Source organism: Aeromonas sp. EU05-FHT14A05, from assembly GCF_058791175.1.
Window position 1 is genome coordinate 210475 of sequence record NZ_JBYTDH010000005.1, and the last position, 57671, is coordinate 268145.

General features: G+C 63.1%; 45 protein-coding genes, 4 tRNA genes and 1 riboswitch (2 of these 50 only partly in view). Of the genes, 24 read left to right on the forward strand and 25 right to left on the reverse strand.

The window, feature by feature from the left end; translation table 11 throughout:
* The 6 genes from cmk to pyrF form a co-directional block, all read left to right on the forward strand.
* Positions 1-35 carry the 3' end of a (d)CMP kinase gene (gene cmk, locus AC3WR3_RS09750; protein WP_042649706.1) on the forward strand. It extends 658 nt beyond the left edge of the window, so 35 of the gene's 693 nt are visible here — the last part of the coding sequence; its start codon lies off the left edge, out of view; the stop codon is at positions 33-35.
* Between the two features lie 93 nt (positions 36-128).
* Entirely contained in the window at positions 129-1799 is a 1671-nt protein-coding gene (gene rpsA / locus AC3WR3_RS09755) for a 30S ribosomal protein S1 (protein WP_005327816.1), read from the forward strand.
* A 92-nt stretch (positions 1800-1891) separates the two neighbouring features.
* Entirely contained in the window at positions 1892-2176 is a 285-nt protein-coding gene (gene ihfB, locus AC3WR3_RS09760) for an integration host factor subunit beta (protein WP_005299934.1), read from the forward strand.
* 156 nt (positions 2177-2332) lie between these two features.
* Entirely contained in the window at positions 2333-2617 is a 285-nt protein-coding gene (locus tag AC3WR3_RS09765; RefSeq protein WP_005327818.1) for a LapA family protein, read from the forward strand.
* Positions 2618-2626: 9 nt separating this feature from the next.
* Positions 2627-3793, forward strand: a complete 1167-nt coding sequence (gene lapB, locus AC3WR3_RS09770) for a lipopolysaccharide assembly protein LapB (protein WP_404836578.1) — start codon at positions 2627-2629, stop codon at positions 3791-3793.
* Positions 3794-3944: 151 nt separating this feature from the next.
* Positions 3945-4643 carry an orotidine-5'-phosphate decarboxylase gene (gene pyrF, locus AC3WR3_RS09775; protein ID WP_319916120.1) on the forward strand — a complete coding sequence of 233 codons (699 nt, stop codon included), beginning with the start codon at positions 3945-3947 and terminating at the stop codon, positions 4641-4643.
* A 108-nt stretch (positions 4644-4751) separates the two neighbouring features.
* On the opposite strand, the gene rrtA is transcribed toward pyrF, so the two are convergent.
* The gene (gene rrtA, locus AC3WR3_RS09780) at positions 4752-5330 is read right to left on the reverse strand and encodes a rhombosortase (RefSeq protein WP_319912417.1); all 579 of its coding nucleotides are present in this window, start codon (positions 5328-5330) and stop codon (positions 4752-4754) included.
* On the opposite strand from rrtA, the gene AC3WR3_RS09785 reads away from it, so the two are divergent.
* From AC3WR3_RS09785 to AC3WR3_RS09805, 5 genes are all read left to right on the forward strand, one after another.
* Positions 5296-5940, forward strand: a complete 645-nt coding sequence (locus AC3WR3_RS09785) for a tRNA-uridine aminocarboxypropyltransferase (RefSeq protein ID WP_492291751.1) — start codon at positions 5296-5298, stop codon at positions 5938-5940. The two genes, rrtA and AC3WR3_RS09785, sit on opposite strands and share 35 nt — an antisense overlap.
* A 28-nt stretch (positions 5941-5968) precedes the next feature.
* On the forward strand, positions 5969-6658 hold the full coding sequence (queC, locus tag AC3WR3_RS09790; RefSeq protein WP_319912415.1) for a 7-cyano-7-deazaguanine synthase QueC: 690 nt from the start codon (positions 5969-5971) through the stop codon (positions 6656-6658).
* A gap of 61 nt (positions 6659-6719) precedes the next feature.
* Positions 6720-7391 (forward strand): 7-carboxy-7-deazaguanine synthase QueE, encoded by a 672-nt coding sequence (queE, locus tag AC3WR3_RS09795; protein ID WP_492291752.1) that lies wholly within the window; start codon positions 6720-6722, stop codon positions 7389-7391.
* 1 nt (position 7392) lies between these two features.
* Positions 7393-7623, forward strand: coding sequence for a DUF3820 family protein (locus AC3WR3_RS09800; RefSeq protein ID WP_005327834.1), 231 nt, complete (start codon positions 7393-7395; stop codon positions 7621-7623).
* Positions 7620-8183, forward strand: coding sequence for a cob(I)yrinic acid a,c-diamide adenosyltransferase (locus AC3WR3_RS09805; RefSeq protein ID WP_492291753.1), 564 nt, complete (start codon positions 7620-7622; stop codon positions 8181-8183). Before AC3WR3_RS09800 ends, AC3WR3_RS09805 begins: the two co-directional genes overlap by 4 nt.
* Before the next feature lie 71 nt (positions 8184-8254).
* On the opposite strand, the gene AC3WR3_RS09810 is transcribed toward AC3WR3_RS09805, so the two are convergent.
* Positions 8255-8659 carry an H-NS family histone-like protein gene (locus AC3WR3_RS09810; RefSeq protein WP_025327182.1) on the reverse strand — a complete coding sequence of 135 codons (405 nt, stop codon included), beginning with the start codon at positions 8657-8659 and terminating at the stop codon, positions 8255-8257.
* A 320-nt stretch (positions 8660-8979) separates the two neighbouring features.
* Positions 8980-9151: riboswitch (Lysine riboswitch) on the forward strand.
* Between the two features lie 85 nt (positions 9152-9236).
* Here AC3WR3_RS09810 and AC3WR3_RS09815 point away from each other — a divergent pair.
* Together AC3WR3_RS09815 and AC3WR3_RS09820 are read left to right on the forward strand one after the other, a co-directional pair.
* Positions 9237-10817, forward strand: a complete 1581-nt coding sequence (locus AC3WR3_RS09815; RefSeq protein WP_139439574.1) for a Na+/H+ antiporter NhaC family protein — start codon at positions 9237-9239, stop codon at positions 10815-10817.
* 86 nt (positions 10818-10903) lie between these two features.
* Entirely contained in the window at positions 10904-11485 is a 582-nt protein-coding gene (locus AC3WR3_RS09820) for a thymidine kinase (protein WP_492291754.1), read from the forward strand.
* A gap of 54 nt (positions 11486-11539) precedes the next feature.
* Here AC3WR3_RS09820 and AC3WR3_RS09825 read toward each other — a convergent pair whose 3' ends face one another.
* Entirely contained in the window at positions 11540-12877 is a 1338-nt protein-coding gene (locus tag AC3WR3_RS09825; RefSeq protein WP_139439572.1) for a flavohemoglobin expression-modulating QEGLA motif protein, read from the reverse strand.
* A 159-nt stretch (positions 12878-13036) separates the two neighbouring features.
* On the opposite strand from AC3WR3_RS09825, the gene AC3WR3_RS09830 reads away from it, so the two are divergent.
* Both AC3WR3_RS09830 and AC3WR3_RS09835 read left to right on the forward strand, forming a co-directional pair.
* Positions 13037-13492 carry a type III secretion system chaperone family protein gene (locus tag AC3WR3_RS09830; protein WP_161507131.1) on the forward strand — a complete coding sequence of 152 codons (456 nt, stop codon included), beginning with the start codon at positions 13037-13039 and terminating at the stop codon, positions 13490-13492.
* Between the two features lie 192 nt (positions 13493-13684).
* Positions 13685-13772: transfer RNA gene (locus AC3WR3_RS09835), tRNA-Ser, on the forward strand.
* Positions 13773-13995: 223 nt separating this feature from the next.
* On the opposite strand, the gene katG is transcribed toward AC3WR3_RS09835, so the two are convergent.
* From katG to AC3WR3_RS09855, 4 genes are all read right to left on the reverse strand, one after another.
* Positions 13996-16170 carry a catalase/peroxidase HPI gene (gene katG, locus AC3WR3_RS09840; RefSeq protein ID WP_429107682.1) on the reverse strand — a complete coding sequence of 725 codons (2175 nt, stop codon included), beginning with the start codon at positions 16168-16170 and terminating at the stop codon, positions 13996-13998.
* A gap of 664 nt (positions 16171-16834) precedes the next feature.
* Positions 16835-16910: transfer RNA gene (locus AC3WR3_RS09845), tRNA-His, on the reverse strand.
* A gap of 49 nt (positions 16911-16959) precedes the next feature.
* Positions 16960-17036: transfer RNA gene (locus AC3WR3_RS09850), tRNA-Arg, on the reverse strand.
* Between the two features lie 37 nt (positions 17037-17073).
* Positions 17074-17150, reverse strand: a tRNA-Pro gene (locus AC3WR3_RS09855).
* A gap of 203 nt (positions 17151-17353) precedes the next feature.
* On the opposite strand from AC3WR3_RS09855, the gene folD reads away from it, so the two are divergent.
* Positions 17354-18211, forward strand: a complete 858-nt coding sequence (gene folD / locus AC3WR3_RS09860; protein ID WP_005326697.1) for a bifunctional methylenetetrahydrofolate dehydrogenase/methenyltetrahydrofolate cyclohydrolase FolD — start codon at positions 17354-17356, stop codon at positions 18209-18211.
* A gap of 101 nt (positions 18212-18312) precedes the next feature.
* Here the strand turns inward: folD and AC3WR3_RS09865 are convergent, their stop codons facing one another.
* From AC3WR3_RS09865 to AC3WR3_RS09875, 3 genes are all read right to left on the reverse strand, one after another.
* Entirely contained in the window at positions 18313-19476 is a 1164-nt protein-coding gene (locus AC3WR3_RS09865) for a trans-sulfuration enzyme family protein (protein ID WP_492291755.1), read from the reverse strand.
* 125 nt (positions 19477-19601) lie between these two features.
* Positions 19602-20630 (reverse strand): isopenicillin N synthase family dioxygenase, encoded by a 1029-nt coding sequence (locus AC3WR3_RS09870; RefSeq protein WP_492291756.1) that lies wholly within the window; start codon positions 20628-20630, stop codon positions 19602-19604.
* A gap of 398 nt (positions 20631-21028) precedes the next feature.
* Entirely contained in the window at positions 21029-21667 is a 639-nt protein-coding gene (locus tag AC3WR3_RS09875; RefSeq protein WP_492291757.1) for an NAD(P)-dependent oxidoreductase, read from the reverse strand.
* A gap of 101 nt (positions 21668-21768) precedes the next feature.
* On the opposite strand from AC3WR3_RS09875, the gene AC3WR3_RS09880 reads away from it, so the two are divergent.
* On the forward strand, positions 21769-22671 hold the full coding sequence (locus tag AC3WR3_RS09880) for a LysR family transcriptional regulator (protein WP_492291758.1): 903 nt from the start codon (positions 21769-21771) through the stop codon (positions 22669-22671).
* 62 nt (positions 22672-22733) lie between these two features.
* Here the strand turns inward: AC3WR3_RS09880 and AC3WR3_RS09885 are convergent, their stop codons facing one another.
* Positions 22734-23474: an SDR family oxidoreductase gene (locus tag AC3WR3_RS09885; RefSeq protein ID WP_139439566.1), complete on the reverse strand. Its 741-nt coding sequence runs from the start codon at positions 23472-23474 to the stop codon at positions 22734-22736.
* 235 nt (positions 23475-23709) lie between these two features.
* Between AC3WR3_RS09885 and AC3WR3_RS09890 the strand changes: the two genes are divergently transcribed.
* Entirely contained in the window at positions 23710-24609 is a 900-nt protein-coding gene (locus AC3WR3_RS09890) for a helix-turn-helix domain-containing protein (RefSeq protein ID WP_492291759.1), read from the forward strand.
* Positions 24610-24663: 54 nt separating this feature from the next.
* Here the strand turns inward: AC3WR3_RS09890 and AC3WR3_RS09895 are convergent, their stop codons facing one another.
* Entirely contained in the window at positions 24664-26184 is a 1521-nt protein-coding gene (locus AC3WR3_RS09895) for a sensor domain-containing diguanylate cyclase (protein WP_492291760.1), read from the reverse strand.
* A 409-nt stretch (positions 26185-26593) separates the two neighbouring features.
* Between AC3WR3_RS09895 and AC3WR3_RS09900 the strand changes: the two genes are divergently transcribed.
* Both AC3WR3_RS09900 and AC3WR3_RS09905 read left to right on the forward strand, forming a co-directional pair.
* Positions 26594-28738, forward strand: a complete 2145-nt coding sequence (locus AC3WR3_RS09900; RefSeq protein ID WP_492291761.1) for a TonB-dependent siderophore receptor — start codon at positions 26594-26596, stop codon at positions 28736-28738.
* A 77-nt stretch (positions 28739-28815) separates the two neighbouring features.
* On the forward strand, positions 28816-29601 hold the full coding sequence (locus tag AC3WR3_RS09905; protein ID WP_492291810.1) for a siderophore ferric iron reductase: 786 nt from the start codon (positions 28816-28818) through the stop codon (positions 29599-29601).
* Between the two features lie 70 nt (positions 29602-29671).
* Here AC3WR3_RS09905 and AC3WR3_RS09910 read toward each other — a convergent pair whose 3' ends face one another.
* On the reverse strand, positions 29672-30607 hold the full coding sequence (locus AC3WR3_RS09910) for a LysR substrate-binding domain-containing protein (protein WP_492291762.1): 936 nt from the start codon (positions 30605-30607) through the stop codon (positions 29672-29674).
* Between the two features lie 161 nt (positions 30608-30768).
* Between AC3WR3_RS09910 and metE the strand changes: the two genes are divergently transcribed.
* Together metE and AC3WR3_RS09920 are read left to right on the forward strand one after the other, a co-directional pair.
* Complete coding sequence (metE, locus tag AC3WR3_RS09915) at positions 30769-33033, forward strand: 5-methyltetrahydropteroyltriglutamate--homocysteine S-methyltransferase (RefSeq protein ID WP_202045888.1); 2265 nt, start codon at positions 30769-30771, stop codon at positions 33031-33033.
* A gap of 350 nt (positions 33034-33383) precedes the next feature.
* Positions 33384-34505 carry an HPP family protein gene (locus AC3WR3_RS09920; protein ID WP_492291763.1) on the forward strand — a complete coding sequence of 374 codons (1122 nt, stop codon included), beginning with the start codon at positions 33384-33386 and terminating at the stop codon, positions 34503-34505.
* Between the two features lie 43 nt (positions 34506-34548).
* Here the strand turns inward: AC3WR3_RS09920 and AC3WR3_RS09925 are convergent, their stop codons facing one another.
* Complete coding sequence (locus AC3WR3_RS09925) at positions 34549-36477, reverse strand: amidohydrolase (protein WP_492291764.1); 1929 nt, start codon at positions 36475-36477, stop codon at positions 34549-34551.
* Positions 36478-36660: 183 nt separating this feature from the next.
* Between AC3WR3_RS09925 and AC3WR3_RS09930 the strand changes: the two genes are divergently transcribed.
* Positions 36661-37359 carry a TetR/AcrR family transcriptional regulator gene (locus AC3WR3_RS09930; protein WP_492291765.1) on the forward strand — a complete coding sequence of 233 codons (699 nt, stop codon included), beginning with the start codon at positions 36661-36663 and terminating at the stop codon, positions 37357-37359.
* A 54-nt stretch (positions 37360-37413) separates the two neighbouring features.
* On the opposite strand, the gene AC3WR3_RS09935 is transcribed toward AC3WR3_RS09930, so the two are convergent.
* The 11 genes from AC3WR3_RS09935 to nrfA all read right to left on the reverse strand — a co-directional run bounded on the left by AC3WR3_RS09935 (position 37414) and on the right by nrfA (position 48833).
* Positions 37414-38667 carry a D-amino acid dehydrogenase gene (locus AC3WR3_RS09935; protein ID WP_427230192.1) on the reverse strand — a complete coding sequence of 418 codons (1254 nt, stop codon included), beginning with the start codon at positions 38665-38667 and terminating at the stop codon, positions 37414-37416.
* Positions 38668-38748: 81 nt separating this feature from the next.
* The gene (locus AC3WR3_RS09940) at positions 38749-38943 is read right to left on the reverse strand and encodes a hypothetical protein (RefSeq protein ID WP_429107695.1); all 195 of its coding nucleotides are present in this window, start codon (positions 38941-38943) and stop codon (positions 38749-38751) included.
* A gap of 43 nt (positions 38944-38986) precedes the next feature.
* Entirely contained in the window at positions 38987-39907 is a 921-nt protein-coding gene (gene pbpG, locus AC3WR3_RS09945; protein ID WP_247625982.1) for a D-alanyl-D-alanine endopeptidase, read from the reverse strand.
* 353 nt (positions 39908-40260) lie between these two features.
* On the reverse strand, positions 40261-40713 hold the full coding sequence (locus tag AC3WR3_RS09950) for an NUDIX hydrolase (protein ID WP_492291766.1): 453 nt from the start codon (positions 40711-40713) through the stop codon (positions 40261-40263).
* Between the two features lie 115 nt (positions 40714-40828).
* Complete coding sequence (gene nrfF, locus AC3WR3_RS09955; protein WP_492291767.1) at positions 40829-42010, reverse strand: heme lyase NrfEFG subunit NrfF; 1182 nt, start codon at positions 42008-42010, stop codon at positions 40829-40831.
* Positions 42007-42570, reverse strand: coding sequence for a DsbE family thiol:disulfide interchange protein (locus AC3WR3_RS09960; RefSeq protein WP_492291768.1), 564 nt, complete (start codon positions 42568-42570; stop codon positions 42007-42009). Before AC3WR3_RS09960 ends, nrfF begins: the two co-directional genes overlap by 4 nt.
* The gene (nrfE, locus tag AC3WR3_RS09965; RefSeq protein ID WP_492291769.1) at positions 42567-44516 is read right to left on the reverse strand and encodes a heme lyase NrfEFG subunit NrfE; all 1950 of its coding nucleotides are present in this window, start codon (positions 44514-44516) and stop codon (positions 42567-42569) included. The genes AC3WR3_RS09960 and nrfE overlap by 4 nt, the downstream gene beginning before the upstream one ends.
* Positions 44517-44845: 329 nt before the next feature.
* Positions 44846-45799: a cytochrome c nitrite reductase subunit NrfD gene (nrfD, locus tag AC3WR3_RS09970; RefSeq protein WP_492291770.1), complete on the reverse strand. Its 954-nt coding sequence runs from the start codon at positions 45797-45799 to the stop codon at positions 44846-44848.
* Positions 45800-46065: 266 nt separating this feature from the next.
* The gene (gene nrfC / locus AC3WR3_RS09975) at positions 46066-46746 is read right to left on the reverse strand and encodes a cytochrome c nitrite reductase Fe-S protein (protein ID WP_492291771.1); all 681 of its coding nucleotides are present in this window, start codon (positions 46744-46746) and stop codon (positions 46066-46068) included.
* Positions 46743-47339 carry a cytochrome c nitrite reductase pentaheme subunit gene (gene nrfB / locus AC3WR3_RS09980; protein ID WP_492291772.1) on the reverse strand — a complete coding sequence of 199 codons (597 nt, stop codon included), beginning with the start codon at positions 47337-47339 and terminating at the stop codon, positions 46743-46745. Before nrfB ends, nrfC begins: the two co-directional genes overlap by 4 nt.
* 51 nt (positions 47340-47390) lie before the next feature.
* Positions 47391-48833: an ammonia-forming nitrite reductase cytochrome c552 subunit gene (nrfA, locus tag AC3WR3_RS09985; protein WP_492291773.1), complete on the reverse strand. Its 1443-nt coding sequence runs from the start codon at positions 48831-48833 to the stop codon at positions 47391-47393.
* Between the two features lie 739 nt (positions 48834-49572).
* On the opposite strand from nrfA, the gene AC3WR3_RS09990 reads away from it, so the two are divergent.
* On the forward strand, positions 49573-57671 hold the 5' portion of the coding sequence (locus AC3WR3_RS09990; RefSeq protein ID WP_492291774.1) for a retention module-containing protein. 5131 nt of this gene lie beyond the right edge of the window; 8099 of the gene's 13230 nt are visible here — the first part of the coding sequence; the start codon lies at positions 49573-49575; the stop codon falls past the right edge of the window.

The window sequence follows — 57671 nt, forward strand, 5'->3', positions numbered from 1 at the left end:
CGGAGCAACAACTTGGTGATGTCAGCACCAGCTGATGTCAGTCGTCTGCACCATGGATGGCGCAGATAATTTAAAACAACCCCGCTTGTGCCGGATTGCGAGTGGATGTTTCATTTGTGACACAAACAATGATCGAATCTTTTGCTCAACTCTTTGAAGAGTCCCTGAACGCCGTTGAAACCCGTCAAGGTTCCATCGTCAAGGGCACCGTCGTTGCTATCGAGAACGGTTTCGTACTGGTTGACGCCGGTCTGAAATCCGAGTCTGCCATTCCTGCTGAAGAGTTCAAGAACGCCCTGGGCGAGCTGGAAATCAACGTAGGCGACACCGTTGACGTGGCTCTGGACTCTATCGAAGATGGTTTCGGCGAAACCAAGCTGTCCCGCGAAAAAGCCAAGCGCCACGAAGCCTGGCTGCAGCTTGAGAAGGCATACGAAGAGCAAGCTACCGTTATCGGTATCATCAACGGCAAGGTCAAGGGTGGTTTCACCGTTGAGCTGAACGGCATCCGTGCCTTCCTGCCGGGTTCTCTGGTTGACGTGCGTCCGATCCGTGACACTGCTCACCTGGAAAACAAAGAACTCGAGTTCAAGGTCATCAAGCTGGACCAGAAGCGCAACAACGTTGTCGTTTCCCGTCGTGCCGTGATCGAAACCGAGAACACCTCCGAGCGCGAAAGCCTGCTGGCCAACCTGCAAGAAGGTCAAGAAGTTAAGGGTATCGTCAAGAACCTGACCGACTACGGCGCATTCGTAGATCTGGGCGGTGTTGACGGCCTGCTGCACATCACCGACATGGCGTGGAAGCGCGTTAAGCATCCTTCCGAAATCGTCAACGTTGGCGACGAGATCGCAGTCAAGGTTCTGAAGTTCGACCGCGAGCGTACCCGTGTATCCCTGGGTCTGAAGCAGCTGGGCGAAGATCCCTGGGTTGCTATCGCCAAGCGTTACCCGGAGACCACCCGTCTGTCTGGCCGCGTGACCAACCTGACCGACTACGGCTGCTTCGTTGAAATCGAAGAAGGCGTTGAAGGCCTGGTACACGTATCCGAGATGGATTGGACCAACAAGAACATCCACCCGTCCAAGGTTGTTAACGTTGGCGACGTGGTTGACGTGATGGTTCTGGACATCGACGAAGAGCGTCGTCGTATCTCCCTGGGTCTGAAGCAGTGCAAATCCAACCCGTGGCAGCTGTTTGCCGAAACTCACGCCAAGGGCGACCGTGTTTCCGGCAAGATCAAGTCCATCACTGACTTCGGTATCTTCATCGGTCTGGACGGCGGCATCGACGGCCTGGTTCACCTGTCTGACATCTCCTGGAACAACCAGGGCGAAGAAGCAGTTCGTGAATTCAAGAAGGGCGACGAAATCGAAGCCGTTGTTCTGCAAGTGGATCCGGAGCGCGAGCGCATCTCCCTGGGTGTCAAGCAGATCGAAGAAGACCCGTTCAACAAGTACCTGTCTGACAACAAGAAAGGTGCTATCGTGAAGGGTAAGGTTACCGAGGTTGATGCCAAGGGTGCCGTGATCGAACTGGCTGACGGCGTGGAAGGCTACCTGCGTGCCTCCGACGCTGCTCGTGACCGTGTAGAAGACGCCACTCTGGTGCTGTCTGTTGGTGACGAAGTTGAAGCCAAATTCATGGGTGTTGATCGCAAGAACCGTACCGTAAGCCTGTCTGTCCGTGCCAAGGACGAGGCTGACGAGCGTGTTGCCATCGACAGCCTGAACCAACAAGAAGAAGTTGTGTTCAGCAATGCCATGATGGAAGCGTTCAAAGCCGCCAAGGGTGAGTAATCCTTGATGCAAGAAAAGGGCGGCTTCACGCCGCCCTTTTTTATCTTGGCATAATGAAAATTGCATGTGATCGGGGAAGGAGATTTAACCTTATGACCAAATCAGATCTCATCGAACAATTGGCTGCCAGCCGCATGCATATGCCGGCCAAAGATGTCGAAGCCGCCATCAAGGAGATCCTTGAACAGATGGCATCGACCTTGCAAAACGGCGACCGGATTGAAATCCGAGGATTTGGAAGTTTCTCACTGCACTATCGTGCGCCCCGCGTGGGTCGCAACCCCAAGACTGGGGACAAGGTTGAACTGACCGGGAAATATGTCCCGCATTTCAAGCCTGGCAAAGAGTTGCGCGAACGCGTGAACATCATCGAATAATGCAGAAAATGGCATACCTGGGTATGCCTTTTTTATTTTTACGTCTTTAGATATGTGATTTGTCAGGTTTCTCGCAGTCTTTTCCCATTCGCTCTAGAGTCTGCCTGTGATTTTAAGGATAATCAGTCTCTCATTAGCTACAGACAGGGAGATCTTATGAAGCGTATCTTGGCCCTCATCCCATTGGTGCTGGTGTTTGTACTGACCCTCGCCATCGGTTCGCAAAATGGCCAGCTGGTGCAGTTCAACTATCTCATCGCCCAGGGGGAGTTCTCTCTCTCCATGCTGCTGGGATTCTTCTTTGCCGGTGGCTTCCTGTTGGGCTGGCTGGTGTTCGGTCTGCTCTTCCTGCGCTTGAAACTGCAAAACCGTACCCTCAGTCGCACCATGCGTCGTCAATCCCGTGAGTTGGAGCTAGCCCGGTCGCCAGCCAAGGAATAATGTCCCTCGATGCTTGAACTGCTTTTCCTGCTGTTGCCGATTGCCGCTGGTTATGGCTGGTACATGGGACGCAGGAGTGTTCGCCAGGACACCCAGCAACAGAGTAACCAGTTTTCCCGCCAGTACGTGGCGGGCCTCAACTATTTGCTGTCTGACGAGTCGGACAAGGCGGTGGATCTCTTTATCCAGCTGCTGGAAGTCGACAGCGAAACCATCGAAACCCATCTCTCCCTCGGCAACCTGTTTCGTCAGCGGGGGGAGGTCGATCGTGCCATCAAGATCCACCAGAACCTGGTCGCCCGTCAGCTGACCCGGGAGCAGCGTCAGCTCGCGCTGCAGGAGCTGGCCCGGGATTTCCTGGCTGCGGGCCTACTGGACCGGGCCGAAGCGCTCTGGAAGGAACTGTGCGAAGACAGCGACTTTGAAGAGACGGCTCTGGCGCAGTTGCTCATCATCCATCAACAGCTGCGTGACTGGGACAAGGCCATCGAGGTCGCCATTCGCCTGCAGAAATTCCAGGGCAAGAAGCTGGCGGAACCCATCTCCCATTTCTATTGCGAGCAGGCTGAGAACGCCTTGCGCGACGGTGACAAGGGGGCGGGGATCGCCAAGCTCAAGCGGGCGCTCGCAGCCCACCCAGCCTGTGCTCGGGCCAGCCTGCGACTGGCCGATCTGTCGATGGAGGAGGGCAAGTTCGAGGAGGCCAGCAAGGATCTGCTGCGGGTGTTCGAGCAGGACATGGATTTTGCCTCCGAGGCCATGCCCAGGCTGCTCGATTGCTATCAGCAGCTTGGCCGCACCCAGGAGCTGATCCCGCTGCTGGAGAAGGCGGTGGAGGATCATGCCGGTGTCAGCGTGACCCTGGCCCTGGCCAATCTGGTGGAGGCGCGCGACGGCCTGAGCCAGGCCCGCGCCCTGGTGCTGCGCCAGCTGCGGCGCCACCCCTCCATGAAGGGGTTTTACCAGCTGGTGGGCTTCCAGCTGGCGAGCGCCGAGGAGGGGCCCGCCAAGGAAAGTCTGGAGCTGCTGCAGCAGCTGGTCGGCGAGCAGATCAAAATAAAATCGACCCACAAGTGCCGCCAGTGCGGCTTTGCCACCCATTCGCTGTTCTGGCAGTGTCCCTCCTGCCGACAGTGGGGCTCCATCAAGCCTATCCGTGGCCTGGATGGTGAATAGCCCTTAGTGACAAAAAATCCGTCCCCGCGCGTCTCGAGCGGGGGCGGCAAGCCGAACCTGGCGCAAACCCGAGTGAGCAAGATGCCAGACTGCGACCGGCTCGCCGGCCGTGTCGAGTCTGGATGTGGCATAACAACCCATAGGAAGTGACATGCAAGACCCCAAAGTACTGGTCGCGCTGGATTATCAGCACGAAGCCGATGCCTTCGCCTTCATTGAACAGATCTCTCCGGCCGAGTGCCGCCTCAAGGTGGGCAAGGAGATGTTTACCCTGTTTGGCCCCCAGTTCGTGCGCCAGCTGGTGGCCAAGGGCTTCGAGGTGTTCCTGGATCTGAAGTTTCACGACATTCCCAATACGGTTGCCAAGGCCGTGGCGGCGAGTGCCGAGCTTGGGGTCTGGATGGTGAACGTCCATGCCAGCGGGGGAGAGCGCATGATGCGCGCCGCCAGGGAGGCGCTGCTGCCCTATGGCGACAAGGCGCCCCTGCTGATCGGTGTGACCGTGCTGACCAGCATGGAGCAGTCCGACATGGCGCCCCTGGGTCTGGATGTGAGTCCGGCCGAGCAGGTGATCCGGCTGGCCACCCTCGCCAAGACGGCAGGGCTGGACGGCGTGGTCTGCTCCGCCGAGGAGGCTCGCGAGTTGAAAGCCTTGCTCGGTTCTGACTTCAAGCTGGTGACCCCGGGCATTCGCCCGAGCGGATCTGCGGCCGGGGATCAACGCCGGGTCATGACGCCGCTGGCGGCGGTGGAGGCGGGGGCCGACTACCTGGTGATTGGGCGCCCCATTACCCAGGCGGCGGATCCGGCTGCCGTGCTGGGGGCGATCAACGCCGAGCTCTGCCGATAAGGGGCCGACCCCTGAATGACAACAGGCCGGATTGCAGATCCGGCCTGTTGCGTTTTGATGGGTCGCTGAGCGCTGCTGCTAATGAGTGGCTGCCCTTAACCGCAGGGGTCAGGACTTGACGGTCTGCACACCCAGGCCGATGGGGAAGAGGCCGAGCAGCAGGCCGGCGGCCGAGCCGATGAGGTGCGACTCTATGTGCACCCTGGCGCCAATGAGGGCAGAGACAGGGCTCTCGCCCGCACTGTAAAAGTCCAGCCCGAGCTTGATGACGATGCCAAGCAGCATGAGCCAGCCCGAGTAGCGACGATAGCGGATATCCTGCATGGCCCCCCACACGAACACGCCGTGCAGCAGGCCGGAGAGCCCCATGTACCATTGGGTCTGCGGGCACCACCACCAGATCCCGAGCCCGACGGCCGTCCCCAGAAGCAGGAGCAGCACGGGCAGGCGCCAGCCCGTCAGGTATTCGCGAAACAGGCTGTAGAGCACAGCAAGCCCGCTCAGGTTGAGCAGCAGGTGCCATCCGTTGGTATGGGCCAGATTGCCTGTTATGATGCGCCACCCTTCGCCCTGGGCGATCAGGTCGCGATCGAAGGAGAGCAGGTGGTTCGGTACGGTGAAGAAGAGCAAGGCAGTGACGAGCGAAAGCGTGATGACCCAGAGCAGACCCGATTTTTCTGACAACATGAAACAACCCAACGACAGAGAGAGCCGATACTGTACACGCTGTGCCCGAGCCCTCAAAGCCTGCCTGTGTGAATATATCCGGCAGGTGCCCCACCTCGCACCGCTCCATATCCTGCAGCACCCCAACGAGGTCGCCCACCCCAAGGGAACGGCCGCCCTGTTGGCCGCCTCCCTCAGCCATGCCCGCATTCACGTGGGGGAGCACTTCGCCGATGCCGACTGGCTCAATGCCCTGCTCGCCGACCCCAAGGTGCAGTGCTATCTGCTGTGGCCCGATGATGAGGCCCTGACCCTGGCGCAGGTGCGTGAGGGCCGTGAGCAAGCCAAAGAGGTGCACTTCATCCTGCTCGATGGCACCTGGCGCAAGGCCTATCGCATGTTGCACAGCAACCCGGCCCTGCTGGGGTTGCCGAGGATCACCCTCGGCGCCATGGCGGGGCAATATTCCATTCGCAAGAAGCCGTTTCCCGAGGCGCTGTCGACCCTGGAGGCGGGCTACCATCTGTTATCCCAGTGGGAAGGGGAGCCCGAGCGCTTCGCCCCGCTGATGAACCTCTTTACCGAGTTGAACCGGCAGTGGCATGACTTTGCCCAAGGTCGCCGTGCCTGAATCTGAATTGCAAACAGGAGTGATGAACGTGAAAAAAGCCGTCGTGGTATTCAGTGGTGGTCAGGACAGTACCACCTGTCTGGTGCAGGCCCTGGCCCTCTATGATGAAGTGCACGCCATCACCTTCGACTATGGCCAGCGTCATCGGGAGGAGATCGAGACCGCTCGCCGTCTGGCCGGGCAGCTCGGGATTGCCGCCCACAAGGTGATGGATGTGACCATGCTGGGTGAGCTGGCCGTCTCGGCCCTGACCCGTGACGACATCCCGGTCAGCGGTGAGCTGCAGGACAACGGCCTGCCCAACACCTTCGTGCCGGGTCGCAACATACTGTTTCTGACCCTGGCTGCCATCTATGCCTACCAGGTCGGCGCCGACACCCTGATCACCGGGGTGTGCGAGACCGACTTCTCCGGTTATCCCGATTGCCGCGACGACTTCGTCAAGGCCCTCAATCAGGCGGTGTCGCTGGGGCTGGATCGCGCCATTCGCTTCGAGACCCCCCTGATGTGGCTCGACAAGGCGGAAACCTGGGCCCTGGCGGATCACTATGGCCACCTCGAGACGGTGCGCCAGCAGACGCTCACCTGCTATAACGGCATCCAGGGAGATGGCTGTGGCACTTGCCCTGCCTGCGAGCTGCGCAGCCGCGGCCTGCAGCGCTATCTGGACGACAAGGCGGGCATCATGGCCAGCTTGCGCGAGAAAACCGGATTGTGATCCTGCCTCTTTCGCGGGTTTGGGGTATAATCCGCGCCTTTTGCAGCAAGCCGTGACCGAGATGCACTACCCAATCAACGAGATCTTCCAGACCATCCAGGGGGAGGGCGTCTTCACCGGCGTGCCCGCCATCTTCGTTCGCCTGCAAGGCTGCCCTGTGGGCTGCCCCTGGTGCGACACCCGCCATACCTGGGTGGTGGATCCTGCCCGTGAGGTGGGCAGCCGCGAGGTGCTCGACCGATCCAACGAGTCCGACGGCTGGAGCAAGATGAGCACGGGCGAGATCCTGGGGAGCTTCGAGACCCTGGGTTACCGGGCGCGTCATGTGGTGTTGACCGGTGGCGAGCCCTGTCTCTACGATCTGCACGAACTCTCGTCGGCCCTGCTGGCGGCGGGATATCAGGTGCAGATCGAAACCAGTGGTACCAGCGAGATCCTGACCCACGCGCAGACCTGGGTCACCGTCTCCCCCAAGATCGGCATGAAGGGGGGCTTGCCTGTGCTGGTATCGGCTCTGGAGCGGGCCAACGAGATCAAGCATCCGGTGGCCACCGAGCGCCACATCAAGGAGCTCGATGCCCTGCTGGAAACCGCCAGCCTGCGTCCCGACGTGGTGATCGCATTGCAGCCCATCAGCCAGAAGCCCAGGGCTACCGAGCTGGCCATGGCGACTTGCATCGCCCGTAATTGGCGGCTCTCCATCCAGACCCATAAATATCTGAATATCGATTGATATGGACAGACTCTCCGATGAGCGGGTATTGCTCACCCTGGCGGGCAAGATGCCCTACGGTAAATATCAGGGGCGACGCATCATAGATATTCCAGAGCCCTATCTGGTATGGATGGCGCGCAGCGGTTTTCCGGCTGGTGCGCTGGGCCAAACCCTGGCACTGGCGTACGAGATAAAACTCAATGGACTGGAGTCCATGATTATTCCCATTATTAACAGGATGTCAGAATGAGAATATATACCCGGCAAGGGGACAAGGGCCTCACGCGGCTGGCTGATGGCTCCTCTCTTGCAAAAGATGACCGGCGGGTCGAGACCTATGGCGCCATTGACGAGCTCAATTCCCAGATAGGTCTGCTGATGGCCGAAATACCCGAGAAAGAGCCGGCATTATTGGCTCAACTCATATTGCTGCAGCAGGAGCTGTTTGATTTGGGTGGGGAGTTGGCGTTTTCCAGCGAGGCGCAAAATGCCTCCCTGTGGCAGGTCAATGAGGCCTGGACGGCGCGGCTGGAGCAACAGATTGACGCATACAGCGCCCAGTTGCCGGTATTGCGCAATTTCATTCTGCCGAGCGGTTCGCGGGCGGCAGCGCAGGCCCATGTGGTGCGCACCCTGACCCGTCGCTGCGAGCGGCTGCTGCTCGGCCTGAGCCGGGAAGAGCAGGTGAACCCGGCGATCCTGCCCTATCTGAATCGGCTAAGTGACTGGTTTTTCACGGTGGCCAGATACTTGCTGGTCTCTGCCGGTACCCCGGAAGTGCTCTGGGTCAAGGCGGCAGACAGGCGCTGAGGCGCCCGGCATGGAAACAATAAAAAACCTCGCATGGCGAGGTTTTTTATTGGGCGGGACCCTGCTTCATATCAGATGGCAAAGTCTTCCACGGATTTGCCTTCGGCCACAGCCTTGGCAATGGCGGAGGGCATGCGGCCCTGGCCGGTCCAGGTTTTTTCCACGCCATTGTCCAGATAACGATATTTGGCGGGGCGGGGGGCACGTTTGCCTTTGCTGGCCTTGGTGCTTTCGGTGGCAACTGTGCCCACCAATTCAGCAGGATCTATCCCTGCGGCTTTCAACATTTCGGCGTATTCGGCAATTTTCTTCTGATGTTCTTCACGGGCCTGGCGTTCGGCAGATTCATCCTGCTGGCGCTCGGCGACCACCTCGGACAATTTCTGCAGTCCCTCTTCCAGTTGCTCCAGGGACAAATCGCGGCAGGCTGCGCGCAGACTACGGATATTCAGCAGAATTTTCAGAAATTCGTTCATATTGGCTACCACGCGAGCAGAAATATTAATGGGAAGGGCTGGTTTTTCGATAATTTATAGGGGGGATTGGCACCAAGTCAAGTCTGCCAAAATAATTAATTAGGCAGATAAATAAAGTCCGGCAATTATTCACACCGCCCGCTTTATTCTCTTTGCAGGAGTTTCATTTCCGAATGAGTGCCGAGTAGATGAAAATATCGACCATGTCGTATTTTATGAACCATTTGACTACCATTTTTCCGCTTTTCGCCACACAAGCCTTGAAATTTAATCAAAAAACTTGCTATCACCCGGTGGCTCGATAAAATGTGCCGCGAATACCTTTAAGTAGAGGCGCGCTGCCTATGAGTAACCGAGCGGAGGGTGATGCCTGCGATGCTCGATGAAAGGAGTCGGCGCCGAAGTGACCAGGCCATCATACCGGGTTGCTGGTTCTGCATCGAACAGGTGCAGGACTGCCATAGTCATCCACTATGGAGCGCTACCTGAAGGGGCTGAGGAGTATGCCCGCCCTGGGTTTTGTTTCTTTGATCCTCTCGGTAGATCTCCACCTGTTGTCTTTAGGTGCAAAGAGATCATGGACATCGTTCATTACGCCGACTCCGGTTGGTCCGTCGTTCCCCCCCTGTTGGCCGTCGCCCTTGCGATTATCACCCGCCGCGTCCTGGTGTCGCTGGGGGTGGGCATAGTCGCAGGCAGTCTGCTGCTCAACCAGTTCTCCCCCCTCGAATCCCTGCATTACATGCTGAACACCGTACTCAAGATCTTCTGGGTCGACGGTGCACTCAACCGGGACAACGTCAACATGATCCTGTTCATGTTGCTGCTGGGGGGCCTCATCAGCCTGATGAGCGTCTCCGGGGCGACCCGGGCCTTCGCCGAGTGGGCCGCGCGCCGCGCCAAGACCCGCAAGGGGGCCAAGGCCCTCACCGGCATGATGGTGTTCGCCTTCTTCATCGATGACTTCTTCCACAGCCTGTCGGTGGGGGCCATCTGCCGCCCGGTCACCGATCGCTTCCAGATCTCCCGCGCCAAGCTGGCCTATCTGCTGGACTCCACCGCGGCGCCGGTCTGCGTGCTGATGCCCATCTCCTCCTGGGGCGCCTACATCATCGCCTTGGTGGGCGGCATCATGGCGGCCCATGGTCTGACCGATCAGAGCCCCATCTCCGCCTTCGTCGAGATGATCCCGATGAACCTCTATGCGGTCTTCACCCTGATCATGGTGCTGGTGGTGATCGCCTTCCAGCTCGACATCGGCGCCATGCGTCAACACGAGCAGTGGGCGCTGGAGGGCAAGCTGTGGGATGAGTCCAAGGGCCGTCCCATCGGCCTGGACATGGAGTCGCCCGAGGAGAGCAATGGCGGCATGATCGACATGGTGCTGCCGATCCTCACCCTGACCCTGGCCACCGTCTACTTCATGATAGATTCCGGCGCCGCCGTGCTGGCCGATAAAGGCCTGCCGTTCAGCGTGCTCGGCTCGTTCGAGAACACCAACGTCGGCTCCTCCCTGGTCTATGGCGCCCTGTGCAGCCTGGTGGTCTCCATCGGTCTGGCCATGCGCCTCAAGCTGGGTGCCAGCAACTGGATGAAGGCGGCCCCCCAGGGGATCATGGCCATGCTGCCCGCCATCAACATCCTGCTGTTTGCCTGGACCATAGGCGCCGTGGTGCGCGACGTGGAGACCGGCAAGTACCTGGCTTCCATGGCCAATGGCAACCTGCCGATCGAGGTGTTGCCGGCTGTGGTCTTCGTGCTCTCCTGCGCCATGGCCTTTGCTACCGGCACCAGCTGGGGCACCTTCGGCATCATGCTGCCGCTGGCCGGCGACATGGCGGCCGCCAGCGACATCAGCCTGATGCTGCCGATGCTGGCTGCCGTATTGGCGGGCTCCGTGTTCGGTGATCACAGCTCGCCCATCTCCAGCACCAGCATACTGTCTGCCACCGGCGCCGGCTGCCATCACATCGATCACGTGATGACCCAGCTGCCTTATGCGCTGGCCATCGCCTTCGGTGCCGCGCTCGGTTACCTGGTGATGGGGCTGATGCACTCTGTGCTGGCTGGCTTCACGGTCAGCGCGCTCTGGTTCCTGATCTTCTCCGGTTACCATTTGCGCAAGGCTCGGATGCACCGCGCCCTGGCCGTCGCATAAAGAGAACAAGGGGCCCACGGGCCCCTTGGTTTTGGCAGGGGCTTTGGTTAGCATGCCCCCCATCAATCCCGTTTCGGAACCCCATCATGGCTTCACTGCACTACAAATTCGCCACCATGAACTCGGGCAAGTCGACCCAGCTCATCCAGGCCCACTTCAACTATCTGGAGCGTGGCATGTATCCGCTGGCCATGACCCCCGCCATCGATGACCGCTTCGGTGCCGGGATCATCAGCGCCAGGGTCGGGCTGGAGCTGAAGGTGGAGGTCTTCAGTGACAGCTGCGATCTGTTCGAGATGGTCAAGGCGCGCCATGCAAATCGCCATATCGATGTGTTCATCGTCGACGAGGCGCAGTTCCTGACCCGGGAGCAGGTGTATCAGCTCGCCCGCATCGTCGATGAGCAGGACATACCGGTGATTGCCTACGGCCTCAAGACAGATTTTCGCGGCGAGCTGTTCCCCGGCTCCTACCACCTGCTCTGCCTGGCGGACAAGTTCGAGGAGCTCAAAAGCATCTGCTGGTGCGGCAACAAGGCGCACATGAACTCTCGCGTCAACGAGGCAGGGCAGGTGATGCGCGACGGCGAGCAGGTGGAGATAGGGGGGAACGATCGCTATGTGTCGCTCTGCCGCAAACACTATCTGGAAGGGCGGGCTTACAAGTAAGCCACAGCATGAAGAAGGGCGCCTCAGGGGCGCCCTTTTTTGTCGACGAAGGGTTCAGTCTATCTCTATGTCCACCGGCGCTATGATGGGGTCGGCCACCGGCAGGCGGTGGAACAGCTGGCGAAAATGCTGCTGTACCCGGCCTATGTCCACCAGGGACATGCCGGAGGCGAAGCCGAACCAGACATAGAGGCCGGTGAGATCGCGAAACATGGGGGGCAGGTAGCGGGGGGCATCGATGAGCCCCTCCAGATAGTGCTGATAGAGCACGGGGATGTCGTCCAGGGTCACCTTGCCGACAAACAGCATGGGCAGGATCTCCGGCACCCCTTCCAGCACGGCGCTGCGGATGAAGTTGACCGTCTCCACATAGCCCTTCACATAGGAGAGATCCTTGGTGAAGCAGGCGCCGCCCTCGACCATGCCGCCCCTAAACACCCGCTGGGTGATCTTGTAGGCATCGTGCTCGCTGGCCCCCTTCTCGACGAAGTGGCGGAACACCTCGATAAAATCGGCGCCGCGCTCCGCCATGTCGATGGCCATCACCCGATCCGAGATGCGCTTGGCCCTGTCCGGGAAGGAGCTGAAGGTGAGGGTCTCGATGAGCACGGCCAGCCCCTCCTGGCAGGCGGTGATGCGCGGCGAGCCGGCCCCCAGCCAGGTGGCATAGGATTGCTGGCGGCCGTTGAGGGTGGTGCCGACGTGCACCCAGCCCTCGTGCACCTCCAATACCTGCAAGTCCAGCTCGGAGAAGCGGGCGTGGGAGCTCAGCTTGATGTAATCCCCCCCGGCGGCGGCATCGGAGACGATGCCATCGCTCAGCTTGACCTGCACGGTGCCGTCGCTGAAGTAGTTCGACAGCTTGCCCTGCAACCTGGCCACCGCTGCTTCCCCCTCGAACTCCTTGGGGTAGGGGCGCACCAGGTGGCGGGCGCCGGGCAGGGAGAAGATGTCGCAGAGGCGGGCACCCAGCTCTTTCAGGGTCTTGCGATCCCCGCGCAGATGATCGCTCGCCGAGCCGTACAGCAACTGGCTGTAACGCTGGAAGTCCGGCTGCCCGCGCTGGCGCAGCATCTCTATCACCACCATGTACTGATCCACCGTCTCTTGCAGGATCCGGCCCAGATCATCCTGCGGCCCCAGCTTTCTGCGGATCCTGTCCCTCAGCTCCTTGAGCTCCAGGTATTTGTTGCGGGGATCGAAATCGAGGGGGAGGGCCTGATAGAAGTCGGCATCGATGGCGGGCAGCACTCGTCCGCCCTTGGCGAGAAACTCGGTCTGCAGGTGGCGGGGCCACTTGATGGCATCCAGGATGCGAATGGGTTTTTGCAGGGCGAGCAGTTCATCCGAGAGGGATTTGAGGTGCAGGCGATACTTTTCTTGGATGGTCATCGGGCCTTCTGTGGAGGCGAGTGCGGTACGAGAATGGCTGAGTATATGCATAGCGCTTGCCAAAAAGAAGCGAGAGCGGGGGTGATCCCGCCTGTGCGCTTTTGGTTGTCGGAAAATTGGTTTAGACTGCGCCCCTTGATCCTTATTGTGTTCGTGAAAATGATGAATATCCCCAGCTCTGAAATGATAATGCGTTGGCTGCAGCAGGCCCGGATCGAGCACTATGTGTGCGATCAGTGCCACGGCATCCACATGGTCTCCCTGCAGTCCGTCGAGGGCATCCAGGAGAGCCGGATCTTCGTGGAAGAGGAAGGGTTGCTGTTTTCATCCGAACTGGAGGTGCGCCCCTCATCCCTGCTGCCCCTGGTGGCCGAGCTGGGTCGTCTCAACATGCAATACCCGTCCCTCAAGGTGTTCCTCGACATCATAGATGACAACCTGCCGCGCCTCGTCGTGGGTCACACCGTCTTCACCAAGGCGGGTCTCTCCGTCGAGCAGTTCCTGCTGTTCGTCGAAAGCACCACGGCGGCGACCCATGAAGTGGTGTCCGAATGTGAACGCCTCGGCTTCCTCAATCTGCCGGAGATCCAGGTCGCACCGGAATCTGTGCACTGAGTTGCGCGTTTAATGTGCGAACGGTTCGCGGCAGCCAAAAAGCCGTTGACGCCGGCGGGGCTTTCCCCTAAATTACGCCCCGTTCCGGCGCAACAGTGCAGAACATCACGTGGAGATTGAACACGTTAAACGGCAGTCGAAAATTTGGTGATCTGCTTCTGGCTTGGCCATGGCAGATGACTAAAACAAATTGGTGAGGTGTCCGAGTGGCTGAAGGAGCACGCCTGGAAAGTGTGTATACGGCAACGTATCGAGGGTTCGAATCCCTCCCTCACCGCCAAATAAAGTAAAAGGGCCTGTCGCAAGACAGGCCCTTTTACTTTATCCGGTGACGACGCTCGGTTTGAACCCTGGTTCGACAAGGGGCAGGGCAGTCCGGGTCAATCCAGACCCGCCGCCAATATAAAAACCCGACCTTATGGTCGGGTTTTTGTCTTGTGGTGCCCGGTCATCTCTCACGCATGTCCCTTGAAGCAGGCCAGGCGGCATGCAGAGAGTGCGGGTCAGGCGAGATCGAAGCGATCCAGGTTCATCACCTTGGTCCAGGCCGCCACGAAGTCCTTCACGAACTTCTCCTTCCCGTCCGCACTGGCATAGACCTCCGCCAGGGCCCGCAACTGGGAGTTCGAGCCGAACACCAGATCGACGCGGGTGCCGGTCCACTTCACCTTGCCTGTCTTGCGATCACTCCCCTCGTAGATGCCCTTGGCTCCTGCTGCCGGTTTCCACTCCGTGCCCATGTCGAGCAGGTTGACGAAGAAGTCGTTGGAGAGGGTGCCGGGGGCAGAGGTAAAGACCCCGTGGCAGTTGCCGACGTTGGTGCCGAGCACCCGCATGCCGCCCACCAGTACCGTCATCTCGGGGGCACTCAGGGTGAGCAACTGGGCCTTGTCGATCAGCATGGTCTCCGCGAAGGCGGCGCACTCGCCCCCGTAGTTGCGGAACCCGTCGGCGAGAGGCTCGAGCACGGCGAAGGAGTCCACATCGGTCTGGGCCTGGGAGGCATCCATGCGACCCGGCGTGAAGGGCACGGTCACTGTGACTCCCGCCAGCTTGGCCGCCTGTTCGACACCGACGCCGCCGGCCAGCACGATGAGATCGGCGAGGGATACCCGTTTGCCGCCGGTGGCCGAGGCGTTGAACCCCTGCTGGATGCCTTCGAGGGTCTTGAGCACCTTGGCCAGCTGTGCCGGTTGGTTGACTGCCCAATCCTTTTGCGGGGCCAGGCGGATGCGGGCACCGTTGGCACCGCCGCGTTTGTCAGAGCCACGGAAGGTGGCTGCCGAGGCCCAGGCGGTGGATGCCAGCTCGGCGACGGTCAGGGAGGCCGCCAGGATCTTCTCCTTGAGGGCGGCCACGTCCTTGTCATCGATCAGGGGGTGATTGACGGCGGGGATGGGGTCCTGCCAGATCAGCTCCTCCTTGGGCACTTCCGGCCCCAGATAGCGTGCGATGGGGCCCATGTCCCTGTGGGTCAGCTTGTACCAAGCGCGGGCAAAGGCATCTGCGAAGGCTTGCGGGTCCTCATAGAAGTGGCGTGAGATCTTGCCAAACTCGGGGTCAAAGCGCAGGGTCAGGTCGGTGGTCAGCATGGTCGGCTTGTGGAACTTGCCCGGGATATGCGCATCGGGGATGATCTCCGGCGCATCCTTGGCCACCCACTGCTTGGCGCCCGCCGGCGACTTGGTCAGCTCCCACTCGAAGTTGAACAGGTTCTCGAAGAAGTTGTTGCTCCAAAGGGCCGGTGTCTTGGTCCAGGTCACCTCGAGGCCGCTGGAGACGGTATCCTTGCCGTGGCCGCTGCCGTAGTCGCTCATCCAGCCCAGGCCCTGGGCTTCCAGGGGGGCCGCTTCCGGCTCGGGCCCCTTGTGGGATTCGGGGGCGGCGCCATGGGCCTTGCCGAAGGTGTGGCCACCGGCAATGAGGGCGACCGTCTCTTCGTCATTCATGGCCATGCGACCGAAGGTGGAGCGGATGTCCTTGGCCGCCTCCATGTAGTCACCGCTGGCATTGGGGCCTTCGGGGTTGACATAGATGAGGCCCATGTGGGTGGCGCCAAAGGGGGCCGCGAGCTCGCGGTCGCCCTTGACCCGGTCGGGGTCGACCCCGAGCCAGGCGATCTCGTCACCCCAGTTGACGTCCTGATCCGGCTCCCACACATCCGGGCGGCCGCCACCAAATCCGAAGGTTCTAAAGCCCATGGACTCCAGCGCGACGTTGCCGGCGAGGATCAGCAGATCGGCCCAGGAGATCTTGTTGCCGTACTTCTGCTTGATGGGCCAGAGCAGGCGGCGGGACTTGTCGATGTTGACGTTGTCGGGCCAGCTGTTGAGGGGAGCGAAGCGTTGCTGGCCGCGGCCACCGCCGCCACGGCCATCCGTGATGCGATAGGTGCCTGCGGCGTGCCAGGTCATGCGGATGAACTGGGGACCATAGTGGCCGAAGTCCGCCGGCCACCACTCCTGGGAGTCGGTCATCAGCTTGACCAGGTCTTTCTTGAGAGCCTTGTAGTCGAGGCTGTTGAATGCCTCGGCATAGTTGAAATCGTTGTCCATGGGATCGGAGCTGGGGGAATGCTGGTGCAGCAGATCCAGCCGCAACTGATTCGGCCACCAATCACGGTTGGTTCTGCCGACGCCGGCGGTGTGGTTGAAGGGGCATTTGCTTTCTTCACTCATCTCAGTCTCTCCTTGGAGGGCATCTACATTGCTGACACTTAGTATGGGAAGTTTTCCACTGCGCTGTGTGGGGTCATGGCAGGGGATCTGTCTGTTGTTGTGCCGCTGGCTTTTAATTACTCCTTTTTTTTCAATATATTGCGTTATTGTGCAGTGAATGGATTACGAAAAGATGAATCACGACCATCTAGTTTAACAATCTATTTACGTTCTGCCCGACTTCCCCTCGCATCAGGCGCGGCGGCAACCTGTGATGCGCTGCCTGGGCGCAAGTGGTGGCTCGCCCTTCATGAGAGAAGCAGACAAGGCATTTGCCTGGTTTTTATCCATATCACTGTCATCGGCATGGAAGCTTGCGCTGCGTCATGGGAAGCAGGGATACATCGGGGCCGTGATGGCTCCGATCATCTCTGTGATCCAGCCAGGGGAGGGGGCAGCACCAGGCGGTGGCATTGACCGACCAGCACAGGGACAAGCGTGAGAGAGCAAGGGGGAGGGGCAAAGCGCATAAAGAGGGAGCGGAGCGCTCGGGACAGGCGGCGAGGCTGGGGCGCAGGCACAAAAAAACCGGCGCTGGGCCGGTTTTGATGAGGGCATCAGATGCCCGGTTCATGGCAAGTCGTGCTTGCCTCTGTCGGCTTGATTCAGCGCGAACAGCTAATAATGGGGTGGCTGATGGGGCTCGAACCCACGACAACCGGAATCACAATCCGGGACTCTACCAACTGAGCTACAGCCACCACTGAAATCTGCCTTCGATGTCGCTCTTCGAGGGAAGAGTCACATCAATGGCGCGCCCTGCAGGATTCGAACCTGCGACCCACGGCTTAGAAGGCCGTTGCTCTATCCGACTGAGCTAAGGGCGCGTTGTATCAAGAAATCCGAAGGACTTCCCGATGAACCTGGTCGGTGATAAAGGATTCGAACCTTTGACCCTCTGGTCCCAAACCAGATGCGCTACCGGGCTGCGCTAATCACCGAAATCTCATCGTCCAGCATACCGGGGGCGGTACGACTGGGCAACGGGCGGGCATCATACCCAAGCGTCAAAGTCAGCGTCAACGACTTTTTCCGCCAGTAAATTCAAATGCCTACTTATTGCCCGCCAGGCGAGAGCCGCTAACACCCGCGCCAAAAAAATGCGACAATGCGCGGCAGTTGAACACATGGTGAGTGAAGAACGATGTCTGCCAAAATCATTGATGGAAAACAGGTTGCGCAAACGATTCGCAATCAGGTCGCCGAACAAGTCCAACAGCGGTTGGCTCTGGGCAAGCGGGCACCGGGTCTGGCGGTGATCCTGGTGGGGCTGGATCCGGCGTCCCAGGTCTATGTGGGCAGCAAGCGTCGTGCCTGTGAAGAGGTGGGGTTTGTCTCCCGCTCCTATGATCTGAGCGCCAATGCGACCCAGGAAGAGTTGCTGGCCCTGATCGACCGGCTCAATGAGGATGCGGAGGTGGACGGCATCCTGGTGCAGTTGCCCCTGCCGGCTCATTGCGACACCACCCAGGTGCTGGAGCGCATTCGTCCCGACAAGGACGTGGATGGTTTCCACCCCTACAACGTGGGCCGTCTGGCCCAGCGCATCCCGGCGCTGCGTCCCTGCACCCCCAAGGGGATCATGACCCTGATCGAGGCGACCGGCGTCAAGACCCACGGTCTGCATGCGGTAGTGGTCGGTGCCTCCAACATCGTCGGTCGCCCGATGACGCTGGAGCTGCTGCTGGCGGGGTGCACCACCACCACCTGTCACCGCTTCACCCAGGATCTGGAGGCCCAGGTGCGCCGTGCCGATCTGCTGGTGGTGGCGGTGGGCAAGCCGAACTTCATTCCGGGGGAGTGGGTCAAGCCGGGGGCTCTGGTGATCGATGTGGGGATCAACCGCCTGGCCGACGGCTCCCTGGTGGGGGATGTGGAGTTTGAAACGGCGCGCAATCACGCCGCCTTCATCACCCCTGTGCCCGGTGGCGTAGGGCCCATGACGGTGGCCAGCCTGATGGAGAACACCCTGAGCGCCTGCCAGGATTATCACGACGCCTGAGTTAGGCCCCTTCCCGCACTCGGGAATGGATGAGAGAAAGGGAAGGCCTGGCCTTCCCTTTTTTATTGCGCGTGGCGCCGGTCGTGCATGGCGGCTTAGGGTCAGATCAGGGCCAGGGCCGCCGCCAGATCGGCGATGAGATCGTCGGCGTCTTCCACCCCTATGCTGAAGCGAATGAGATCGTCGTTGACCCCGGCGGCGAGGCGGCTCGCCTCGTCCATGGCGGCGTGGGTGGTGCTGGCCGGGTGGCAGGCCAGGCTCTCGAGATCGCCGAGGCTCACCGCCTGCACGAACAGCTGCAGGTTGTCGAGCAGGGTGGCGCAGCGCGCAAAGCCCCCTTCAAGTTCAATACTTACCATGCCGCCAAAGCCGCTGGCGAAGGCGCCGAGGGCGTCGTGGCCCGGGTGGCTGGCAAGGCCAGGGTAGATCACCTTCTTCACCGCAGGGTGGGCGGCGAGGAAGTCGGCCACCTTCTGGGCATTGTGCAGGTGGGCATCCATGCGCAGGGGCAGGGTCTTGACCCCGCGCTGCAGCAGGTAGGCCTCCTGCGGGCCTATGGGGGAGCCGATGTGCTTGAGGGCCACGGTGCGGATCGACTTCATCAACTCGTGGGAGCCCGCCACCACCCCGGCGATGATGTCGCCGTGACCGCCCAGGTACTTGGTGCCGCTGTGCATCACCACGTCGATGCCGAGCTCCAGCGGGCGTAGCAGGTAGGGGGTGAGGAAGGTGTTGTCACACACGCTGATGGCGCCCACCTTGCGGGCCGCTTCCACCACCACCCGGGGATCCACCACCTTGAGGGTGGGGTTGGTCAGGGTCTCGAACAGGATCACCCTGGTGGCGGGGCTGATGTTGGCCAGCAGATCCTGATCGCTGTTGTAACCCGTGATGGTGATGCCGGCCCGGCTGAAGGTCTGTTTCAAGAACGCATCGGTGCCGCCGTAGAGGGGGCCGACATAGGCCACTTCATCCCCGCTGCTGGCCAGGGCATAGAGGATGGCGCTCACCGCCGCCATGCCGCTCGCCACCACCAGCGCCTCGTCGGCGCCCTCGAGGGCCGCCAGTTTCAGCTCCAGCTCGGCGGTGGTGGGGTTGCCGAAGCGGCTGTAGATAAAGCCCGGGGCCTGGCCTGCGAAGCGCTCCTTGCCCGCCTGGGCATTGACGTAGCTGAAGGTGCTGCTCTGGTAGAGCGGGGTGGTGAGGGCACCGGTCTGGGGATCGATCCGCTGGCCGCTGTGCACGCTCATGGTCTTGAATTTCATCGTCTTGCTCCGTGGTTGCCAGGCTATGGCGTTGTTGTTCTGGTGTGAAAATCGGTGGATGGGGCCGCGCCGGCGCCCCTCTCCTGTGGTCGGGATGGCGGTCTGTCGCCACCCTCTTGATGGCGTCAGGCCGGTATCGGCTCCTGCGCTCCCCTGTGTTGCCGAGCATAGTGGCGCGCCGCCACATCCGGGTGGGATCGTAGCCTGCCCTTGAGCACGTTCTCCCCCACCTGATAGAAGAGGGGGTTGGCCGGGTCGCTCTCTGGCCCTTGCGCCTGCGCCGCCAGTTCTGGGGAGAGGGTGAGCAGCGGCACTGTGGCATCGAGTCTCGCCGCCATGAAGAAGGCGCAGGAGAGACGGGAGATCCCGGGGGGCGGGCTCTGCACCCGGTGCAGGGTCGCCTTGAGGTAGCCGTTGGAGGCAAGCTCCAGCAGCTCGCCGATATTGACCACCAGGGCGCCGGGCAGGGGGGGCGCGGAAATCCAGCCGTGCGCCGTCTCCACCTCGAGGCCGGAGTGATCGTCCTGCATCACCAGGGTCAGGTAGCCGGGGTCCTTGTGGGCGCCGACCCCCTGGCCGCTGCCCCCCGCTTCCCGTCCCGGGTAGTGAATGAGCTTCATGTGCTGATAGGGGGCGCCCTGGATGCTCTCATCGAACACCCCGGCCGGTTGCTCCAGCACCTCGGCAAAGGCGGCGAGCAGGGTGAGGGTGATGTCGCTCAGCCGCGCCTGCCACGCCAGCAGTTGCGTCTTCATCCCGGGCAGGGCAGCGGGCCACTGGTTGGGGCCTGTGAGCCGCTGCCAGGGGTGACTGTTCTGCGCCAGGGGGAGGGCCTGCTCCTCGTTCATGATGTCGAACTGCTCCCGCCGGTCCGGCCGCTCCCGGGTGAGCTCGGCCCCCACCAGGTTGTAGCCACGAAAGTGGGGGGAGTGCACCATCTGCACCGCCAGCTTCTCCTGCAGGGGCAGGGCGAAGAAGCGGGCCGCCAGCGCCAGGGTTTCCCGTTGCTGCGCTTCGCTCAGACCATGGCCTGTCAGATAGAAGAAGCCGATGTCGCGGGCCGCCCGGCCAAGCTTGGCCAGCATCTGGCGGCGCTCCTCGGGGGCACCAGTGATCGCGGCATAGTCGATGATGGGCAGTGATGAATGTTCCATGTGCATCTCCTCAGGTGTCGGATGTCGGGTGCAGTCCCGAGGATCCGCGACAAAGACGGCGGTGTGGCGAGTGGCAGGACACGGGTCCGTGGCTCACGATGGCACCGTTTGGGTTTAAGGGGATGCTACTGTTCGGAGTTATAAGGTGGAAGCAACAAAATATTCTTAGTTATATACAAAAGTCGAAATAGGATTCGATCCCTTTGGGGAGATTTGTCGATTGCACGGAGAAAATGCGCCCCAACCGATCGCCTTGCCCATGAATCTGCCTGGGGCCTGGGAAGGCGCTGTGCCAGTGGGAGGCGAATGAACAAAGGGGAGGCATCAGCCTCCCCTTGGGTAGTGTGGCGCAGAGGTCAGAGGGTGAGCGCCCGCCCAGCGCGACTAGATCACTCTCTTCAGTAACCCAGGGTGAAGCGCTGGCGCAGGTGAGCCGGTTGTTCCGCTTCGTTGAGCACGGCATCCGCCAGATCCCCGACTGTGATCCCGGCAGGCTTGTCGCCGTCAAAGAGCACCTGATCGCCCCCGAGACGGTAGCCGCCGCGCTTCTCGCCGGGTTCGAGGAACACCGGCGGGGAGACGAAGCGCCAGTCGAGGGTCGTTTCGCGGCGAAGGGCGGTGAGACCGTCGCGGGCCGCCAGGGCGCCTTGCTTCCACTCGGCCGGGAAGTCAGGGGTATCCACCAGCTGCACGCCGGGGGCTATCTCCAGGCTGCCGGCACCGCCGACCACCAGCAGCCAGCCGTGGGCGGCGTTGGCTGCCTCGACGATGGCGCTGGCGCCCTTGAGGTACTGATCATGGATATCCGGTGCGGTCCAGCCCGGGTTGTAGGCGCTGATCACCCTATCGTGCCCCTTGAGCACGTCGGCCAGCGCCTGCGGGTTCTGGGCATCCACCGCCACCGCCCGGACCTGCGGGTGGGGGGTCAGCTTGCTGGTGTCGCGGACGATGGCGGTGACGCTGTGGCCACGGCTGACGGCCTCATTGAGGATGGCTGAACCGACAAAACCGCTGGCACCTATGAGGGCAATTTTCATGGATATCTCTCCTTCACTGTGGGAATGAGGCTATCCTACGCCCCCGGATGTGATTTAATAATCCTCTGTAAATTGCATTCACTTGTAAGCTGGATTTAATAATGGATCAGCTCAGACGTTACGCCATCTTCGCCGCCGTGGTGGAGGCGGGCACCATGACGGGGGCCGCCAAGGCCCTCGGCATGACCCCCTCCGCCGTCAGCCAGCACATCGGCCAGCTGGAGAGCCTGCTCGGCCTGCCTCTGCTCCATCGCTCCACCCGTCGCCTCAGCCTGACGGAGGCGGGGGAGGTGGTGTGGCAGGGGTGCCAGTCCCTGCAACAGACCCTCAACCAGACCGAGCTGCGCCTCTCGGAAGTGCGCGACAGCCTGCTCGGGGAGGTGCGGATCACCGCCCCCGTGGGGATGGCGGGCCAGCCGCTGGCGCTGGCCTTGTCGCCCCTGTTGCAGGCCCACCCGGGCCTGTGCATCCAGATCATCGCCGACGACGAGAAGCGGGATCTCATTGCCGAGCGCATCGACGTGGCGCTGCGGGTCGGCTCCCTGCCGGACTCCACCCTGGTGGCCCGCAAGCTGGGCCAGACTCGGATGCTGCTGTGCGCCGCCCCCGCCTACCTGGCGCGCAAGGGGACGCCGCGCACCCCGGCCGATCTGGCCGTGCACGACTGGCTCTGCGGCGACATGCTGGGGAGCGGCTTGCTGCTCCTTGACGAGCGGGGGGGCGAGCACAGGGTGAGGTGCAAACCCAGGGTGCAATGCAACAACGTGCTGCCCCTGCGCCAGTTTGCCCTGGCGGGGCAGGGGATCTCCCTGCAACCCGAGGGGGAAGTTGTAGAGGATCTCGCCCAGGGCCGCCTGCTCGCCTTGCTGCCAGGCTTTCGGGTGCCGCCCATGGAGATCCACGCCATCACCCCCCAGCGGGAGATCCCGGAGAAGGTGCGCCGGGTGATCACCGCCTTGCGCAGCCATTTCGCCGAACCCGGGGGGGCGGCGCGCCCCATGTAGTGTCGACCAACAGCAGAGGGCAGCCCGTTGGCTGCCCCCTGTGGATCCCGCTTGCCCCGGTGCTACTTCATGTAGAGGCCGCCGTTGATGGCCAGGGTCTCCCCCGTGATATAGGCCCCTGCTTCGCTGGCGAGGAAGGCCACGGCGGCGGCTATCTCCTCCGGCTTGGCGAGGCGGCGCATGGGAATGTCGGCCTTGATGCTGTCGAGGATGTCGGTGCGGATCGCCGCCACCATGGGGGTGGCGGTGTAGCCGGGGGCGATGGCGTTGACCGTGACCCCGAAGCGGGCCCCCTCCGCCGCCAGCGCCTTGGTGAATCCCAGCATGCCCGCCTTGGCCGCCGAGTAGTTGACCTGACCGAACTGCCCCTTCTGACCGTTGACCGAGGAGATGTTGATGATGCGGGCATCGCGTTGCTCGCACATGGCATCGAACAGCGGCTGGGTCACGTTGTAGAGGCTGCACAGGTTGGTGTGGATCACCTCGAACCACTGATCCGGCGCCATCCGCTTGAAGGCCCCATCCCGGGTGATGCCGGCGTTGTTGACCAGCACGTCCACTCGGCCCTCCTCCTGCAGCAGGCGGCCCAGGGTCTCGCGGCACATGGCGGTGTCGGCCACATCCAGCGCCAGCAGCCGCACCCGATCCGGCTGATACCCCTGCTCCTGGTACCACTCCCGTGCAGCGGCGGCATTGACGCTGGAGTGGGTGGCGATGATGCGATACCCCTGGGCCAGCAAGGCGGTGGTGATGGCGGATCCGATGCCGCCACGGGCTCCGGTGATCAAGGCAATCTTCTTCATCTTGGCTCTCCCTGCATGTCACGAGTTGAATGGTGCCCCTGGGGCAATTGACAACCTTGTCTGCAAACAATGTGGCAGGGAAAGGCGTCATTTTTGTGACAGGGGAGCGTCTGGGGGCAAGGTACTTGCGAGCGGGAGCCGGGCCGCACAAGGCTTGCCCCCGGCACGGCGGCCATGTTTAATGTGGCCACTTGGGCGAATGCGCCCCTTCGCCGGCACAGAGCCCGACCACAGCATGACAAGCTTCCCCGCCTTCCCAGACCCGGCGCCACAGACGCGCCCCCATTTCACCCGCATCGAGCGGGTGCTCGACTACATTCACACCCACCTGGATCAGCCCCTGTCGCTGGAGCAACTGGCCGAGCAGAGCTGCTGGTCGCGCTGGCAGTTGCAGCGGGTCTTCCTGCATGAGACCGGCCAGACGGTGGCCCACTATGTGCGCGAGCTGAAGTTGAGCCTGGCGGCGGAGGCGCTGCTCTCGAGCCGTCAGCGGGTGCTGGATCTGGCGCTGAACCACGGTTTTGGCTCGGAAGTCAGCTTCAGCCGGGCCTTCAAGCAGCACTTTGGCTGCTCCCCCCTGGCCTATCGCAAGCGGGGCCTGCGGCTGGGGCTGCGCACTCCCCTGGTGCGGGCCCCCATGCCCCTGGCCAGCCCTCCCAGGCTGGTGCAGGTGCGGGTGGAGAGCCGGCCGGGGTTCACCCTGCACGGCGTCAGGGGGGAGATCCGGGGCCTCTTTGCGAAGGCGCCGGACTTTCAGCAGACGGTGCCCGCCATCTGGGGGGCCTGGCGCGAGGCGGGGGGGCGCCTGTCGTCCAGCGAGCTGCTGGGGGTGGTGGACGTCTCGGGGGCGGGGGAGCGGCTGCCCTACTGGGCCGGGGTGGCGGCAGAGGAGGGGAGTGAGCCCGGCCCCGGGCTGGCGCGCCTTCGGGTTCCCTCCCAGGAGTATGCGGTGCTGGGTCACCTGGGCCCCATCAGCCAGCTGGGGCAGAGCCTCAACTGGTTTATCCTGCACTGGCTGCCCTCCTCCAGCTATCGCGGGCTGGATGGCTTCGAGCTGGAGCGCTATGCCCCGGGCTTTGACGGCCAGCAGCCCGATGCCTCCATGGAGTACTGGCTGCCCATATCACCCCGCTAGGCTCGGCAACGGGGTCCTTCATACCGCCCGTATGACACCAGATAACCAGCCCCGTCAGTCTGCCGGGTGAACCCGGTTCTTGCCCGCCTCCTTGGCCTGATAGAGTGCCCGATCGACCCTTGCTATCAGGTTCGCGGCCGATTCATGGCGCCACTGCCCCAGCCCCGCCGAGAAGGTCACCACCAGCCCCGCCTCTCGCCATTGACGTTGCAGGACCCGTTGGCGCCAGCGCTCCAGCAGGGCCAGTGCCTGGGCTTCGTCCTCCCCGGGGATCAGGATGGCCAGCTCCTCCCCGCCGTAGCGGTAGAGCCTGGCCAGGCCGTCGGCCACCGTCACCCCTTCCTGCGCCACGGCCTGGAGGACGCGGTCGCCCACCAGGTGTCCCAGCTGATCGTTGATGGCCTTGAAGTTGTCCAGATCTATCATGCCGAGGGAGAAGGGGAGGCCGTCGGCCAGATGGCTGGCCAGATCCTGATCGAAGCTGCGGCGATTGAAGAGGCCGGTCAGGGCATCCGTGTTGGAGGCGGCGACCGCCTCCTGCATCTGGTGATGGGCGCTCTGGATCTCCTGGCGCAGCAGCTCTCCTGGCTTGCTCATGTCGATGCGGCCAACGCGCATCAGGGCGATGATCTCGACGATCATCTTGTTGATGGCATGGCGCAGGGAGCCCCAGCAGAGCAGGCAGATCAGCAGGCAACCCGCCACGGCGATCTGCAACTGATAGGATTCGCTGTGGCTGGCCTCCTTGAATTCGGCGTCGCTGACGGTGTAGATGGCGAACCAGTCCGGGTTGGAGAAGGCATAGTAGTAGACATGGGTCTGGTGCTCGGCGTCATAGAGATGGTCGGCCCCGTTGGTCATCTGCGCGATGAGCTGCGGCGCCAGCTGGCGGCGAAACAGGTTGCCCACATTGGAATGCAGCAGGGTGTCGCCGCTGCGGGCGATGAGATAGAACTCCCCCTTGAGGGGGCTCTTGAGCAGGCGCAGGGGATGGCTCATCTGCTCGAGATCGAGCTCCATGGCCAGGGTGCCGAGGGGAAAGCCCTCCTTGTCGACGATGGGTCGGGAGACGGAGACGGTCCGCTGCTGGTCGATTCTGCTGGCGTAGTGGTCCGTGTAGCTGACGAAGAGGGTGCGGGAGGCGGCGGACTTGAACCAGGACCGCTCCCTGGCATCAAAGCCCGCCTCGACCGGCAGGTGGGGGACAGAGTTGAAGCGCCCCTGCTGATCGGCGACCAGGATGCTTTTCACATAGGGGGTGAGGGACAACGTTTGCATCAGGGTCATGCGAAGGGGGGCGTGCCCGTCGCTGAGGAAGGCCTGCAGGGCGGGCTTGTCGATGAAGCTGCCGGTCTCGTTGAGGACGTGCTCCAGCGGCTTGAATTGCAACGCGATGAACTGGGTCGCCATGTTGTGCACGAACATGGCGGCCACCTTGTGATACTTCACTTCGGCCGCACGCTGGATGCTGCAACTGACCCCCACCAGGGCGGTGAGCAGGGTCAGCACTATCACCGCAAAGGAGACGTGGAGCTGGGTGTGGCAGTGCAGATCTTTATTGATGGTGTCATTCATTGGGGTGATCGTATGCCTTGTATCGTCTCAAACAGGACTGATAAAAGGGGCCGCATACTATCGCCATCCCTGTCAGCAGGGCTTGACCCGGATCAAGGGTGTGGATGAAAAAGGAGCAACTGCTCTAAAGCGAAGGCCGGATACGGGCGCTGATCCGGCCCGGTTCGGCCGGCAGGATAGGGGGCCTTGAGGCCACCCCGGCGAAAGCGCGCTAGGTTACACCCTCTCCATTTGGCTTCCCCTGCACTCTGTTTCACTCGTCACGCAGTCAGATGGCGCTCTTCTTCCCCCCTTTCTTTGTCACTGACCCGCCAACATGCCCCAAATTGTTAATTCCGCGGCAAATTAGAACAATAAAATGCAAATGATATTTGTTACTATTCACATGCAGTAGGCAGTCGAGGATCAGATGCAACTTGTTCACCCCCCATTGACCGTGGTCGCCGCGACCATCTCCACCCTGTTGGCAGGCTCTGTGCTGGCCGCCGCGCCCGGCAGCCAGGACGCGGCGCTGGCCGACGAGACCCTGACCGTGCTGGGTCAGACCTATCGCAACACGGCGACCAAGACCCGGCTTGACCCCATAGAGACGCCCCAGGCGATCTCGGTCGTGGAGAGCGAGACTCTGGAACAGCGCGGCGTCAGCTCGGTGAGCGAGGCGCTGCGTTACGTGCCCGGGGTCAATACCGAGCTGCGGGGCGGGGCGGTCAACCGGCTGGATCTGTTCAACATCCGCGGCTTTGACAACTACCAGAACTTCTATGACGGCCTCTTGCTGCAATACAACGAGTGGAACCTGCAACCCCAGATAGATCCTGTGGCCATCGAGCAGCTGGAGGTGTTCAAGGGGCCGACCTCGGTGCTCTACGGCAGCATGCCCCCCGGCGGCATGGTCAACCTCATTGCCAAGCGCCCCCAGCGGGAAGCCAAGCATAACGTCAGCGTGGCGACGGGGACGGGCACCCTCAAGGAGATGACCCTCGACAGCACAGGTGCCATCAACGAGCAGCTCGCCTATCGGGTGGTGGGGCTGGCCCGCCAGAAAGAGGGCCAGGCGGTGACCTCCGAAGAGGAGCGCTACGTCTTCGCGCCCTCCCTGGACTGGCAGTTGAGCGACCGCACCCTGCTGAACCTCAACCTCTACTACCAGAAGGATCCGCAAGCCGGCATCTACACCACTGTGCCCGCCAGCGGCTCGGTCAAGTCCAACCCCCTGGGGCAGCTTGGCAGCGACACCTTCCTCGGCGACGAGAACTGGAACGAGTACAACCGGGATGTGACCCTGCTCGGCTACAAGCTGAGCCACGACTTCAACGCCAACTGGCAGGTGCTGCAAAATGCCCGCTACATGGATGCCTCCGCCTATCAGCGCAACACCTACAACGCGGCTCTGGCGGCGGACAACCGCACCCTGGCCCGCAACGCCTATCTCACCGATGAGGCGTCCCGCGGTTTTGTCATCGACAACCAGCTGGCGGGCAAGGTGCAGACCGGCGGTGCCCAGCACAACCTGTTGCTCGGGGTCGATTACCAATATCTGGACGCGCGCATCCTCTATCAGGACACCCTCGACTACTCGGCGCCCAGCATCGACATCTTCAACCCGGACCACAACCAGATCCGGCCGGATGCCCTGACCTTCTCCTATGAGGATCGCAAGACCATTCGCCAGTCCCAGACCGGCGTCTATCTGCAGGATCAGGTGCGCCTCGACCGGCTGGTGGCCATAGGCGGCGCCCGCTACGACAGCTACCGGATGGACACCGACAGCCGCGGCCTCTACCTGGGAGCCGCCAGCCAGTCCCTGGCCCAGATCGATCAAGACAACCTCTCCTTCCGCCTCGGCGCCCTCTATGAGCTGGATTATGGCTTGTCCCCCTATGTGAGCTATGCCGAGAGTTTCGAGCCGGTGCCGGGGGCGGACAAGAGCGGCAAGGCGTTCGATCCCGCTACCGGCCACCAGTGGGAGGGGGGGCTCAAGTTCCTCTCCGAGGACATGAGCAAGACGGCCACGATCTCGGCGTTCCATATCACCAAGGAGAACGCCCTGGTGACGGATCCTGATAACGTCTACGGGCCCAAGCTGCAGACCGGCGAAATTGTCTCCAGGGGGATAGAGCTGGAGGGGCGCGCGGATCTCACCAGCCGGCTGGATCTGGCGCTGAGCTATACCCTTCAGGACATGGAGATCACCAAGGACACCACCGACTTGCAGGGCAAGACCCCGGTCTGGGTGCCCAGGCAGATGGCCTCCTTGTGGAGCAACTACCTGCCGGGCGGCAGCCTGGAGGGAATGCGGGTCGGCGCCGGCCTGCGCTACGTGGGGGAGGCCGAAATGGATGCCGCCAACACCGACACAGTGCCGGATTATCTGCTGATGGACATGTCCGCCTCCTATGATCTCGCCGCCCTCAGCGCGAGCATGAAGGGGGTGGGGGTATCGCTTAGCGCCAGCAACCTGCTGAACAAGACCTACTACTCCTGCTACGACCAGAACAACTGCTGGTTCGGGGCTGAGCGCAATGTGGAGGCTCGACTCAAATACGCATTCTGACCTTGCGCCCCGGACCTGCGCCGGGGCACGCCCTGCCTCGCGACCCAGGCGTCCTGGCGGTGAACACCGAACATGCCCTGCCTCGTGGACTCGGTGCCCTGGCGGTGCACAGCCAGCATAGCCTGCTGGCGGAGCACGACGCCCTGTTTGAGGCGGCGGCCGGGCTTATCCCCTCTCTCAAGGGGCGGCTGGCGGGGGAGAGCCCCGCTCTGCTGACGGCCCCCCCTCATGGTGCCCCGAACGAGGTGGCGGCTGCCCTGCATGGTCACTGGCAGCAGGCGCACCCGGAGGCGGGGGCGGCCTACTGGCTGACCCGCAGCTGGGGCATGCTCTGCTGGCAGTCCATCTACCTCGCCATGGTGGCCGTCTATCGGGTGGGTGCCGTGCCCGCCCTGGATCGCATGGGGCAGGGCTATCAGGAGGGGCTGGTGTCCGGCTTCAGCCTGCCGGCGGAGCCCATGATCAAGGGGGAGGTGAAGACCCTGATCAAGGCGGCGGGGGAACGGCTCCAGGCCCACTGGCAGGCATTGTTCGCGCTGCTTGGGGAGGTGCAGCGGCTGCGCCCCGGTTTCGTGCGCCCGCTCCTGGCGGACGATCTGCTGGCGGCCCTGGTGCGGGTGCCGGATTTCTTCGACGAGGTGAGCCCGGCGGTGGTCGAAGCCCATGCGCCGCTCTGGCTCGCCGCCTGCGGCCTGCCCGCCGGGCATCTGGCGGGCTGGCGCCCGGCCTCACTCCCCCGGGATGAGGCCTTCCCTGGCTATGTGCGCCAGCGCTGCTGCCTGCACTACAGGCGAGGGGATGGGGAGCTTTGCGGCAACTGCCCGAGGCGGCAGGGGGCCGCCGGCTGCGGCGAGGGATCCTGAGGCCCCAGAGCACAGGCCCATGGAAAAGAGAGCGTGAACGCCGCCCCTGGGGCGGCGTTTTCATGCCCTGTCATTGCTCGGCCATCTGGGTGCGAATGCGCTCGAACAGGCTCTGCAGGCAGGGCTGATCCCGATCCGCGGCCCGCACGGCCCCGTACATATGGCGGCGGATCCCGGTGCCCAGGGGACGCGCCTCGAGCAGGCCCTGGCGCACGAACTCCTCGCTGGCCCAGCGAGGCAGGGCGGCGACACCGAGCCCGGCGGCGGCCATCTGCAGCATGACCGAGGTGTTGTCCACCGGCTTGCAGCGGGCGGGCTCCACCCCGGCGGGTTGCAGGAAGCGGCTGAACACGTCCATGCGGGCCCGCTCCACCGGGTAGACCAGCAGCACCTCCTGCCGCAGATCGGTCGGCACTATCTGCGTCTGATGGCAGAGGGGGTGATCGGGGGCCATCACCAGGGTGAGATCGAAGGCGAACAGGGGCTCGAAGTGGAGATCCCCGCGCGCCTGCACGTCCGAGGTGAGCAGCAGATCGAGCTGGCCGCCGAGCAGGGCGCTGATGGCATCGAAGCCGGGCACCGACTCCACCTCCAGCGCCACCCCGGGCCACTGGCGGCGAAAGCCCGGCAACAGCGGCAGCAGCCACTGGATGCAGCTGTGGCAATCCAGCGCCAGATGCAGCCTGCCCGCATCCCCGCTGTGCAGGGCCAGCAGCTGGCGCTCGGTCTGGGCCAGGGCGGGCAGCACCTGACGGGCCAGGGCGAGCAGATGCTGGCCGGCCGCCGTCAGCACCAGGGGGCGGCTCTTGCGAAGAAACAGCTCCAGATTGAGGCGGGTCTCCAGCTCTTTGAGCTGGTGGGAGAGGGCGGACTGGGTGAGGTTGAGGCTGAGGGCCGCCCCCGCCAGAGAGCCCTGTTCGGCCAGGGCACTGATGGTCTTCAGGTGCTTGAGATCGATGCCCGCGTTAGTGTTCTGATGGCTGGTCGACTGGTTGGGCACACCCATGGCACTGCTCCTTTGTGCGTCAGTTGAGGATTTCTTGAGAGCCAGTTGAAGAGGATTCAATAGCCAAGGTCACCTTATCTCGTCACTCTAGATGTGTAAACATCTGGATGGCTAAATCATCCAGTTTCCCATCAGATGAATGAGCATAAGGAATTGGACCTATGACACGAGCACACACCCTGGGCTTCCCCCGCATCGGCGCCAAGCGCGAGTTGAAATTTGCCCTGGAATCCTACTGGCGTGGCGAGACCACCCAGGCCGAGCTGGTCGCCGTGGGCAAGAGCCTGCGTGAGCGCCACTGGCAGGCGCAACGCACCGCCGGGGTCAACCTGCTGCCGGTGGGCGACTTCGCCTGGTACGATCAGGTGCTCGGCACCAGCCTGCTGGTGGACGCCGTGCCTGCCCGTCACCGCCACGGCGACACCGATCTCGACACCCTGTTCCGGGTCGCCCGTGGCCGTGCACCGACCGGCCCGGCTGCCGCCGCCGCCGAGATGACCAAGTGGTTCAACACCAACTATCACTATCTGGTGCCCGAGTTCAGCCGCGACCAGCGCTTCAAGCTGGGCTGGAGCCAACTGTTTGACGAAGTCGAAGAGGCCAAGGCGCTGGGGCTGCCGGTCAAGGCGGTGCTGCTGGGCCCTGTCTCCTACCTCTGGCTCGGCAAGGAGAAAGAGAGCGGCTTCTCTCGTCTGGAACTGCTCGATCGCCTGCTGATCGTCTATCAGGAGATCCTGGCGAAGCTGGCAGCACAAGGGGTGGAGTGGGTACAGATAGACGAGCCTGCCCTGGCGCTGGACTTGCCGGACGAGTGGCGTCTGGCCTATCTCAATGCCTATGAGCGCCTGGCAGGCCCCTGCAAGCTGCTGCTCACCACCTATTTCGGCTCAGTCGCCCATCAGCGCGACATCATCACCAGCCTCAAGGTGGATGGCCTGCACCTGGATCTGGTGGCCGCCCCCGAGCAGCTGGAGACGCTGGTGCCGCATTTACCGGCTCAGTGGGTCCTCTCTGCTGGGGTCATCAACGGCCGCAACGTCTGGCGTGCCAACCTGGGCAAGCTGGCGCCGACCCTCAAGGTATTGAAAGAGAAGATTGGCGAGCGCCTCTGGGTGGCCTCCTCCTGCTCATTGCTGCACAGCCCGGTGGACTTGACCCTGGAGCACGAGCTGGATCCTCAGACCCGCAGCTGGTTCGCCTTCGCCCTGCAAAAGTGCTACGAGCTGGGGCTGCTGGCGGACTATCTCGACGGGGGCGAGCTCGACAAAATCGAGGCCTACAGCCAGCCCATCGTCGATCGGGAGTCCGACAGCCGGGTCCACAAGAAAGCGGTGCAGTCACGGCTCGCCAGCCTCACCAACAGCGACTTCGACCGCCAGAGCACCTACCCGGTACGGGCGCAGGCGCAGCGCTCGGATCTCAAGCTGCCGCTCCTGCCCACCACCACCATAGGCTCCTTCCCGCAGACCTCCGACATCCGGTTGCTGCGCCAGGAGTGGCGGGCTGGTCGCATCGACGATAGCGCCTACGAGGCGGGCATCCAGGCCCAGATCAAGGATGCAATTGAGCGCCAGGAAGCCATAGGGCTGGACGTGCTGGTACACGGCGAGGCCGAGCGCAACGACATGGTGGAGTATTTCGGGGAACTGCTGGACGGCTTTGCCATCACCCGCTTTGGCTGGGTGCAGAGCTATGGCTCCCGCTGCGTCAAGCCGCCGGTGATCACCCGTGACATCGACAGACCCACCCCCATGACGCTCGAATGGACGAAGTTTGCCCAGAGCCTGACCGACAAGCCGGTGAAGGGGATGCTGACCGGGCCCGTGACCATACTCTGCTGGTCCTTCCCCCGGGAAGACGTGAGCCGCGAGCAGTCCGCCCTGCAGATTGGTCTCGCCATTCGCGACGAGGTGGCTGACTTGGAAGCCGCCGGCATCAAGATCATCCAGATCGACGAACCGGCGATCCGCGAAGGGCTGCCCCTGCGCAAGCAGGATCACCAGGCTTATCTGGACTGGGCGGTGCGCGCCTTCCGTCTGAGCGCCTGCCCTGTGGTGGACAGCACCCAGATCCACACCCACATGTGCTACAGCGACTTCAACCTCATCATAGAGGCGGTGGCGGCGCTGGACGCGGATGTCATCACCATAGAGACGAGCCGCAGTCAGATGCAGCTGCTCGAAGCGTTCGAGCGCTTCAACTACCCCAACGAGATCGGCCCTGGGGTCTACGATATCCACTCCCCGAATGTGCCGAGCCAGGGCTGGATTGAGGACCTCATCCGCAAGGCGGCCAAGCAGATCCCGGCCGACAGGCTCTGGGTCAACCCGGACTGCGGCCTCAAGACCCGCGGCTGGGAAGAGACCGAGGCTGCCCTCAAGGTGATGGTCGATGCCACCAAGGCGCTGCGGGCCGAACTGGCCTGAGCAGCCCATCCAGCTAGCTCGGTAGACAAGGCAAGAGCACTGAGATAACGAGAGAGGGAAGGCGAAAGCCTTCCCTCTTTTTTTGCATGATGATCTTAAGCCCCTCAGAGCCGCAGGGGAGGGCAGGTTGGCGGGCAGGGTGCCGGGTTTTGCGCCCGCTGCCAATCCCGCGTCGACGCCTCGGCCAGCCTGCTCAGGTCGAGGGGGATGGCATTGCGATCCCCGATCACCGGATTGAGGTGAGCCGCCCCCGGGATCCGGAGGCCGCGATGACACTCGTGTTGGTACTGGACGGGGGAACTGGCTAGAATTGCGCATTTGAAATAAATGTTATCGTCTTCGGGAGCAGGATGCAGTTCAGGGATTTTTTGCCGGTATCGACCAATACCAGCCTCAAAGAGAGTTGTTACGGCGCCCTCGGCGCCTTCGTCGGTTTGCTGGGCACCGCCCTGCTCTGCCAGTGGGGGCTGGGGCTCGAGGTGCACTGGCTGATCGCCCCCATGGGGGCCTCCGCCGTGCTGCTGTTTGCCGCCCCGGCGAGCCCCCTGGCCCAGCCCTGGTCCATCCTGGTGGGCAACGGAGTCTCGGCCCTGATGGGGGTACTGAGTGCCAGCCTGGTGCCGGACATGGCTCTTGCCTCGGCGCTGGCGGTGATGCTGGCCATCGCCGTCATGTTCCTCACCCGCAGCCTGCACCCGCCCGGCGGCGCCGTGGCCCTGACCGCCGTCATCGGCGGCGAGGGGATCCGGGCGCTGGGGGTCGGCTATGTGCTGCTGCCGGTGCTGCTCAACTCCCTGCTGTTGCTGAGCCTGGGGCTGCTCTACAACCGCGCCTTGGGGCGCCGTTATCCCAATGGCGGCAAGGTGGCGCCCAATCGTCACCAGACGGCGGATCCCCAGCCGAGCGCGCGGCTCGCCACCCAGGACATCGACTTTGCCCTGGACAAGCACGGGGAGCTGCTCGACATCAGCCGCCAGGATCTGCAGGAGCTGCTGCAGGAGGCCCAGTTGCACGCCCTGCGGGGGCGAGTGGGCACGGTGCGCTGCCAGGAGGTGATGTCGCGGGATCTGGTGGTGACCTCCCCAGAGGCGTCCGCCATGACGGCCTGGGAGCTGCTCTCTCGCCATCAGATCAAGGCGCTTCCGGTGGCGGACGAGGGGGGCCTATTGGCGGGCATCATCACCCTGCATGATCTGATGATCGACAGGGAGAGCCGCCAGCCCAGGGGGCGGGAGGCGCTCGAGCAATTGCGGGTGGCGGATCTGATGACCCGGGAGGTGCAGACGGCGCGGCGCTACCAGCCCCTCTACGATCTGGTGGAAGCCTTCTCCGACGGGGGCCTGCACCACATGCCGGTGGTGGAAGGGGAGCGGCTGGTGGGCATCATCACCCAGTCCGACATGGTGGCGGCCCTCTTCACCCTGGCCATGCAACCCGGGCAGGCGGAGGAGTCGCCCGTCTGTGAGCCATAAGAGTGAGCCATAAGAAGCGGGCCCCTCGCGGGGCCCGTGTCGTTCAGGGGTTGCGGTAGACGGTCTCCCCCATGAAGACCGTCTGCTCGACCCGGGTCTGGGCAATCTGCTCCGGCGTGCCGGCCTTGACCAGGGCGAACAGGTCCCGGTCCAGCACGATGAAGTCCGCCGACTTGCCCGCCTCGATGGAGCCGGTGATGTCGCCCTGACGCACCGCCCTGGCGCCGTTGATGGTGTAGGCGGCCAGCATCTCGGCCAGGGAAGTGCGCTGACTGGCCCTGAAGTCGCCGCTGCCGGCCGCCTTCACTATGCCGGCGGCCATGTTTTCGAACGGGCGCGGATCCCGGCTGTCCACCGGGGCGTCGCTGCCCGCCACCAGCACGGCGCCGGCCTGGCGCGAACTCTCGACCGGGTAGAGGGCGTCATGGAGATAGCCCATGGGGTCGTAGATGGCCTCGCTCAGGGACTGTCCCACCCTGGTTGGCTGGATGAAGGGGCTGACCAGCATGTCGTAGGCAAGCTGGGGCGTGGTCCAGGCATAGGTGAAGGTGAGGTAGAGGCCAAGCTCGCCGAGGCGTTTCTGATCGTCCGGGTGCACCACCTGCAGGTGGGCCAGGGTGTGGGGGATGCCGCTGTTCCCGTTGCTGGCGCGGGCCGCCTCCAGGGCATCGAGGGCCACCCGGGTGCTGCGATCGCCGATGCTGTGCATGTGGATGCCAAATCCGGCCCCATCCAGCGCCGTGACGTAACGCGCCAGATCCACCTCCTTGTAGTTGACTATGCCGTTGCTGCCCGCATCCTCGCTGTCTGCAGTGATGCTCACCTCGCCGCTGTCGGGATCCAGGGCCAGATGGGGATGATGGTAGTTCCCCAGCATGCCGGCATTGGGCAGGAAGGGGGGACTGGTGAAGGGATCCCCCTCCAGCACGCCGTCGAGGAAGATCTTGACCGCATCGGCCTTGATGAGGGGGTTGCCGGCGAAGGCGTCGCGCACCTGGTTCGCCTTGGCCAGGTGCCCGTCGATGTCCAGCTTGCCGCTGTAGTCATCCTGGTTGAAGCAGGTGGCGGCGGTGACGCGCATGTGCAGCAGATCCTGGTCCTGCATCTTGAGCAGCCGCCCCCGGATGAAGTCGTTGGCGCAGGCATCCTGCACCCCAGTGATGCCGCGGGAGGCCATCAGCGTCGAGATGGCGGGGAGTATCTTGTCATACTGCGCCTGTGCCTGTTCCCCCTCCGCGCTCAGCACCCCGGTGTCGGGGACCGCAATGGCGCTGCGGGCCGCGTCCCGGACCACGCCGGTTGCGAGATCCACATAGGGGATGAAGGCCTCGAACACGCCGCCCGGTGCCAGGGTGGTGGCATTGAAGCCGACCACATTGCCGTCCTCGTCCTGTGCCTGCGCCAGCGCCTGGGAGTTGTAGCCGCCCGCATGGCCGTCGACCCCGGCCAGCATCACGGGGTTGTTCGGCGCCGCCGCATCCAGGGCCGCCAGCAGGGTGGCATGGGTGGCAGTGGGGGTGTTGCCGTCATAGGGCGACCACTGGTTGACCACCAGCCACTCCCCGGGAGCCGGGGCGTAGCGGGGCAGGCACTCGCCGATCTTGGCCGCGAGCTGATCCAGGTTGACGCTCTGGCCGTCCAGATCGCACATGTCGAGCGCCACGGTGCCGAGCAGGTGGATGTGGTTGTCGTGCAGGCCAGGCAGCACCATCTTCCCTTGCAGATCCACCACCTGGGTCGCACTGTTTTGCAAGGCCTCGGCCCCTGCGCGGGAGCCCACGTAGGTGAACTTGCCCCCTTGCACCACCATGGCCTCGGCCTGGCTGCGTTGCCCATCCTGGGTGTGGATCTTGCCGTTGAGATAGAGGGTGTTGCCGGGGGGCGGTTCACTGCTGTCTTGCTGGCAGCCGAGCAGGCCGCTCACCAGCAGGGCGATGGCGCCCAGCCTGAGACGGGGGTGTTTGCTATCCATAGCGCGCTCTCCTTGGGTTAATTGCAGTTTTTACTGCAGATATGAGCACTTATGGTTATCGCAGCTATTCTGAAAAATGCCAGTGATTGCTGCACTTTTTTTGACTTGTGTTTACCTTGTCTCATCATGTAGTTATGAGAACCAGTCGCCCCCTGGGGGCGGATACCGCATCGGGGGAAGAGAATGTCACAACACGTGCTGCCGGCTGAACTTTGCATGCGGCGCCAACCCAGACAGCTGCGCAGCCAGGAGGTGGCGAGCCGGATCGAGCAGGCCACCCTGGTCCTGTTGCAGGAGCAGGGGTTTGCGGCCCTCAACACCAATGCCATCGCCGCCCGCGCCGGGGTGGGCATCAAGTCGCTCTACCACCTGTTTCCCAACAAGGAGGCCATCATCTGCCGGCTGGCCCTGGCCTGGCTTTCGGCGGTGTGCGAGGCGCAGGAGATCATCCGCGAGCAGGCCGACAGCTGGCCGCAGACCCTGCTGATGCTGGACGAGGCGCTGGAGGCGCTGGATGAGCGCTTCGTCGGGTACGGGGCGCTGTGGCAGGCGATGGATCTCATTCCCGCCCTGCACGGGGTCGAGCAGGAGCACGAGGGGCGACAGGTCACCTTCTGGTCCGAGCGGCTGCGCCACTTTGGCTGCCGCTGGCCCGAGCCCGAGCTCACCACCCTGGTGCGCTATTTCTACCGGACCGCGGACGTGGCCAAGCAGTGCACCAAGGGGCAGGGGGAGGCGGGGGCGCAGCTGTGGCTGCTGCACAGACGCTGGAGCGAGCAGCTGATGATGGCGGCCATCGAAGAGCCGGATCCCGCCCGGGTCTGGCAGTCGATGCCGGGGCTGGCGCCGGGTGGCCCGGTTCCTGCGAAGGGGGACGAATAAAGAGAGGGGGTGCCAGGCACTCCCTCTGTTGCATCTGGCATTGCGCCCTGGGGGCTAGCCGTAGCGGGCCAGGGTTAGCCCCTCGTCGCTGATGGCGGGAGCGTTGCCCGAGATGAGATCGGCCAGCAAGCGACCCGAGCCTGCCGCCATGGTCCAGCCCAGGGTGCCGTGACCGGTGTTGAGCCAGAGCCCGGGGATGGGGCTGGGGCCCACCAGGGGTGTGCCGTCCGGGGTCATGGGGCGCAGCCCGGTCCAGAACTCGGCCCGGGGGAGATCGCCCCCCTCGGGGAAGAGATCCCTCACCACCATGGCCAGGGTGTCGTGGCGTCTGGGGTTGAGCGCCAGATTGAAGCCGCTGAGCTCGGCCATGCCGCCGACCCGGATCCGCTCGTCGAAGCGGGTGATGGCCACCTTGTAGGTTTCGTCGAGCACAGTGCTGCGCGGCGCCCCGGCGGCGTCCGTCATCGGCAGGGTGAGGGAGTAGCCCTTGACCGGGTAGACGGGGAGCTCTATCCCGAGTGGGCGCAGGAAGCCGGTGCCATAGCTGCCCAGGGCGCAGACGATGGCATCGGCCTGCCAGCGCCGCTCACCGGCACGGACCGCCACGGCGCGTCCCTGGGCGAGTTCTACCTCGTCGATGGGGCAGTCGAAGACGAACTCCACCCCGAGGCGCGCCGCCTCCGCCGCCAGGGCTTGGGTGAAGCGGAAGCAGTCCCCCGTCTCGTCCCCCGGCAGGCGCAGGCCCCCCACTATCTTGCCGCGTACCCGGGCCAGGGCGGGCTCTACCTCTTCACAGCCGCTGGCATCCAGCGCCTCATAGGGCACGCCGTACTCTTCCAGCACCTCGATATCCCGCTTGCTGGCCTCACACTGGGCCGTGCTTCGAAACAGCTGCAGGGTGCCAAGCTGGCGGCCTTCGTAATCCAGTGCCAGCTCGTCGCGCAGCAACTTCATGCAGTCCCGGCTGTATTCGGCCAGACGCACCATGCGCCCCTTGTTGGTGGCATAGGCCGCCGGGGTGCAGTTGGCGAACATCTTCAGCATCCAGCGCAGCTGGAAGGGATCCGAGGTGGGGCGTACCGTGAAGGGGGCGTGCTTTTGCAGCAGCCATTTGGCCGCCTTGAGCGGGATGCCCGGGGCCGCCCAGGGGGAGGCATAGCCGGGGGAGATCTGACCCGCATTGGCATGGCTGGTCTCCAGTGCCACCCCGCCGCGTCGCTCCAGCAGGGTCACCTGATGGCCCGCCTTGGCCAGATACCAGGCGCTGGCCACCCCTATCACCCCACCCCCCAATACGACTATCTTCATCACGTCATCCTTGCCATTGAACATACCAGATTGAATCCTTCGGCAACCCGGGTCCAGCCGACCGGGGTTGCGGGCTGGGCATCACGTTATCATCGGCAGCGGGATCAGCAAATCCGCTTGCTTGAAAATGTGATTTATCACTGCGTTAACATTTATCGCCAGTGTTTCATCATCGTTTTTCATGCCTTGCTGATGTTTGCTGCTGGAAATGGAAGGGGCGATCCTTGCCATCGGCGCAAGGGTCAGGGGAGGGGCAGGAGCCAGGAGGTCGGCCACAAAAAAACCGCAGGCGAGCGGCCTGCGGTCCGGGGAGATCCGCTTATTGCGCCGAGAAGAGCTTGGGGCGCGGGGTGGACTGGGCGGTCAGGGTCATGCGGCCCGAGGTTTCCAGCCAGGTTCTGATCTTCTTGGCGTCGGCCACCCGCTCATCCGTGGTGTTGGCGTGAAGCAGCACCATGACCACGGGCTCATTGTTGACCCGGGTGTCCATCACCAGGCAGCGACCCGCCTCGCGGATGTAGCCGGTCTTGGAGACCATGATGGGCCAGCTCCCTTCCCGCACCAGGCGGTTGGAGTTGTGGTACTGCATCTGGCGTTTGCCGTTGCGCACCAGTCTGTGCTCTGTGGTGGAGTACTGACGGATCAGCGGGTAGCTGGAGGCGCTGGCCACCAGCTTGGCGAGATCGTGGGCGCTGGAGACATTGCGGGGGTTGAGCCCGGTACTGTCGGCGAAATGGGTGCTCCACATGCCGAGCATGCGGGCCTTGGCGTTCATCGCCTCGATAAAGGCGCGGCGGCCGCCGGGGTAGTGTCTGGCCAGGGCCGAGGCGGCCCGGTTTTCCGACGACATCAGGGCGATGTGCAGCATGTCGGCGCGACTGAGGCGGGAGCCTATGGCCAGGCGGGAGCCGGTGCCCTTGATCCTGTCCACATCGTCCATGGTGACGGTGAGCATCTCGTTGAGGCGCTGGTTGCCATCCAGCACCACCAGCGCCGTCATCAGCTTGGTGATGGAGGCGATCGCCATCACCCGGTTGGCGTTGCGTTCAGCCAGGATCTCCCCGGTTCTGGGATTGGCAACCACGAAGGCATCGGATCCCAGGGCGAGATTGGTGCGTGGTGCTATCAGGCTGTTGGTGGAGGAGGAGGTCGCAGAAAACGGGTTGGCATGGGCGCTTTCCATGCTGGCGGGAAGGAGGAAGGCGCCGAGCAGCAGGGGAAGAAAAGGACGAAGGTTCATGGTTTGGCTCTACTACGACTGACAGGGACATTTGGCTAAGTTATATGACGGTAATTGACGCTTCACAACGTCTGACGGCCCGATATTTCCATTTTATGGGATGGCTCACCTTGAAATAGCCGAATTCATGGCTATGGCGCCCTCTCACGGGATTCATAATGAGCCATACCTGGGGCGCACATTGGCCGGGTTCAGCCCGTCATGGGGCGCACTATATGCCCTTTCTGGCCCATCATTGCTACTCTTTTTGCGCCTTCCGGGACGGCATCGGGTCGAACGCACCATTAATCCCCTTTGTGGCGGTGAAGAGGGGCGCCGGCAGGGGCTGCGAGGGAGCTGTCAGCCGACCCGGATCAGCGCAGTGCCACCCTCATCAGCGGCGAGGGGCGGCGCGTCACAAAATGGTGCCAGACATGGTCATAGAGCGCCTGCTGCCCGGGAAAGCTCACCAGCGCCTTGGCCTCGGTGAGCGAACACCAGCGATACTCGGTGTGCTCGTCGTTGAGAGTAACCGCTTGATTGGGCGGGCAATAGACCACAAATACCGGCACTACCTCCACCGTATTTGAAGCACTTTCGTAAAATTGTTCCAGATAATGGACTGTGTATAACTCGCAAACCGTGATACCCGTCTCCTCGCCAAACTCGCGAACTATGGTCTGCCAGCCGGTTTCACCCGCCTCGACCGTGCCCGCCACATGGCACCAGAAGCCCCCTTTGACCCGTTTCATCACCAGCAGTTTTGTTTCGCCATCGACAGTGGAAAGGGCAACGCCGGAGACGGCCTTGCAACGAATGGGGATCATGGGAGAGGCTCCAGAAATAGGTTCAATAGGCGCCTATTGTTCGGCTGTCTACGGGAGGTCGGCAAGTGATTTCCCCGTCAGCGGCGCCTGTGCGGGCCAAACGTGACAAGGGCGGTCAGCCCCCCATTATTCTTGCCGTCTGGATGGCCTCAATCAGCGCGGCCCGGTTGATGCGGGGGCGCTCGCTGTCGAGCAGCTGCTGCCACAGGGCTATCGCCTGGGAGTAGCGACCATGCAGGAAGTGATCGGAGGCGAGCAGCATCAGGGCGCTCACTTCCCCCTTGTCCTGCTTGAGGGCGCTAGCCAGCAGGCGTTCGGCATCGGGGGTGAGCCGCTGACCGGCCTGGTAGTAGAGCACGGTTGCCTGCGCGGCCTGGGTCGCCGCGCTGGCGCCCCCCTCCAGCAGGGCCAGACGCTGGTAGGCGAGCAGGGCGTTGTCGTACTCGTCCCGATAGAGATACAACTGGCCGAGCTCGGCCCAGGTCTCTAGATCTTCGGGGTTGCGTTGCAACTGCTGGTGCAGGGCGCCGAGCGCCTTGTCCTGCAGATCCCGCGGGCTCAACCCCGCCAGGGGATCGGGGCGTGACTGATAGGCCCGCCAGGCCTGGTAGCGGCCGCTGGCGGCATAAATGCCGGCCACAACGCCTAGCGCCACTATCCCAAGCAGCAGCAGGGCGCGCGCGTGCCGCCCGCTGCGGCCGGGGGCCCGGGTCAGCCGCTCGCGCAGGGCCAGCTCGGCGACAGGCGTGGCATGGGCAAGGTGGGCGGCGGCCAGCTCCCGATAGAGGGGATCATGGGGAGGGAGGCCTGCCTGCTCCCTTGCCATGATGAGGCGATTCAATGCGCTGCGGGGATCTCTCTCACGCAGATTGACCCTGTCATCGGACGGAGTGGCCTGCTCCCCTCTGGCCTGCAGGCGGCGACGAAGGAGTCTCAGCGCCAGCCCCAGCAGCAGCAGGGGTCCTCCCCACAGCAGTACCGTGCTGCCCTTGAAGGGGGGATCGTAGCGCACGAAATCGCCGAAGCGCTCCGTCATGCGGGCGATCACCTGCTCATCGCTCTGCCCTTCGTCCACCCAGCGGTAGACCTCGAGGCGCAGATCCCGGGCTATGGGGGAGTTGGACTCCACCAGGTTCTGGTTCTGGCACTGGGGGCAGCGCAGGGCGCGGGCGAGATCCTGGGCCCGGGCTTGCAACTCGGGGTGCTGGAACTGATAGGTATCGACTCCGCTGGCCAGGGCCCCGAGGCTCAATGCCAGCAAGAGCGGTGCGATCAGGGCGTGGCCGAGACGGCTCATGGTTTGCTCTCCCGTACTTGCTCCAGGCTAGGGGTTTTGCTGCGAGCCTCGGCAAGCAGGGGCGCAAACTGGCGCTGCCAGACCTCCTTGGTGAGCTCCCCCGTGTGGCGGCTGAGCAGGGTGCCGTCGGCGGCAAAGAGATAGGTCTCCGGCGTGCCGTAGACGCCGAGCTCCATTGCCAGCTTGCCGTCGGGGTCGGCCAGCACGGCGCGATAAGGGTTGCCCGCCTGTGCGAGCCAGGCTCGGGCCGCATCCCCCTTGTCCCGGTAGTTGAGGCCGTAGAGGGGCACGGCGCTTGCCAGCTCACTGAGCAGCGGGTGCTCGGCGCGGCAGCTCGGGCACCAGCTGGCCCAGACGTTGAGCACAAAGGGCTCCCCCTTGAGGTTGGCGGTATGGATAAGGCCCCCATCCAGCAGGTTGTCGCTCTGCCAGGGGGGCAGGGTACGCCCAGCGACGGCCTCATCCTGGCTGTAGGGATTGTTGCCAAGGCCGAGCCAGAGCAGGGCGCCGAGGCCCAGGGTGACTATCAGGGGGAGGAAGAGACGCAGGCGCGGGCTCATGGTGCCTCCTGTTGGCGAAGGGACTGCGGGATCCTGGCTGGACGGGATGCCAGCAACGGCTTGCGCCCCAGCAAACGCAGGGCGCCGCCCGCCATCATCAGCAGGCCACCGAGCCAGATCCAGCGCACCAGCGGTTTATGGTGCAGCCGCATGGCATAGGCCTCCGGCCCCATCTTCTCGCCGAGCACAACGTAGAGATCCCCAAAGAGCCCCCAGGCGATGCCGGGCTCGTTCATGTTCATGGTGCGCACGCTGTAGTGACGCCGCTCCGGCGTCAGCCGCGCCACCTCTTTACCGTTCTTATGCACGCTAAGCGTGATGCGCTCGGCGGTGTAGTTGGGGCCGATGATCGGCTCGCTCCCCTCATAGCGAAACTCGAAGGCGCCGAGGCGATAGGGGCGCTCAGCAGAGAGCACAGTACCCCCCTCCTGGCTGTGGTGACTCACCTGAGCGATGCCGAGGGCGCAGACCGCCACCCCGAGGTGGGTCAGCAGGCTCCCCAGCCGGCTGGCGCTCAGGTCGCGAGTCTTGAATGAGAAATTGAGCAGTAGGCTCGCGATTAGGCAGAGGCTCGCCATATTGGCGAGGATGCCGCTCCAGCCCATGGATCCCTGATCGCGATAGCCGAGGCTGAGCAGGCCGCCCCCCAGCAGGCCGAGCAGGGGCGGCAGCAGCGTCCCGAGGGGGGAGACCCTGGCAAGGCGCTGCCAGCGAAGGCGTGGGATCTGGGTCATCAGCCCCATCAGACAGAGCGCTAGCGGCACGAAAACAGCGTTGAAGTAGGGGGCTCCCACCGAGAGCGACCCCAGATGGAGCGACTGGAACACCATGGGGTAGAAGGTGCCGAGCAACACGCAGGCGCAGGCCACACAGAGCAGCAGGATGGCGGCGCCGAGCAGCCCCTCTTTTGACAGCAAGCCAAAGCGGGCATAGGGGGCGCGAATGTCCGCCCGCAGGGCAAACAGGGTGAGGGCACAGGTGAGCAGCAAGCCGAGCAGCAACAGCAGGGTGAGGCCGCGGCTGGGGTCGACTGCAAAGGCGTGCACCGAGGTGAGCACCCCGGAGCGCACCACAAAGGTGCCGAGCAGGCTCAAGGAGAAGGTAAAAATGGAGAGCAGCAACACGGCGTGGCCGTAAGCGCCGCGTTTCTCGCAGACAATCAGGGCGTGCAGCAGGGCTGTGCCGAGCAGCCAGGGTAAGAGGGAGGCGTTTTCTACCGGATCCCAGAACCACCAGCCACCCCAGCCGAGCTCGTAGTAGGCCCACCAGGAGCCCAGCACTATACCGGCGGTGAGAAACACCCAGGAGCCGAGCGCCCAGGGGCGGCTCCAGTGGGCGACGGCACCATCGAGCCGGCCCGAGTGCAGCGCCGCCATGGCGAAGGCGAAGTTGACCGCAAAGCCGACATAGCCGAGATAGAGCAGGGGCGGGTGGATGATGAGGCCGATATCCTGCAGCATGGGGTTGAGATCGCGCCCCTCCAGCGGCCCAGGGAACTGGCGGTCAAACGGGCTGGAGAAGATCAGGGTATAGAGGCCGAACAGCCCGACGATCAGCCCCATGATGGCCAATACCCGGGTACGGATCAGCGGATCGACCCGCTTGGAGCAAAGGGCCACCAGGGCGCCCCACAGCCCCAGCGCAAAGACGAAGAACAGCATGGAGCCCTCGTGGCCGCCCCACACCGCCGCCAGCTTGAAGCCCAGCGGGAGGGCGCTGTTGGCGTGTTGGGCCACATAGACCAGAGTGAAGTCATCAAGGCCAAAACAGCTGGCGAGCAGCAGCAGGGCAGCCAACAGCAGGATGGCATTGCTCAGCGCCAGCGGCGTGGCGCAGCGCAGCAGGGCCGGGGAGGCGAGCCGTAGCCCCAGCCAGGGCAGCAGCCCTTGCAGCAGGGCGAGCCCGGTCGCCAGCAACAGTGAGAGATAGCCGAGCTCCGCCAGCACACAACCTCCGGTTCAATCTTTGATCTCATTCATGTCATGACACACAGGCCGCATCGTCTCCCTTTGGCGGAGAACATTGCCAAGCAACGGGTGTGGCATCACCAGAAATTCATTGGGCCAGCAACAAGCCAGCGCCAGTCACCCGAGGGCGGCTGGCGCTGGTCCCCAGCTTTAATAACCGGTTCACGATCCGTCGTGAGAGGTCGGCAGCTCGTTAAAGAGCTGCGCGAACCAGAGCGTATAGAGATACGTGAGCGCTCTTAATTGCAAACACGCGAGCAGCACATGAGCCTTGATCACGGCCTCGCAACAGGATCGTGAACGGGTTGTTATACGACCGTCATCTGGCCGGCGTAGAGCACGAAGTAGCGTAGCAGCAGTATCCCCACCAGGGTCAGGCTGCAGACCAGCACCAGATAGCCGTTCCTGGCCCGCAGCAGCGCCGGGGTCAGCAGGGCCAGCAACTGGGGCAGCAGCATGCCGATCCCCACTACCCCGACCCAGAACACCTGGGCCCAGAAGCCGCCGCCGATGGCGGCCCACATGGCCATCTCCTTCTGGCCGCCACCGAAGTAGAGGCCGGTAAAGAAGCAGACCAGCAGCAGCACCTCCACCGCCAGCACCGGCCGCTCGAAGCGGTGCACGAAGCTCACCCCCTGGCTGTGATGGCTCTCCTTGAACAGGGTGACCGCCAGCAAGATGGTGGAGGCGATGCCGGAGCTGACGCCGGAGACCAGGAACAGCACCGGCAGTACCGGGTTGTTCAACAGCGGATAGGTCTTGAGCGCCGACAGCAGAAAGCCGGTGTAGGCCCCCAGCAGCACGGCGAGCAGCAGCAACAGCGGTGCCAGCAGCCGCTCGAAACGAGCCAGCAAGCCTATCAGCCCATCCACAAAGGCGAACTTCTCTTGCAGCAGGTGACGACGCAAGGTCTCGATCTCGGCCCGAAACACCACCGCCAGCCAGGCGAACAGCACCGCCATATAGACCTGGAACAGCATGACCCCCATGGACATCACGGAGTCGAACTGGTAGTGGAACATCAGCTTCCAGAAGGTCCAGGGGCGGGCCAGGTGGAAGATGAGGATAAGCAGCCCCAATACGACGCTCACCGGCGCCAGCAGGGCGGTCGCCTTGATGATACCGCTCTCGCTGCCGGCTCCCTGGCGGCGCAGCAGCACCGAGAGGGTGGTGGCCCCGGCGGAGATGCCGAGCAGAAAGAGATAGATGGCGATCGGCCAGTCCCACACCAGCGAGGGAAAGTGAAATGCATCATGCCACATGATCCATTCCTCCTTCTGTTACTGCAGTAGATGGCGATCGGACAAATCCCCACACCAGCGAGGGGAAGTGAAATGCGTCATGCCACATGATCCATTCCTCCTTCTGTTACTGCAGTAGATGGCGATCGGGCATATCCCCACACCAGGGAGGAGAAGTGAAATGCATCATGCCACATGGTCATTCCCTCCATCGGTTATTGTCGGGGTAGATGGCGATGGGACAAATCCCCACATCAGCGAGGGGAAGTAAAATGCCGCTTGCATGGTCATGACGTTATCTCCCCTTTGGGCACGCGGTACATCTTGGGCGAGGTGCCGAGTGCCTGCTTGTAGCGATAGGTAGTCTCCTTCACCAGCCGTTTGGCGATGGGGCTGCCCGGGTCATCCAGATTGCCGAACACCAGTGCCTTGGTGGGGCAGGAGGCCACGCAGGCCGGCTCCTTGCCCGCCGCCAGGTTGGTCTTGCGGCAAAAGTCGCACTTGTCGGCAACCTTGGTCACAGGGTTGATGAAGCGCACCTGATAGGGGCAGGCGGCCAGACAATACATGCAGCCGACGCAGAGATCTGGGTTGACGTCGACGATGCCATCCTCCTTGCGGATATGGGAGGCACCGGTCGGGCAGACGTGTACGCAGGGGGCGTTGTCGCAGTGCTGGCAGGACTTGCGAAAGAAGCGGTAGTCGGCATCGGGAAATTCTCCGATGGGGCCGGAGCGGATGATCTCGAGGCGCGAGACCCCTTCCGGTACCTTGTTCACCTCCCGGCAGGCATCCATGCAGGCGGTGCAGCCGATGCAGGCCGTCTCGTCATGGAGCATGCCGTAGCGCACTCCGTCTATGGTCTGGCTGTGGGCGAGGCTGGCAGTGCCGGCGCGCACCGGGCCCGTCATCATGATGAGGGCCCCCGCGCCCATCCCCGCCATGAAGTCACGACGAGAGCAGCTCATGGTGCCTCCTTGCCCGCATTGACCTGCAGGCCGACCGCCTTGGCTTGATGCTGCTTGCTGTGGCAGTCGACGCAGAGCTTGATGCGGGATTTTTCCGCTATCCCCGCCATGGGCTCCTTGGCCGGGTGCAACTGGTGGCAGCTGGTACAGCTGAGTTTGGTGGCGTGCACGTCGTGGGCCCAGAGCGCCTCGCGCAGGGGCCCCGGCTCGTGACAGCTCATGCAGACCCCGTTCTGCTCGGCGATGGGGTAGGTCCCGGTGCTCTGCTTGTTGTTGAAGCTGTCGCTAAAGCGCATCACGTCCTTGACCCCTTCCCTGTGCTGGGGGGAGGGCTGGCCGTGGCAGTTGGTGCAGGTCACCGGTGCCAGGTTGTTGGGGTTGGTCGCCTGGCCATGCTTGCCGTGCATCCCCTCGCTCTGCTCCTTGTGGCAGTCGGTGCAGGCCTTGTCGGGGCTGCGCAAGAACGCCACGTCATGTGTCGCGGGCAGGGCCGCAGGGGCGCTCGTCGCCTCGGCGGCCTGGCCCTGCAGGCTGGTCAGCAGCATGGCTGCCATCAGCATCAGTCGTAAGAAATCCATTGTTAAATCACCCATAGGAAGCCTCCATCCATTGCGAGCCCGGCCTAGCCGGGCTCGCAGGCGCCATTACTGTGCCAGCCGTCCGGCCGCTTTGGCCTCGGCATCCCAGGCGGGGACTGTGGTCTTGAGGAACTGGGCCTTGTCGGCATTCATCTGTTTCATGTCCATGCCAAGGGCGGCCTGGGCCTTCTCCTTGCTGGAGATGTCAGGAATGGCGATCTCGTGGCTTATCCCCTTGGCGGCCAAGAGGCGTGCCAGCCTGGTGCGGGCATCGGCGGCCTTGTCCAGGGCGGTGCCCAGCATGCGCAGCGCCACTTCCGGGGCGTGCATCTGCACCCCGTGGGAGGCAATGGAGAAGTCCCAGCGCCATTGGGCGTGGCGGATGTCCTGCTGAATGTCCTTCATCTCGGCCTCGGTGGCGCCAGCATCCCAGGCGGCCTTGGCTTCAAAGTGGGCGTGCACCAGCTGCTTCTCGACTCTGAGCTTGAGATCGTGAACCGCATCCTTGCGCTGCTTGACCACCCCTTGAAGCATTTCCTTGCTCTGGGTGTGGCAGTTGCGGCAGGTCTGCTCGAAGCGATCGAAGGGGTTGCCCACCTTGTGATCCGTGTAGACCTTGCCCTGCTCGTTCTGCACCTTGGGCATGTGGCAGTCGACGCAGGCGACATTGTTCTGGCCGTGAATGCCGGCGCGCCAGGTCTCGTATTCCGGATGCTGGGCTTTGAGCATGGGGGTTTTGGAGAGGGCGTGGGTCCAGTCGGCAAAGCCGATTTCATCGTAATACTGCTCCATCTGCTCTACCGTGGTGCCCTTGTCCCAGGGGAATTTCACCGCCTTGGTGGGGCCATTGAAGTAGTACTCCACGTGGCACTGGCCGCACACCTGGGACTGCTGATCGAAGCGCCCCTGCTCCTTGAACGGCTTGCCGATGGCGGTCATGGCGCGATCGGCATAGGGACGGGAGAGGTGCAGGGCAGGCTTGCCCTCCTTGAACTCTTTCGAGGCGGTGTCGTGGCAGTCGGCGCAGCCTATGGTGTTGACGATTTCGGGCCCGCCTTTTGCCCACATCCCCTTGAAGTAGCCATCCTCACCCTTCTCGTCGATGACGCGGGCCACGTCCGGGCCTTTGCAGCTCCAGCAGGCCATGGGCAGCGGACCGTCTTCGGCGGTCTTGGGGGCGCCGGTACGCAGGGTTTCCCGCACGTCGGTCAGCGCATAGAAGTGGCCGCGCGGCTTGTTGTAATCCTTGGAGAAGGGGTAGCCGGCCCAGAGCACCACCATCTGCGGATCTTCCGCCAGGGCGTCGGTGCGCTCCCGGCTCTCGCTGGTGCCTTTCCAGCTGCTGAACTGATCGGCGTGATCCTTGGCGAACAGCTCGCTGCGCGCCTCTATCTTGCCCTCGGGGGCGGCCTCGTCTGCCTGCGCCAGCATGCTGGTGCCGAGCAGGGCCGTCAGCAGCAGGGCGGCCAGACCCGGCCGAAATGGCTTGTTATGTGAACCCACGGTCATCACTCCCAGATAAAATGTCCATGCCGAGCCTGACCGTTCCATCTTGGTGCGTGGACATCTGTGCCCATGGTTATGGGCATGGCAGGCCGATTAATTGTTATGACTGCATATAAAATGTTTTTTATGCATTTGCTCGGGGGGATAATACCAAATGGGTAAAATGGATAATCATTTATCCCTGTGGGAGTTGCGCTAGATCAATTGGCATGGGGGGCTAATGCAAAAAGTGAGATCCAGGTTGAATTATTGAGCCCAATCTGGTGGTTATCCCCGTCACCTCATCCATGGTGATCTGCTGCGGCTGGCCGGCGCCTCGGGGAAGCAGGGGCGTGCCAAAGGGGGGAAGAGCAGGGGAATGGCCTCTTTGGCCTGAGCTTCTGTCAAGTAAAAATGAATATTTATTCTTTGTTTCTGCTGGGGATGGAGGACTCACCTTCCCCTGGTGAAATAGTGGGAAAGCCTGGCCGGGGGCGCGCAGGTCAGGAGTTGTCGTATGGATGGGTACCAGGAGAGCCATGTTTTTCATCTGAGGCGTGAAAAAGGGTATCTATCCCGAGATATCCCGTGAATGGCAGCACTTTATTGAATTTAATAGGAAGGTTTACGGCATTTACTTTCGATATTTTCGAAAATGGCGAAGGGATCTGTGTCGACAGAGGCGGTAAAATAGCCGCCTGTCACGGTGACGTCCTGTACCCTTGTGGGTCTGGGCTGTCTGTGTTTACCCGTTGGAGGATGTATGGCTGAGCTGCGAATAGAGAAACCGACTCTTGTTACCCAGGTGGAGGGCACCGTGCTTGTGATGGATGCCGATGGCTCCTTGCACCGCGCCACTCTGGGGATGCAGCTGCTGCCGGGCATGCGCCTGCTCACCGAAGGGGACGGGCGCTTCGAACTGGCCGATCCTGCGAAGACCCCGGACGCCGACCAGTCCGAGCTGGCGCAGGCAGAACCGAACGTGGCCATGGATCCCGAGCTGGCCAGCCTGCAGGAGGCCATCCGTCAGGGGGCCGACCCGACCGAGTTGTTTGAAGAGACCGCGGCCGGTAACGCGGCAGCCGCCACGGGTGGCGGAGTGGTCGGCTCCAGCGCCGGCGGCTTCGTGGTGGTGGATCTCAACAGCGAATATACCCTGGCGCAGTCCGGCTTTGACACCGATCATCAGGGCGCCCAGCCGGGGGACGAGCTGCTCTATTCGGAAGATCAGGATCTCCTGGCGGCCATCACCATCACCGAACCCCAGACCGACGACAACATCATCAACGCCGACGAGGCGGCCGGCGTCATCATTCGCGGCTTTGTCGAGGACGTGGAGGTGGGCCAGACGGTGACCGTCACCCTGATCGATCAGGATGGCAATCGCCTGACCACCACCACAGTGGTGCTGCCGGGCTTCGTCTGGGAGGCAAACTTCGGCGACGTCACCGGCAAGCTGGTGGACGGCCCGCTCACCATAGTGGCCGATACCCAGGATGCGGCCGGCAACCGGGCCAGCGACACCGGTCAGACCCTGCTCGACACCATCACCACCATCACGCTGGATCTCACCGACGAGAGCGACACCGGCGCCAGCCAGGTGGACGATCTGACCCGCGACACCACGCCGCTGCTGCAAGGGAAGGGAGAGCCCGGTGCCACCGTCACCCTGAGCCTCGGCGGCAATGTGCTGACCGTGCTCACCGTGGATGGCAACGGCAACTGGCAATACCAGATCCCCACTACCCTGGCCGATGGTGCCTATGATTTTCGCGTCGATTCTGTGGACATCGCCGGTAACCGGGCCAGCGACACCCTGACCGTCACCGTCGACACCCGTGCTGGCATCGACATCGACGATCTCGACACCCAGAGCCTGCTGGGCCAGGGCAATGTCACCCTGAGCGGCAGCACCACAGAGGTGGAAGCTGGCCAGCGCGTCACCATCACCCTCATCGGCCAGAACGGCCAGACCCTCTATAGCGGCAGCGCCCTGGTGGAGAGCGACGGCCGCTGGCAGCTCAATGGCCTGGATCTCTCCGGCATTCAAGGCCCCTTCGAGGTACGCGCCGAGGTGACGGATCTGGCGGGAAACCGGGTGATCGACGGCGCCCCCCTCATCGGCCAGAGCGATACCCTGACCCTGTCCGAGGCGGATCTGGCCAAGGGCCCGGTGAGCGCCACCGGCTCCCTGCACACGGGGGCGGGTCTGGATGGCAACCTGCAGGTGAGTTTCGGCGCCGATCAGAGCGCCCTCGAGCAGCTCGGCCTCACCAGCCAGGGCGCGGCCCTCGGCTACCAGATCAGCGGCCAGACCCTGACCGCGAGCGCGGGGGGCGTCACCGTCTTCACCCTGACCCTGGCCAATGACGGCAGCTATCGCATCGTCTGGAACCAGAGTCTGGATCACGGCCAGGACAGCCAGAGCCTGCCGTTCTCCCTCGAATACCGCGACAGCGACGGGGATCTGGTGAGTGCCAATCTCACCGTCAAGCTGGTGGACAGCACGCCGCCGGACTTCACCATAGCCCCCATCTCGCTCACGGAAGACGGCTTCACCCAGCAGGGCGCCGTGGTGGGCCAGAGCGAGTTCGTGGTGGGCCACCAGGCCGATCCCCTGCTGGCGGACTCCCTTGCCTTTGCCGATCAGGCCGCGACGCTTGCTCGTCTCAACGGCAGCGGGCTCAGCAGCGATGGTCATGTGCTGACTTTTGAGTTCGGCAGCGATCGCCTGCTCACCGGTTTTTACATCGATGATCAGGGCAATCGCATTGACGTGATCAAGGCCGAGCTGGACGCCAGCCAGTCTGGCAGCGACATCGACGGCAAGGTGACCGTTTCCCTCAATGGGCCTCTGGATCATCAGGGCAGCGACAACCTTTCCCTGGGGCTCACCGTCTCGGCCAAGGAGATCGACGGTGACGAGACCCGCGCCGATCTGGTGGTCTCCATCAACGACGGCGTGGATCCGAGCCTCGGCATCGACAGCGGCATCAGCCTGCAGGAAGGGGGCGCCAGTCACTCCCTGGATGGCCAGCTGCCGGTCAATGTGGGCAGCGATCGCCTGGTGTCCCTGAACTTCGAGGCAAGCCAGCCCGCCCTGGATGGTCTCACCAGCGGCGGCAAGCCGACCAGCTATCAGGTCAATGGCAACCAGATCACCCTGCTGGATGCGAACGGCAAGACGGTGTTGACCGTGACCCTGGATCTGGACGGCAAGTACCATGTGAAGCTCGACGGCGTGCTGGATCAACCTGTGGGCACCAACAGCGTCAACCTGGGACTGCAGGTACAGGGCACCGATTTTGACGGCGACAAGAGCAATCTCGGCACCCTCAATATCCAGATCACCGACGGCGCCTTGCCCCAGGTTGACCCTGTTTCCCTGACTCTCACCGAAGACAGCGACTGGCAGCTGGGCCAGACCCTGACCGGGGATCTCGATATCACCGCTGGCAGCGACCCCCTTGCCAGCATCAGTTTCGATGCCAACCAGCCGGCCCTGCAGGGGCTTACCAGCGGCGGCCAACCCGTTGTCATCAGCATCGGCGGCAACAGCATCAGCGGCAGCGTCAACGGCCAGAATGTGTTCACCCTGACGCTGGATCAGAAAGGTCACTACGTCTTCACCCTGAACCAGCCGCTGGATCAGGGCGCGGCGAACAGCCTGCTGAAGGCGGGCTTTACCCTGACCGATTCCGATGGAGACAAAGTTTCCTCCACCCTGAGCGTCACCATCGGGGACGGCGCCAATCCGGTGATCAGCGCCGTGACCGGCACCAGCCTGACCGAGGCCAACCAGGGCGACGCCGCCGTGGTGAGCAATATGAGCTTCACCGTGAACCACGGCTCGGATGCCCTGTCCCCCGACAGCCTCAAATTCGATATTGCGGCCATTCAAGGCAGCCTGAACGGCAAGTACAGCAGCCACGGCAGCCCGGTCATCTTCACCCTGGACGCTAACGGGGATCTGGTGGGCACCAGCGCGGACGGCCGCGAGGTGCTGCGCGCCGAGCTGGATCTCGTGGACAACAACGGCAACTGGAGTGTCACCACCAAGGTGACCTTGAGCGGCGAGCTGGATCACCAGGGCAGCGAGTCCCTCGACCTGCCGCTGACCGTAACCCTGACCGACAAGGATGGGGACAGGGTCTCCACCGACTTGCCGCTCACCATCAAGGATGGCAATGCGCCCGGCTTCGTGGCGGGCAGCGGGGTGAGCCTGGATGAGGGCAACCTCAATGGCAGCAATACCCTGACCGGCACCGGCCACTTCACCGTGGACGCTGGCTCGGATCGGGTGAGCGAGGTCTCCTTTGCGGATGTGAACGAGCAGCCGGCCCTGACTGCGCTGGGCCAGAGCGTCAAATACGAACTGGTGGACGGCGATGCCAGCATCCCGGGCAACCAGATCCTCAAGGGCTATGTGGAAGTGAACGGGGCGCGGGTCGAGGTGCTGCAGGTCGAAATCAGCGGCAAGCTCGACAACGCAGCCAGCAACGGGTTTGACTACAAGGTGACCCTGTTCGAGGGGGTACACCAGGCCAATGGCAGCAGCACCGAGCTGCCATTCAAGATCAATGTCGTCGACAGCGACAAGGGTTCCGGCAACAACGACAGTACCTCGGGCACCCTCAACATCAGCATCGCGGAAGGGGACAAGCCGACCCTCAGCCTCACCGGCGTCAGCCTGACCGAGGGGCGCTTCGATGGGGCCGCGAACAACCAGACAAGTGATGACCAGCAGGCCACCGGCACCCTGACCATCAAGGCGGATTCGGATCCCGTGGTGGACGTGCGCCTGACCCTGAGTGGTCAGGTACTGGATGCCAGCGGCAAGCCCATCACCCACAACGGCGAGACCCTGATCTGGCAGGAGGTGCCGGGCAGCAACGGCCACAGCTTCCAGGGGATGACCGCGAGCGGCACCCTGGTGTTGACTGTCACCCTGCCGAGTGTGCCGGGCAGCATAGCGGCCCACAGCTCGGCGACCCTGGATTACCAGATCACCGTGCACACCAACCTGGATCACGGCGCCGACGACAGGCTGAACCTGACCCTGCCGGTGCAGGTGACCGACAGCGACGGCTCTGTGATCACCGGCAACACCACGGCAGTGATCATAGATGCGGTCGATCCGAGCCTCGGCATCGACACGGGTGTAACTCTGCAGGAGGGGGGCGCCAGCCACTCCCTGGATGGCCAGCTGCCGGTCAATGTGGGCAGCGATCGCCTGGTGTCCCTGAACTTTGAGGCAAACCAGCCTGCCCTGGATGGCCTCACCAGCGGCGGCAAGCCGACCAGCTATCAGGTCAATGGCAACCAGATCACCCTGCTGGATGCGGGCGGCAAGACGGTGCTGACCGTGACCCTGGATCTGGACGGCAAGTACCATGTGAAGCTCGATGGCGTGCTGGATCAACCTGTGGGCACCAACAGCGTCAACCTGGGACTGCAGGTACAGGGCACCGATTTTGACGGCGACAAGAGCAACCTCGGCACCCTCAATATCCAGATCACCGACGGCGCCTTGCCTCAGGTCGACCCCGTTTCCCTGACCCTGGTGGAAGACAGCGACTGGAGCGCCGGTCAGACCCTGACCGGGGATCTCGATATCACCGCCGGCACCGATCCTCTGGTTAATATCAGCTTCGATGCCAGCCAACCGGCCCTGCAGGGGCTCACCAGCGGCGGCCAACCCGTTGTCATCAGCATCAGCGGCAACAGCATCAGCGGCAGCGTCAACGGCCAGAATGTGTTTACCCTGACGCTGGATCAGAAAGGGCACTACGTCTTCACCCTGAACCAGCCGCTGGATCAGGGCAGTGCCGACAGCCTGCTGAAGGCAGGCTTCACCCTCACAGATAGCGATGGAGACAAAGTCTCTTCCACCCTGAGCGTCACCATCGGCGATGGCGCCAACCCGGTGATCAGTGCCGTGACCGGCACCGCCATGACCGAGGCCAACCAGGGGGCGAAGGATGTGGTCAGCCACATGAGCTTCACCGTGAGTCACGGCTCCGATGCCCTGGCCCCCGACAGCCTCAAGTTCGATATCAACGCCATCCAGCAGAGCCTAGACGGCAAATACAGCAGCCACGGCAGCCCGGTCACCTTCACCCTGGATGCCAATGGGGATCTGGTGGGTACCAGCGCGGATGGCCGCGAGGTGCTGAGGGCCGAGCTGGATCTGGTGGACAACAAGGGCAACTGGAGCGTCACGGCCAAGGTTGTCTTGAGCGCCGAGCTGGATCACCAGGGTAGCGAGTCTCTGGAGCTGCCGCTCACCGTGACCCTGACCGACAAGGACGGGGACAGGGTCTCCACCGACTTGCCGCTCACCATCAAGGATGGCAATGCGCCTGGCTTCGTGGCGGGTAGCGGGGTGAGCCTGGATGAAGGCAACCTCAATGGCAGCAATACCCTGACCGGCACCGGTCACTTCACCGTGGACGCTGGCTCGGATCGGGTGAGCGAGGTCTCCTTTGCGAATGTGAACGAGCAGCCGGCCCTGACCGCACTGGGCCAGAGCGTGAAATACGAACTGGTGGACGGCGATGCCGCCATCCCGGGCAACCAGATCCTCAAGGGCTATGTGGAAGTGAACGGGGTGCGGGTCGAGGTGTTGCAGGTGGAGATCAGCGGCAAGCTCGACAACGCCGCCAGCAACGGCTTCGACTACAAGGTGACCCTGTTCGAGGGGGTACACCAGGCCAATGGCAGCAGCACCGAGCTGCCGTTCAAGATCAATGTCGTCGACAGCGACAAGGGGGCGGGCAACAACGACAGCACCTCGGGCACCCTCAACATCAGCATTTCGGAAGGGGACAAGCCGACCCTCAGCCTCACCGGCGTCACCCTGACCGAGGGGCGCTTCGATGGGGCCGCGAGCAACCAGACCGCGGACGATCAGCAAGCCACCGGTACCCTCACCATCAAGGCGGATTCGGATCCCGTGGTGGACGTGCGCCTGACTCTCTCCGGTCAGGTGCTGGACGCCAGCGGCAAGGCCATCACCCACAACGGCGAGACCCTGATCTGGCAGGAGGTGCCGGGCAGCAACGGCCACAGCTTCCAGGGGATGACCGCGAGCGGCACCCTGGTGCTCAGCGTGACCCTGCCGAGCGTGCCGGGCCGCATTGAGGCGCATACCGACGCGACCCTGGATTACCAGATCACCGTGCACACCAACCTGGATCACGGCGCAGACGACAAGCTGAACCTGACCCTGCCGGTGCAGGTGACCGACAGCGACGGCTCGGTGATCACCGGTAACACCACGGCAGTGATCACCGATGCGGCCAATCCGGTGATCACCTCCATCGGGAGCGTCACCGTCAAGGAGTCGGATCTCAATGGTGGCAGTGGTCAGCACGTCGGCACCAGCCCGTCCGGGACGGGGGAGATCGCCGTCGGCCAGGTGACGATCGCCGCTGGGAGCGACCGGGTTGCCGCCCTGCAACTGGATGTGGCCCGCTTCAATGCCTTGAACACGCTCAGCTCAGGGGGCAAGGCGGTGACCCTCAGCGCCGACAGCCAGCCGGGTGTCTATCTCGGCAAGGACAGCGGGGGCAAGCTCATCTTCAAGCTGACCCTGGATGTCTCCGGCCGCTATACCTTCGAGCTGACCGGCAACCTGGACCACAGTGCTCAGGGCAAGGATCTGCTGGATATCCAGCTGCCGTTGCAGGCCCTGGACAGCGATGGGGATCTCAGCGCCGAGGTGATAGGGCACGTCAGCGTGCAGGACGATGTGCCGGTGGCCGTCGATGCCAGCAAAGCCCTGGATCAGGGTGCGAAAGTGAGCGGCGATCTGCTGGCCACCGCCAATGAAGGTGCTGACGATGCCGTGGTGAGGTCGGTCACCATCAATGGCACCCCGCACCCCATCGCCGCCAAGGGCGACACCACCATTACGGTCACAGACAGCACTGGGCAGACCATAGGCACCCTGGTGATCAACGCCGAGGGGAAATACAGCTTCACCGCCAAGGCGGACATAAATCACAGCAACAACACCCTGGTGCAGAAGGTCGACTTCCACCTGGTGGATGGGGATGGGGATACCGATGACGGGGTCCTGACCCTGACCATCAGGGACGAGGCGGGCAAGCTCAGCGTCAGCGCCGTCACCGGTGCCGAGGATGCGGGGGCCAGTGACCCCACTCATGGCATTCCCATCACCATGGATCTGGACATAGGCGACTACGATCGGGGCGAGTTTGTCGAGAAGTTGCTTATCCAGGCGCCGGCCAATGCCCAGGGCACCTTCTACTACAACGGAGTTGCGCTCACGACGGTGACTCAGGGTGGCAAGACCTGGTACCAGGTGCCGCCAGCGGCGATGCAAGCCGTTGTCGGTACCAACGACAAGTTTGAACTCAAGGGCGTGACCTTTGTGCCCGATCACGACTACTCGAGCTACAACGATGGCGGCAATCCGCTGCGCTTCCCGGTGCAGCTGCAGGTCGGCGTCACCGAGGGGAGCAAACCCCCGGTGCTGACCGGCAACCTGGATATCACTGTGCAGGGCATTGCCGACAAGCCGCTCTGGGATGGGGCAAGCACCCACCAGCACTACAGCACGAACGAGGACAGTACCGGTATCGCCCTCAATGTGCAGGCCAACCTGACGGATACCGATGGCTCCGAGACGTTGAGCTACCAGATCAAGTGGGCGTCCGGCGAGGGCAGCCTGACCCTGAACGGCAAGGTGCTCACACCCGATGCAAACGGCCTGGTGACCGTCTCTGCGGGGGAGATCAACAAGATCACCGTGGTGCCCGGCAAGGACTACAGTGGTGACATCAAGCTCGTTGTGACCCCGGTCAGCACGGAGAAAACCCCCGTGGTCACCGGCCA

Excerpts from the sequence above, each read along its gene's own strand:
- folD (WP_005326697.1), top strand. The coding sequence starts at position 17,354 with ATGTCTGCCAAAATCATTGATGGAAAACAGGTTGCGCAAACGATTCGC.
- AC3WR3_RS09870 (WP_492291756.1), bottom strand. The coding sequence starts at position 20,630 with ATGGAACATTCATCACTGCCCATCATCGACTATGCCGCGATCACTGGT.
- AC3WR3_RS09820 (WP_492291754.1), top strand. The coding sequence starts at position 10,904 with ATGGCTTCACTGCACTACAAATTCGCCACCATGAACTCGGGCAAGTCG.
- AC3WR3_RS09810 (WP_025327182.1), bottom strand. The coding sequence starts at position 8,659 with ATGAACGAATTTCTGAAAATTCTGCTGAATATCCGTAGTCTGCGCGCA.
- lapB (WP_404836578.1), top strand. The coding sequence starts at position 2,627 with ATGCTTGAACTGCTTTTCCTGCTGTTGCCGATTGCCGCTGGTTATGGC.
- AC3WR3_RS09910 (WP_492291762.1), bottom strand. The coding sequence starts at position 30,607 with ATGGGTGTGCCCAACCAGTCGACCAGCCATCAGAACACTAACGCGGGC.
- AC3WR3_RS09960 (WP_492291768.1), bottom strand. The coding sequence starts at position 42,570 with ATGAGCCCGCGCCTGCGTCTCTTCCTCCCCCTGATAGTCACCCTGGGC.
- katG (WP_429107682.1), bottom strand. The coding sequence starts at position 16,170 with ATGAGTGAAGAAAGCAAATGCCCCTTCAACCACACCGCCGGCGTCGGC.
- AC3WR3_RS09805 (WP_492291753.1), top strand. The coding sequence starts at position 7,620 with ATGAGAATATATACCCGGCAAGGGGACAAGGGCCTCACGCGGCTGGCT.
- AC3WR3_RS09930 (WP_492291765.1), top strand. The coding sequence starts at position 36,661 with ATGTCACAACACGTGCTGCCGGCTGAACTTTGCATGCGGCGCCAACCC.
- rpsA (WP_005327816.1), top strand. The coding sequence starts at position 129 with ATGATCGAATCTTTTGCTCAACTCTTTGAAGAGTCCCTGAACGCCGTT.
- AC3WR3_RS09875 (WP_492291757.1), bottom strand. The coding sequence starts at position 21,667 with ATGAAAATTGCCCTCATAGGTGCCAGCGGTTTTGTCGGTTCAGCCATC.
- nrfD (WP_492291770.1), bottom strand. The coding sequence starts at position 45,799 with ATGTGGCATGATGCATTTCACTTTCCCTCGCTGGTGTGGGACTGGCCG.
- AC3WR3_RS09900 (WP_492291761.1), top strand. The coding sequence starts at position 26,594 with ATGCAACTTGTTCACCCCCCATTGACCGTGGTCGCCGCGACCATCTCC.
- nrfF (WP_492291767.1), bottom strand. The coding sequence starts at position 42,010 with ATGAGCCGTCTCGGCCACGCCCTGATCGCACCGCTCTTGCTGGCATTG.
- AC3WR3_RS09815 (WP_139439574.1), top strand. The coding sequence starts at position 9,237 with ATGGACATCGTTCATTACGCCGACTCCGGTTGGTCCGTCGTTCCCCCC.
- metE (WP_202045888.1), top strand. The coding sequence starts at position 30,769 with ATGACACGAGCACACACCCTGGGCTTCCCCCGCATCGGCGCCAAGCGC.
- AC3WR3_RS09950 (WP_492291766.1), bottom strand. The coding sequence starts at position 40,713 with ATGATCCCCATTCGTTGCAAGGCCGTCTCCGGCGTTGCCCTTTCCACT.
- nrfA (WP_492291773.1), bottom strand. The coding sequence starts at position 48,833 with ATGACCGTGGGTTCACATAACAAGCCATTTCGGCCGGGTCTGGCCGCC.
- ihfB (WP_005299934.1), top strand. The coding sequence starts at position 1,892 with ATGACCAAATCAGATCTCATCGAACAATTGGCTGCCAGCCGCATGCAT.
- pyrF (WP_319916120.1), top strand. The coding sequence starts at position 3,945 with ATGCAAGACCCCAAAGTACTGGTCGCGCTGGATTATCAGCACGAAGCC.
- AC3WR3_RS09890 (WP_492291759.1), top strand. The coding sequence starts at position 23,710 with ATGACAAGCTTCCCCGCCTTCCCAGACCCGGCGCCACAGACGCGCCCC.
- AC3WR3_RS09920 (WP_492291763.1), top strand. The coding sequence starts at position 33,384 with ATGCAGTTCAGGGATTTTTTGCCGGTATCGACCAATACCAGCCTCAAA.
- rrtA (WP_319912417.1), bottom strand. The coding sequence starts at position 5,330 with ATGTTGTCAGAAAAATCGGGTCTGCTCTGGGTCATCACGCTTTCGCTC.
- AC3WR3_RS09830 (WP_161507131.1), top strand. The coding sequence starts at position 13,037 with ATGATGAATATCCCCAGCTCTGAAATGATAATGCGTTGGCTGCAGCAG.
- AC3WR3_RS09800 (WP_005327834.1), top strand. The coding sequence starts at position 7,393 with ATGGACAGACTCTCCGATGAGCGGGTATTGCTCACCCTGGCGGGCAAG.
- queE (WP_492291752.1), top strand. The coding sequence starts at position 6,720 with ATGCACTACCCAATCAACGAGATCTTCCAGACCATCCAGGGGGAGGGC.
- AC3WR3_RS09880 (WP_492291758.1), top strand. The coding sequence starts at position 21,769 with ATGGATCAGCTCAGACGTTACGCCATCTTCGCCGCCGTGGTGGAGGCG.
- AC3WR3_RS09885 (WP_139439566.1), bottom strand. The coding sequence starts at position 23,474 with ATGAAGAAGATTGCCTTGATCACCGGAGCCCGTGGCGGCATCGGATCC.
- nrfB (WP_492291772.1), bottom strand. The coding sequence starts at position 47,339 with ATGGGTGATTTAACAATGGATTTCTTACGACTGATGCTGATGGCAGCC.
- pbpG (WP_247625982.1), bottom strand. The coding sequence starts at position 39,907 with ATGAACCTTCGTCCTTTTCTTCCCCTGCTGCTCGGCGCCTTCCTCCTT.
- AC3WR3_RS09925 (WP_492291764.1), bottom strand. The coding sequence starts at position 36,477 with ATGGATAGCAAACACCCCCGTCTCAGGCTGGGCGCCATCGCCCTGCTG.
- AC3WR3_RS09785 (WP_492291751.1), top strand. The coding sequence starts at position 5,296 with ATGACCCAGAGCAGACCCGATTTTTCTGACAACATGAAACAACCCAAC.
- nrfC (WP_492291771.1), bottom strand. The coding sequence starts at position 46,746 with ATGAGCTGCTCTCGTCGTGACTTCATGGCGGGGATGGGCGCGGGGGCC.
- AC3WR3_RS09935 (WP_427230192.1), bottom strand. The coding sequence starts at position 38,667 with ATGAAGATAGTCGTATTGGGGGGTGGGGTGATAGGGGTGGCCAGCGCC.
- AC3WR3_RS09895 (WP_492291760.1), bottom strand. The coding sequence starts at position 26,184 with ATGAATGACACCATCAATAAAGATCTGCACTGCCACACCCAGCTCCAC.
- AC3WR3_RS09765 (WP_005327818.1), top strand. The coding sequence starts at position 2,333 with ATGAAGCGTATCTTGGCCCTCATCCCATTGGTGCTGGTGTTTGTACTG.
- AC3WR3_RS09825 (WP_139439572.1), bottom strand. The coding sequence starts at position 12,877 with ATGACCATCCAAGAAAAGTATCGCCTGCACCTCAAATCCCTCTCGGAT.
- AC3WR3_RS09865 (WP_492291755.1), bottom strand. The coding sequence starts at position 19,476 with ATGAAATTCAAGACCATGAGCGTGCACAGCGGCCAGCGGATCGATCCC.